The sequence below is a fragment of the Thiohalorhabdus sp. genome (assembly GCF_036628635.1).
GTDB lineage: Bacteria > Pseudomonadota > Gammaproteobacteria > Thiohalorhabdales > Thiohalorhabdaceae > Thiohalorhabdus.
Genome location: NZ_JAZKRM010000009.1, coordinates 1 through 55,469 on the forward strand (window position 1 = coordinate 1; position 55,469 = coordinate 55,469).

General features: G+C 66.9%; 59 protein-coding genes and 1 tRNA gene (1 of these 60 running past the window's edge). 25 read left to right on the top strand and 35 right to left on the bottom strand.

Translation table 11 applies throughout. The features are described from left to right. Nucleotide 1: 1 nt before the first annotated feature. Nucleotides 2-78 (bottom strand) — tRNA-Arg (locus tag V5A19_RS04590). A 95-nt stretch (nucleotides 79-173) separates the two neighbouring features. Between V5A19_RS04590 and V5A19_RS04595 the strand changes: the two genes are divergently transcribed. After that, entirely contained in the window at nucleotides 174-470 is a 297-nt protein-coding gene (locus V5A19_RS04595; protein ID WP_332318070.1) for a hypothetical protein, read from the top strand. Nucleotides 471-477: 7 nt separating this feature from the next. Here V5A19_RS04595 and tadA read toward each other — a convergent pair whose 3' ends face one another. Beyond that, complete coding sequence (gene tadA, locus V5A19_RS04600) at nucleotides 478-954, bottom strand: tRNA adenosine(34) deaminase TadA (protein WP_332318071.1); 477 nt, start codon at nucleotides 952-954, stop codon at nucleotides 478-480. Then, nucleotides 951-1,397, bottom strand: coding sequence for a thioredoxin TrxC (gene trxC, locus V5A19_RS04605; protein WP_332318072.1), 447 nt, complete (start codon nucleotides 1,395-1,397; stop codon nucleotides 951-953). Before trxC ends, tadA begins: the two co-directional genes overlap by 4 nt. Before the next feature lie 127 nt (nucleotides 1,398-1,524). Between trxC and hflD the strand changes: the two genes are divergently transcribed. Together hflD and hspQ are read left to right on the top strand one after the other, a co-directional pair. Beyond that, nucleotides 1,525-2,217, top strand: coding sequence for a high frequency lysogenization protein HflD (hflD, locus tag V5A19_RS04610; RefSeq protein ID WP_332318073.1), 693 nt, complete (start codon nucleotides 1,525-1,527; stop codon nucleotides 2,215-2,217). Between the two features lie 73 nt (nucleotides 2,218-2,290). Next, nucleotides 2,291-2,608 (top strand): heat shock protein HspQ, encoded by a 318-nt coding sequence (gene hspQ / locus V5A19_RS04615; RefSeq protein WP_332318074.1) that lies wholly within the window; start codon nucleotides 2,291-2,293, stop codon nucleotides 2,606-2,608. 79 nt (nucleotides 2,609-2,687) lie between these two features. On the opposite strand, the gene guaA is transcribed toward hspQ, so the two are convergent. Together guaA and guaB are read right to left on the bottom strand one after the other, a co-directional pair. Further along, nucleotides 2,688-4,256 (bottom strand): glutamine-hydrolyzing GMP synthase, encoded by a 1,569-nt coding sequence (gene guaA, locus V5A19_RS04620; protein WP_332318075.1) that lies wholly within the window; start codon nucleotides 4,254-4,256, stop codon nucleotides 2,688-2,690. A gap of 124 nt (nucleotides 4,257-4,380) precedes the next feature. Continuing rightward, entirely contained in the window at nucleotides 4,381-5,844 is a 1,464-nt protein-coding gene (gene guaB / locus V5A19_RS04625) for an IMP dehydrogenase (RefSeq protein WP_332318076.1), read from the bottom strand. 124 nt (nucleotides 5,845-5,968) lie between these two features. Between guaB and xseA the strand changes: the two genes are divergently transcribed. Continuing rightward, nucleotides 5,969-7,330, top strand: coding sequence for an exodeoxyribonuclease VII large subunit (gene xseA / locus V5A19_RS04630; RefSeq protein WP_332318077.1), 1,362 nt, complete (start codon nucleotides 5,969-5,971; stop codon nucleotides 7,328-7,330). Nucleotides 7,331-7,536: 206 nt separating this feature from the next. On the opposite strand, the gene der is transcribed toward xseA, so the two are convergent. From der to V5A19_RS04725, 19 genes are all read right to left on the bottom strand, one after another. Beyond that, nucleotides 7,537-8,916, bottom strand: coding sequence for a ribosome biogenesis GTPase Der (gene der / locus V5A19_RS04635; protein ID WP_332318078.1), 1,380 nt, complete (start codon nucleotides 8,914-8,916; stop codon nucleotides 7,537-7,539). 124 nt (nucleotides 8,917-9,040) lie between these two features. Further along, nucleotides 9,041-10,189 (bottom strand): outer membrane protein assembly factor BamB, encoded by a 1,149-nt coding sequence (gene bamB / locus V5A19_RS04640; RefSeq protein WP_332318079.1) that lies wholly within the window; start codon nucleotides 10,187-10,189, stop codon nucleotides 9,041-9,043. Further along, entirely contained in the window at nucleotides 10,186-10,854 is a 669-nt protein-coding gene (locus V5A19_RS04645; RefSeq protein ID WP_332318080.1) for a YfgM family protein, read from the bottom strand. Before V5A19_RS04645 ends, bamB begins: the two co-directional genes overlap by 4 nt. A 125-nt stretch (nucleotides 10,855-10,979) precedes the next feature. Further along, nucleotides 10,980-11,927: an ABC transporter ATP-binding protein gene (locus V5A19_RS04650; RefSeq protein ID WP_332318081.1), complete on the bottom strand. Its 948-nt coding sequence runs from the start codon at nucleotides 11,925-11,927 to the stop codon at nucleotides 10,980-10,982. Continuing rightward, a complete protein-coding gene (locus tag V5A19_RS04655) occupies nucleotides 11,924-12,934 on the bottom strand; it encodes an ABC transporter ATP-binding protein (protein WP_332318082.1) in 1,011 nt (336 codons plus the stop codon). Before V5A19_RS04655 ends, V5A19_RS04650 begins: the two co-directional genes overlap by 4 nt. After that, on the bottom strand, nucleotides 12,912-14,168 hold the full coding sequence (gene hisS, locus V5A19_RS04660; protein ID WP_332318083.1) for a histidine--tRNA ligase: 1,257 nt from the start codon (nucleotides 14,166-14,168) through the stop codon (nucleotides 12,912-12,914). Before hisS ends, V5A19_RS04655 begins: the two co-directional genes overlap by 23 nt. Then, nucleotides 14,168-15,307, bottom strand: a complete 1,140-nt coding sequence (gene ispG, locus V5A19_RS04665) for a flavodoxin-dependent (E)-4-hydroxy-3-methylbut-2-enyl-diphosphate synthase (protein ID WP_332318145.1) — start codon at nucleotides 15,305-15,307, stop codon at nucleotides 14,168-14,170. Before ispG ends, hisS begins: the two co-directional genes overlap by 1 nt. A gap of 128 nt (nucleotides 15,308-15,435) precedes the next feature. Further along, nucleotides 15,436-16,656, bottom strand: a complete 1,221-nt coding sequence (locus V5A19_RS04670) for a helix-turn-helix domain-containing protein (protein ID WP_332318084.1) — start codon at nucleotides 16,654-16,656, stop codon at nucleotides 15,436-15,438. Between the two features lie 38 nt (nucleotides 16,657-16,694). Next, nucleotides 16,695-17,486 carry a type IV pilus biogenesis/stability protein PilW gene (gene pilW, locus V5A19_RS04675; protein WP_332318085.1) on the bottom strand — a complete coding sequence of 264 codons (792 nt, stop codon included), beginning with the start codon at nucleotides 17,484-17,486 and terminating at the stop codon, nucleotides 16,695-16,697. Continuing rightward, complete coding sequence (gene rlmN, locus V5A19_RS04680) at nucleotides 17,483-18,628, bottom strand: 23S rRNA (adenine(2503)-C(2))-methyltransferase RlmN (protein ID WP_332318086.1); 1,146 nt, start codon at nucleotides 18,626-18,628, stop codon at nucleotides 17,483-17,485. Before rlmN ends, pilW begins: the two co-directional genes overlap by 4 nt. After that, nucleotides 18,625-19,053: a nucleoside-diphosphate kinase gene (gene ndk / locus V5A19_RS04685; protein WP_332318087.1), complete on the bottom strand. Its 429-nt coding sequence runs from the start codon at nucleotides 19,051-19,053 to the stop codon at nucleotides 18,625-18,627. The genes rlmN and ndk overlap by 4 nt, the downstream gene beginning before the upstream one ends. A 120-nt stretch (nucleotides 19,054-19,173) precedes the next feature. Next, a complete protein-coding gene (mtaB, locus tag V5A19_RS04690) occupies nucleotides 19,174-20,610 on the bottom strand; it encodes a tRNA (N(6)-L-threonylcarbamoyladenosine(37)-C(2))-methylthiotransferase MtaB (protein WP_332318088.1) in 1,437 nt (478 codons plus the stop codon). Continuing rightward, complete coding sequence (gene mnmA, locus V5A19_RS04695; protein WP_332318146.1) at nucleotides 20,607-21,683, bottom strand: tRNA 2-thiouridine(34) synthase MnmA; 1,077 nt, start codon at nucleotides 21,681-21,683, stop codon at nucleotides 20,607-20,609. The genes mtaB and mnmA overlap by 4 nt, the downstream gene beginning before the upstream one ends. A 16-nt stretch (nucleotides 21,684-21,699) precedes the next feature. Further along, nucleotides 21,700-21,906: a Fe-S cluster assembly protein IscX gene (gene iscX, locus V5A19_RS04700; protein WP_332318089.1), complete on the bottom strand. Its 207-nt coding sequence runs from the start codon at nucleotides 21,904-21,906 to the stop codon at nucleotides 21,700-21,702. Between the two features lie 49 nt (nucleotides 21,907-21,955). Next, nucleotides 21,956-22,297 (bottom strand): Fe-S cluster assembly scaffold SufA, encoded by a 342-nt coding sequence (gene sufA, locus V5A19_RS04705; RefSeq protein ID WP_332318090.1) that lies wholly within the window; start codon nucleotides 22,295-22,297, stop codon nucleotides 21,956-21,958. Between the two features lie 161 nt (nucleotides 22,298-22,458). Beyond that, entirely contained in the window at nucleotides 22,459-23,619 is a 1,161-nt protein-coding gene (locus V5A19_RS04710; RefSeq protein WP_332318091.1) for a cysteine desulfurase family protein, read from the bottom strand. Between the two features lie 8 nt (nucleotides 23,620-23,627). Continuing rightward, nucleotides 23,628-24,098: an Rrf2 family transcriptional regulator gene (locus V5A19_RS04715; protein ID WP_332318092.1), complete on the bottom strand. Its 471-nt coding sequence runs from the start codon at nucleotides 24,096-24,098 to the stop codon at nucleotides 23,628-23,630. 103 nt (nucleotides 24,099-24,201) lie between these two features. Continuing rightward, nucleotides 24,202-24,948, bottom strand: a complete 747-nt coding sequence (gene cysE, locus V5A19_RS04720) for a serine O-acetyltransferase (RefSeq protein ID WP_332318093.1) — start codon at nucleotides 24,946-24,948, stop codon at nucleotides 24,202-24,204. Between the two features lie 70 nt (nucleotides 24,949-25,018). Further along, entirely contained in the window at nucleotides 25,019-25,813 is a 795-nt protein-coding gene (locus tag V5A19_RS04725; protein WP_332318094.1) for an RNA methyltransferase, read from the bottom strand. Nucleotides 25,814-25,945: 132 nt separating this feature from the next. On the opposite strand from V5A19_RS04725, the gene V5A19_RS04730 reads away from it, so the two are divergent. The 5 genes from V5A19_RS04730 to V5A19_RS04750 all read left to right on the top strand — a co-directional run bounded on the left by V5A19_RS04730 (nucleotide 25,946) and on the right by V5A19_RS04750 (nucleotide 28,630). Continuing rightward, a complete protein-coding gene (locus V5A19_RS04730) occupies nucleotides 25,946-26,746 on the top strand; it encodes an inositol monophosphatase family protein (RefSeq protein WP_332327721.1) in 801 nt (266 codons plus the stop codon). Nucleotides 26,747-26,871: 125 nt separating this feature from the next. Beyond that, nucleotides 26,872-27,105, top strand: a complete 234-nt coding sequence (locus tag V5A19_RS04735) for a hypothetical protein (RefSeq protein ID WP_332318096.1) — start codon at nucleotides 26,872-26,874, stop codon at nucleotides 27,103-27,105. A gap of 2 nt (nucleotides 27,106-27,107) precedes the next feature. After that, complete coding sequence (locus V5A19_RS04740; RefSeq protein WP_332318097.1) at nucleotides 27,108-27,374, top strand: hypothetical protein; 267 nt, start codon at nucleotides 27,108-27,110, stop codon at nucleotides 27,372-27,374. Between the two features lie 165 nt (nucleotides 27,375-27,539). Beyond that, nucleotides 27,540-28,019, top strand: coding sequence for a BCAM0308 family protein (locus V5A19_RS04745; RefSeq protein WP_332318098.1), 480 nt, complete (start codon nucleotides 27,540-27,542; stop codon nucleotides 28,017-28,019). A 128-nt stretch (nucleotides 28,020-28,147) separates the two neighbouring features. Beyond that, nucleotides 28,148-28,630, top strand: a complete 483-nt coding sequence (locus tag V5A19_RS04750; protein ID WP_332327722.1) for a hypothetical protein — start codon at nucleotides 28,148-28,150, stop codon at nucleotides 28,628-28,630. Between the two features lie 9 nt (nucleotides 28,631-28,639). On the opposite strand, the gene V5A19_RS04755 is transcribed toward V5A19_RS04750, so the two are convergent. The 5 genes from V5A19_RS04755 to V5A19_RS04775 are packed head-to-tail and all read right to left on the bottom strand — an operon-like array spanning nucleotide 28,640 to nucleotide 31,203. Then, nucleotides 28,640-29,242 carry a DUF938 domain-containing protein gene (locus V5A19_RS04755; protein WP_332318100.1) on the bottom strand — a complete coding sequence of 201 codons (603 nt, stop codon included), beginning with the start codon at nucleotides 29,240-29,242 and terminating at the stop codon, nucleotides 28,640-28,642. Beyond that, on the bottom strand, nucleotides 29,239-30,165 hold the full coding sequence (locus tag V5A19_RS04760) for an alpha/beta fold hydrolase (protein ID WP_332318147.1): 927 nt from the start codon (nucleotides 30,163-30,165) through the stop codon (nucleotides 29,239-29,241). The genes V5A19_RS04755 and V5A19_RS04760 overlap by 4 nt, the downstream gene beginning before the upstream one ends. A 5-nt stretch (nucleotides 30,166-30,170) precedes the next feature. Then, complete coding sequence (locus V5A19_RS04765; protein WP_332318101.1) at nucleotides 30,171-30,506, bottom strand: hypothetical protein; 336 nt, start codon at nucleotides 30,504-30,506, stop codon at nucleotides 30,171-30,173. Beyond that, a complete protein-coding gene (locus tag V5A19_RS04770; RefSeq protein ID WP_332318102.1) occupies nucleotides 30,473-31,012 on the bottom strand; it encodes a hypothetical protein in 540 nt (179 codons plus the stop codon). Before V5A19_RS04770 ends, V5A19_RS04765 begins: the two co-directional genes overlap by 34 nt. Beyond that, entirely contained in the window at nucleotides 31,009-31,203 is a 195-nt protein-coding gene (locus tag V5A19_RS04775) for a hypothetical protein (RefSeq protein ID WP_332318103.1), read from the bottom strand. The genes V5A19_RS04770 and V5A19_RS04775 overlap by 4 nt, the downstream gene beginning before the upstream one ends. A gap of 179 nt (nucleotides 31,204-31,382) precedes the next feature. On the opposite strand from V5A19_RS04775, the gene V5A19_RS04780 reads away from it, so the two are divergent. The 9 genes from V5A19_RS04780 to V5A19_RS04820 all read left to right on the top strand — a co-directional run bounded on the left by V5A19_RS04780 (nucleotide 31,383) and on the right by V5A19_RS04820 (nucleotide 39,686). Beyond that, nucleotides 31,383-32,000 (top strand): DUF4870 domain-containing protein, encoded by a 618-nt coding sequence (locus V5A19_RS04780; protein ID WP_332318104.1) that lies wholly within the window; start codon nucleotides 31,383-31,385, stop codon nucleotides 31,998-32,000. Between the two features lie 183 nt (nucleotides 32,001-32,183). Further along, on the top strand, nucleotides 32,184-32,612 hold the full coding sequence (locus V5A19_RS04785; RefSeq protein WP_332318105.1) for a c-type cytochrome: 429 nt from the start codon (nucleotides 32,184-32,186) through the stop codon (nucleotides 32,610-32,612). An 11-nt stretch (nucleotides 32,613-32,623) separates the two neighbouring features. Next, nucleotides 32,624-34,024 (top strand): cbb3-type cytochrome c oxidase subunit I, encoded by a 1,401-nt coding sequence (locus tag V5A19_RS04790; RefSeq protein ID WP_332318106.1) that lies wholly within the window; start codon nucleotides 32,624-32,626, stop codon nucleotides 34,022-34,024. A gap of 204 nt (nucleotides 34,025-34,228) precedes the next feature. Beyond that, complete coding sequence (locus V5A19_RS04795) at nucleotides 34,229-34,756, top strand: cytochrome c oxidase subunit 3 (protein WP_443081415.1); 528 nt, start codon at nucleotides 34,229-34,231, stop codon at nucleotides 34,754-34,756. A gap of 5 nt (nucleotides 34,757-34,761) precedes the next feature. After that, nucleotides 34,762-35,040: a cytochrome C oxidase subunit IV family protein gene (locus tag V5A19_RS04800; RefSeq protein WP_332318108.1), complete on the top strand. Its 279-nt coding sequence runs from the start codon at nucleotides 34,762-34,764 to the stop codon at nucleotides 35,038-35,040. A gap of 184 nt (nucleotides 35,041-35,224) precedes the next feature. Beyond that, nucleotides 35,225-36,034 carry a CbbQ/NirQ/NorQ/GpvN family protein gene (locus V5A19_RS04805; protein WP_332318109.1) on the top strand — a complete coding sequence of 270 codons (810 nt, stop codon included), beginning with the start codon at nucleotides 35,225-35,227 and terminating at the stop codon, nucleotides 36,032-36,034. Next, nucleotides 36,015-36,422: a hypothetical protein gene (locus V5A19_RS04810; protein WP_332318110.1), complete on the top strand. Its 408-nt coding sequence runs from the start codon at nucleotides 36,015-36,017 to the stop codon at nucleotides 36,420-36,422. The genes V5A19_RS04805 and V5A19_RS04810 overlap by 20 nt, the downstream gene beginning before the upstream one ends. A 99-nt stretch (nucleotides 36,423-36,521) precedes the next feature. Then, nucleotides 36,522-37,511 (top strand): 4Fe-4S binding protein, encoded by a 990-nt coding sequence (locus tag V5A19_RS04815; RefSeq protein WP_332318148.1) that lies wholly within the window; start codon nucleotides 36,522-36,524, stop codon nucleotides 37,509-37,511. A gap of 324 nt (nucleotides 37,512-37,835) precedes the next feature. Further along, nucleotides 37,836-39,686 (top strand): nitric oxide reductase activation protein NorD, encoded by a 1,851-nt coding sequence (locus tag V5A19_RS04820; protein WP_332318111.1) that lies wholly within the window; start codon nucleotides 37,836-37,838, stop codon nucleotides 39,684-39,686. Nucleotides 39,687-39,702: 16 nt separating this feature from the next. Here V5A19_RS04820 and smc read toward each other — a convergent pair whose 3' ends face one another. Both smc and V5A19_RS04830 read right to left on the bottom strand, forming a co-directional pair. Then, on the bottom strand, nucleotides 39,703-43,281 hold the full coding sequence (gene smc, locus V5A19_RS04825) for a chromosome segregation protein SMC (RefSeq protein WP_332318112.1): 3,579 nt from the start codon (nucleotides 43,279-43,281) through the stop codon (nucleotides 39,703-39,705). A gap of 36 nt (nucleotides 43,282-43,317) precedes the next feature. Next, a complete protein-coding gene (locus tag V5A19_RS04830) occupies nucleotides 43,318-43,701 on the bottom strand; it encodes a metallopeptidase family protein (protein WP_332318113.1) in 384 nt (127 codons plus the stop codon). Between the two features lie 471 nt (nucleotides 43,702-44,172). Between V5A19_RS04830 and V5A19_RS04835 the strand changes: the two genes are divergently transcribed. Next, nucleotides 44,173-44,637: an RDD family protein gene (locus V5A19_RS04835; RefSeq protein WP_332318114.1), complete on the top strand. Its 465-nt coding sequence runs from the start codon at nucleotides 44,173-44,175 to the stop codon at nucleotides 44,635-44,637. Here the strand turns inward: V5A19_RS04835 and lptG are convergent. Together lptG and lptF are read right to left on the bottom strand one after the other, a co-directional pair. After that, complete coding sequence (gene lptG, locus V5A19_RS04840) at nucleotides 44,620-45,687, bottom strand: LPS export ABC transporter permease LptG (RefSeq protein ID WP_332318115.1); 1,068 nt, start codon at nucleotides 45,685-45,687, stop codon at nucleotides 44,620-44,622. The genes V5A19_RS04835 and lptG overlap by 18 nt on opposite strands. Next, on the bottom strand, nucleotides 45,687-46,820 hold the full coding sequence (lptF, locus tag V5A19_RS04845) for an LPS export ABC transporter permease LptF (protein WP_332318116.1): 1,134 nt from the start codon (nucleotides 46,818-46,820) through the stop codon (nucleotides 45,687-45,689). The genes lptG and lptF overlap by 1 nt, the downstream gene beginning before the upstream one ends. Before the next feature lie 307 nt (nucleotides 46,821-47,127). Here lptF and V5A19_RS04850 point away from each other — a divergent pair, with 307 nt between their 5' ends. From V5A19_RS04850 to V5A19_RS04875, 6 genes are all read left to right on the top strand, one after another. Continuing rightward, a complete protein-coding gene (locus tag V5A19_RS04850; RefSeq protein WP_332318117.1) occupies nucleotides 47,128-48,618 on the top strand; it encodes a leucyl aminopeptidase in 1,491 nt (496 codons plus the stop codon). Further along, a complete protein-coding gene (locus V5A19_RS04855) occupies nucleotides 48,615-49,043 on the top strand; it encodes a DNA polymerase III subunit chi (protein ID WP_332318118.1) in 429 nt (142 codons plus the stop codon). The genes V5A19_RS04850 and V5A19_RS04855 overlap by 4 nt, the downstream gene beginning before the upstream one ends. A gap of 116 nt (nucleotides 49,044-49,159) precedes the next feature. After that, complete coding sequence (locus tag V5A19_RS04860; RefSeq protein WP_332318119.1) at nucleotides 49,160-49,939, top strand: hypothetical protein; 780 nt, start codon at nucleotides 49,160-49,162, stop codon at nucleotides 49,937-49,939. Nucleotides 49,940-50,068: 129 nt separating this feature from the next. Next, nucleotides 50,069-52,984: a valine--tRNA ligase gene (locus V5A19_RS04865; protein ID WP_332318120.1), complete on the top strand. Its 2,916-nt coding sequence runs from the start codon at nucleotides 50,069-50,071 to the stop codon at nucleotides 52,982-52,984. Between the two features lie 134 nt (nucleotides 52,985-53,118). After that, a complete protein-coding gene (nadC, locus tag V5A19_RS04870; RefSeq protein WP_332318121.1) occupies nucleotides 53,119-53,958 on the top strand; it encodes a carboxylating nicotinate-nucleotide diphosphorylase in 840 nt (279 codons plus the stop codon). 139 nt (nucleotides 53,959-54,097) lie between these two features. After that, nucleotides 54,098-54,301 (top strand): LapA family protein, encoded by a 204-nt coding sequence (locus V5A19_RS04875; RefSeq protein ID WP_332318122.1) that lies wholly within the window; start codon nucleotides 54,098-54,100, stop codon nucleotides 54,299-54,301. Nucleotides 54,302-54,306: 5 nt separating this feature from the next. Here V5A19_RS04875 and V5A19_RS04880 read toward each other — a convergent pair whose 3' ends face one another. Then, nucleotides 54,307-54,684 (bottom strand): hypothetical protein, encoded by a 378-nt coding sequence (locus V5A19_RS04880; protein ID WP_332318123.1) that lies wholly within the window; start codon nucleotides 54,682-54,684, stop codon nucleotides 54,307-54,309. 30 nt (nucleotides 54,685-54,714) lie between these two features. After that, nucleotides 54,715-55,469: the 3' portion of an MBL fold metallo-hydrolase gene (locus V5A19_RS04885; RefSeq protein WP_443081416.1), read on the bottom strand. The gene runs 190 nt beyond the window's last position; the window shows 755 of its 945 coding nt (coding positions 191-945); its start codon lies off the right edge, out of view; the stop codon is at nucleotides 54,715-54,717.

Here is a 55,469-nt window from a genome sequence, read left to right on the forward strand (position 1 = left end):
ATGGTGCCCCGGACTGGATTCGAACCAGTGACCTACGGCTTAGGAGGCCGTCGCTCTATCCTGCTGAGCTACCGGGGCGGAGTCAGGGACATTCCGCGGTTGGGTAACCGCCGGGCTCGTGCAAGTATACCGGCCGAACTGCGCCCGCCCAAACCGTTGGAAAGGATTCGACCATGGAAGCCGCGGACCCTCTCTACCTGCTCGGAGTGGCCATCGGCTTTACCGCCGTTCCCTACTTTGTGATCTACCTGATCTTCGTGCTGGTGACACGCCGGTTGGTGCCCATTCCCTACCTGCTGGGGGGAATGGTGGTAACTGTACTGCTGGGATACGCGGCCAACACCCTGGCACGGAACTGGTTGGGCGAGGACCTGCTCAAGACCCCGGTGCCCCTGCTAAGCGGGGTCATCCTGGCGGCGGCGGTCATCCACCTGGTGGCCAAATGGCAGGGACGCGGCATCGACCAGTAATTCGGGCTCAGCGCCGGGCGCGGAAGAACCCACGCAGCAGCTCGCCGCATTGCCCAGCGAGGACGCCGCCGATGACGTCCGGGTGGTGGTTGAGTCCGGGCAGGGCAAATCCAGCCACCACGCTTTCGGCGGCGCCGCTTTTGGGGTCGGAGGCCCCGTAGACCAACCGCGCCACCCGGGCGTGGACCATGGCCCCAACGCACATCAGGCAGGGCTCCAGGGTGACGTACAGGGTGGCCTCGGGCAGGCGGTAGTTGCCGACCTCGGCGGCTGCCCGGCGCAGGGCGCGGATCTCGGCGTGGCCGGTGGGGTCGTGGCTGCCCCAGGGGGCGTTGCCGGCCGCCGCCAGGAGCTCGCCCTGGTGCACCACCGCCGCCCCTACGGGCACCTCTCCGGCTTCCCCGGCCCTGCGGGCCTCGGCCAGGGCCCGCTCCATCCAGTGCCGGTCGGCGGCCGGCTCGTCCTGCCCCTGGGAGCCGGTCATAGGTGCTGGCGCACCCAGGGCTCGAACTGGTTGGCCTGCATGGCCCCGGCGACCCGGTCAACTTCCTGGCCGCCCCGGAACAGGATGATGGTGGGGATGGAGCGGATGCCGAAGCGCCCGGCGGTCTGCGGGTTCTGGTCCACCTCCATCTTGGCCACACGCACATGCGGGCTCAAATTGCGGGCGGCGGCGTCCACCACCGGGGCCATGGTTTGACAAGGGCCGCACCAGCCGGCCCAGAAATCCACAACCACCGGCAGGTCGCAGCGCTCCACCTGCTTGGCGAAAGTGCTGTCGGTGACCGTCAGCGGCTTCTCCGGCACCAGGGCCCCGCCGCAGCGGCCGCATACCGGCTCCTGCGAAAGCCGGTCCGGGGGCACCCGGTTAACCGCGCCGCACGCGGGGCAAGGGATGTGGACGGCCGTTTCCTTCCTCAAAGCCATGGCTTCCCTCCGTATCCGGTGCTCCCCTAGAATTGGGGACGCACCGCCGTGGTGGCAATGCCCGCCTTAGCCACCTGCGGCTGTCTCCGGTAGACTACGCGGCCCAATGGGCCACGGAGGCAACCGGTTGCCCGACAGCACCTCGCCGCCAAGCGCGGACTCCAGCGGATCCGGCCAGCGGACCGACGCCACCGAGCGGCGGGCCCTCGCCCTGGCGGGGGTCTTCCAGGCCGCCGGTCTGGTCCAGGAGAACGCCCGCAAGGGCACTATCAGTCACGAGACCGCCCGCGACGCGAGCATTGCCAGTGTCTTCGTCACCGATCCGGAGTCGGTGGCGAACGTCTACGGAGGCCTGAGCGGCGTCCGCCTGGGCCTGACCCTCCTCCGGGACCAGCTTCGCGGCCCCCAGACCGGGCGCCAGCAGGCCGACCTGGAGCTGGCCCGCTACGTCATCGGCCTTACCGCTCTGGAGCGCAAGCTCTCGGCAAAGCCTGGGGGCCTCGGTCAGCTTGGTGAGGGCATCGAGGCGGCCCGCCGCACCTTCGATCATTTCGGCCCGGACCACCCCAATGTCGCCAACCGCCTGGCCGACATCTACAGCGAGCACGTAAGCGCCCTGGGACCCCGCATTGTAGTCCGGGGCGAGAGCGACATCCTCAGCGACCCCGACCAGGTGGCCCGGGTGCGTGCCCTTCTTTTGGCCGGCCTGCGCTCGGCCGTGCTGTGGCGCCAACAGGGCGGCCGGCGATGGCACCTGCTCCTGGCCCGCGGTCGCTACCAGGCAGCCGCGGAACGGCTGCTGAGTGAGCTTACCCTCTGAAAGACTGCTATTGTTGAAAAAGGGTCCGGTCATCCGCATATGCCCCTTGGCATATTCCAGGAGGATACTCCAAATGCTCACTCAAACCGCGAATTTCACCCTTGGCGACATCGTCAGACACCAGCACAAGCAATACCGGGGCATTGTCATCGACGTGGACCCCGAGTTCGACGGTCCCGAAGCGTGGTACGAATCGGGTGCCGAGGGCCGGCCGCCGCGCGAGCAGCCCTGGTACAGCCTCCTTGTGGACGAGTCCGAGCAGGTAGCCTATGTGGCCGAACAGAGCCTGGAGAGCGACGACACCGAGGAGCCCGTGTCCCATCCGGGCATGGCCGGCCTGATCGGCGAATACCACCACGGCCGCTATACGGTCCACCAGACCCTAAACTGACCCGACCTCCCCCGCCGCGACAAAGCCCCGCCGTTTGGCGGGGCTTTTTTACGTGGGCAGAGCAGACCGGTCCGACCGGTCATTCCCACTCGATGGTGCCCGGCGGCTTGGAGGAGACGTCATAGACCACCCGGTTGATCCCGGGCACCTCGTTGCTGATGCGGTTGGCGATACGGCCAAGCAGGTCGTAGGGCAGCCGCGCCCAGTCGGCGGTCATGCCGTCCACCGACTCCACCGCCCGCAGGCAAACGGCGTTCTCGTAGGTGCGTTGGTCCCCCATGACGCCCACGCTCTGGACCGGTAACAGCACGGCGAAGCTCTGCCAGATGCGCTCGTAAAGCCCCGCCTCCTTGACCTCCTCGAGGACGATGGCGTCGGCCTCGCGCAGGGGCACCAGCTTGTCCCGGTCCACCGCACCCAGACAGCGGATGGCCAGGCCCGGGCCCGGGAAGGGCTGGCGGTTGACCATCTCTTCGGGCATGCCCAGCTCGCGGCCGAGCTCGCGCACCTCGTCCTTGAACAGCTCCCGCAGCGGCTCTACCAGCCCGAGCTGCATGCGCTCGGGCAGGCCGCCCACATTGTGGTGGGACTTGATGGTGGCGGACGGGCCGCCGATGGGCGAGACCGACTCGATGACGTCGGGATAGAGGGTGCCCTGGGCCAGGAAATCGGCCCCGCCGAGGGCGGCGGCCTCCTCCTCGAAGACCTCGATGAAGGTGTTGCCGATGATGCGGCGCTTCTCCTCCGGATCATCAATACCGGCCAGGCGGTCCAGGAAGCGGTCGGAGGCGTCCACGTAGCGCAGGGGGATCTCGTACCAGTCGCGGAACACCTTCTGGACCCGCTCGGCCTCGCCCTTACGCAGCAGGCCGTTGTTCACGAAGATGCAGGTGAGCTGATCACGGATGGCGCGATGGGTGAGCACCGAGGCCACGGCGGAGTCGACACCGCCGGACAGCGCCGAGATCACCTTGCCCTGCCCCACCTGGCTGCGGATGCGCTGAGCCTCGAGCTCGATGAACGAGCCCATGGTCCATTGGCCATGGCAGCCGCACTCGCCGCGAACGAAGTTCTCCAGGATCTCGGAGCCGCGCGGGGTGTGGGCCACCTCCGGGTGGAACTGCAGGGCGTACAAGTGCCGGTCAGGATCGCCGATGGCCGCCAACGGCGAGTTGTCGGTGTGGGCTAGCGCCAGGAAGCCGGCGGGCAGCTCGGCAATGCGGTCGCCGTGGCTCATCCACACCTCGGTGGCCTCATCGGTGCCCAGGCCGCGGAAGGGCCCCTCGGGGGCGTCCACATGCAGCAGGGCACGGCCGTACTCGCGCCGGGCCGCTTCCTCTACCCGGCCACCGAGCTGGTGCGTCATCAGCTGCATGCCGTAGCAGATGCCGAGCACCGGCACGCCCAGCTCGAACACGCCGGGATCCACGGTGGGTGCCTCCGGGTCGAGAACTGACTCCGGACCGCCGGACAGGATGATGCCCGCCGGGGCGAAGTCGCGGATGGCGACCAGGGAATCCGTATAGGGGTGAATCTCACAGTAGACCCGGCTCTCGCGCACCCGGCGGGCGATGAGCTGGGTGTACTGGCTGCCGAAGTCGAGGACGAGGATGCGCTCGGCATGGAGGGCGTCGGTGGTCTCGGTCATGGCGGGGCGGGACTACCCTGATGCTGCCTGGTTGGTAATGCCGGAGGGTCCGGAATCGAGGACTCCTTGATGCTCTTGAAGGGCGGAGTACCCGCCACTGCAAAAAACTGGCCTCGGGACACCCTCAGTCCGTATGGTAGTTGGGGGATTCCTTGGTGATGGTCACGTCGTGGACGTGCCCTTCGCGGAAGCCGGCGCCGGTGATCTGGATGAACTCGGGCTGGGTGCGCATCTGCTGTATATCCCGGCAGCCAGTGTAGCCCATGGCCGAGCGCAACCCCCCCACCAGCTGGCGCAGAACGTTGCCCATGGCCCCCTTGTAGGGGACGCGGCCCTCCACGCCTTCGGGCACCAGCTTGTTGGCTTCGGTTACCTCGCCCTGGCCGTAGCGGTCCTTGGAACCGGCCTGCATGGCGCCGATGGAGCCCATGCCGCGGTAGGTCTTGTAGGAACGGCCCTGGTACAGCTCCACCTCGCCCGGGGACTCCTCGGTACCGGCCAGGAGGCTGCCAACCATGACGCAATCGGCGCCGGCGGCCACCGACTTGGCCAGGTCCCCGGAAAAGCGGATGCCGCCATCGGCCACCATGGGCACCCCGGTGCCTTCCAGGGCCTCGGCCACATCGGCGATGGCGGTGATCTGGGGCACGCCCACCCCGGCCACTACCCGAGTGGTGCAGATGGAGCCGGGGCCGATGCCCACCTTGACGCCGTCGGCCCCGGCCTCGACCAGGTCGCGGGCGGCATCGCCGGTGGCGATGTTGCCCCCCATGACCTCCACATTCGGGAAGCTGCGCTTGACCCAGGCCACCCAGTCCATCACGCCGCTGGTGTGGCCATGGGCGGTGTCCACCACGATGAGGTCGACCCCGGCCGAGACCAGCGCCTCCACCCGTTCGGCGGTATCCGGCGAGGTACCGACGGCGGCGGCCACCCGCAGGCGGCCCTGGTCGTCCTTGGCCGCCAGGGGGTGCTCGGTGGACTTCTCGATGTCCTTGACCGTGATCATGCCGCGCAGGTGGAAGTCGTCATTGACCACCAGCAGCTTCTCGATGCGGTGGTGGTGGAGCAAGCGCTTGGCCTCCTCCAGGGTGGTGCCCTCCTGCACCGTGACCAGGTCGGCGCCCCCGGTCATCAGCTCGGAAACCGGCCGGTCGAGGCCGCTTTCGAAGCGCAGGTCGCGGTTGGTCAGGATGCCCACCAGCCGGTCACCCTCGGTGACGGGGATGCCGGTAATGCGGTGTTCCCGCATGAGATCCACCGCCTCGTTCAGGGGCGCGTCCGGGACGATTGTGACCGGATCCTTGATAACCCCGCTCTCGAACTTCTTGACCTTCTGCACCTCGGCGGCATGCTCGGCGGCGGTCATGTTGCGGTGGATCACGCCTATGCCGCCTTCCTGGGCGACGGTGATAGCGGCCCGTCCCTCGGTCACGGTATCCATGGCGGCCGAGACCAGCGGCAGGTTGAGCCGAATGTTGCGGGTAATCCGGGAGGCTAGGTCGGCGTCCTTGGGCAGGACGTCGGAATAGGCGGGCAGCAAGAGGACATCGTCGAAGGTGAGCGCGGTTTGGGTACGCAGCCGCATAGCAGGAGTCTCCATCGCACCGACGGGCTCGGGATAAACGATTTATTTTATCGGTTCCCGACCCGGCAGGCAACGCGGCCGGCGGCGTGCTAGGGTCGGGCCTTCGCCGCCAAGGAGGACCACCGTGGCCGCCGACCATCCCTCCCCGCCCTCCGCCGAAGAGGCCACCGTCTACACCGTTTCCCGTCTCAACCACGAGGCGCGCGGCCTGCTCGAGGCGAGCTTCCCCTTGTTGTGGGTGGAGGGCGAGCTATCCAACGTCTCGCGGCCCGCCAGCGGCCACCTCTATTTCTCGCTCAAGGATGAGCGTGCCCAGGTGCGCTGTGCCATGTTCCGCGGCCGCAACCGGCTGCTGCGGTTCGAGCCGGAAGGGGGCATGCACGTGCGGCTGCGCGCCCAGGTAAGCCTGTACACCGCCCGCGGCGATTTCCAGCTGATCGTGGAGCACGTGGAGGAGGCCGGTGAGGGCGCCCTGCAGCGGGCCTTCGAGGAGCTCAAGCGCAAGCTGGCGGCGGAGGGTCTGTTCGCCGATGAGATCAAGCGTCCCCTGCCCGCCCTGCCCCGCCGCATCGGCATTATCACCTCGCCCACCGGCGCCGCCATACGGGACGTCCTAACCACCCTGGGTCGGCGCTTTCCCGGGCTGCCGGTGGTTCTCTACCCGGTTCCGGTCCAGGGCAAGGAGGCCGCCCCCGCCATTGCGCGCGCGCTGGAGACGGCCAACCAGCGGGCGGAATGCGACGTGCTCATCCTGACCCGCGGCGGCGGCAGCCTGGAGGACCTTTGGTCCTTCAACGAGCCGGAGCTGGCCCGGGCCATCCGGGCCAGCGACCTGCCGGTGGTGGTGGGCGTGGGCCACGAGGTGGATGTCACCATCGCCGATCACGCGGCGGACCTGCGCGCGCCCACCCCAACCGGTGCCGCGGAGCGAGTGGCCCCCGACCGCCAGGTCCTCAACCGGCGGCTGGCCACCGCCCGGCAACGACTGGAGCGGGCCGGGGAGCGCCGCCTCCAGGACCGGGCCCAGCGGCTGGACCAGACCCGCCGTCGGCTGGTCCACCCCGGCCGCCGACTGCGGGAGCTGCGCCAGCGCAACATGGACGACCGCCTGCGGCTTGCCCGCGCCCTGCAGCGCAACCTGGCCCTCCACCGCCAGCGGCTAACGGGGCTGACCACCCGCCTCCAACGGGCCGGGCCGGCCGTCCGCCTGCCCAGGGAGCAGACCCGGATCGACCAGCTTCGGACCCGACTGGTCCGGGCCGTGCGCCACGAGGCGCTCCCCCGGCGGCGCCAGAGGCTGCAGGGAATGGCGCGCCAACTGGAGGCCGTCAGCCCCCTGGGTACCCTGGCCCGCGGCTACGCCATCGCCCGAAGGGACGGCCAGATCTTGCGCCGCGCCGACCAGGCCGCGGTCGGCGCGGCGGTCAACGTGCAGCTTGGGCAGGGGAGCTTGGATTGCCGGGTTGAAGGAAAGCGTGAGGAGTGAGGGGTGAAGCGCAAAGGCCACGGCGCTATCCACAGATGACCCAGATGGCCGCAAATGGGAGGCCCTTCCCTAAACGAAAACTAGCGAAGCCCCCTTCATCCAAGCAGGATTGGACTCGTCGTAATCTGCGTTCATCTGAGTCATCTGCGGATTACGCCTTTCGACGTCGCCTCTGACGTTACACCTAACCCCTCACTCCTCACGCCTCACTTCCGCCGCTTCTTGCCGGCCACCCGCTTGGGCGGGTTCTTGTGCCGCGCCCGGCCCTTGTAAGGGCTCTCCTGGCTGCGGAATGCCAGCCGCAGGGGCACCCCCTCCATACTGAAGGCGTCGCGGAACTGGCGCTCCAGGTAGCGCAGGTAATGGTCCGGCAGGCTGCCGGTGCGCGTGCCGTGGATGACCACCGTGGGCGGGCGCTTGCCGCCCTGGTGGGCGTAGCGGAGCTTGGGCCGGAAGCCGCTACGGTAAGGCGGCGGATGGCTGTCCACGGCCTGGCGCAAAACGCGGTTGAGTTCGTTGGTGGACAGCTCCGCGGTGAATGCGGCGTACACCCGCTGCGCGGTCTCCAGCAGATGGCCGACGTTGGTCCCGTACTTGGCGGAGATCTTGAGCTCGGGGGCGAAGTCGAGGAGGTTGGCCAGCTTGATGTCCAGGGTCCGGCGGGCCACCTCCTTCTGCTCGGCGTCCAGGCCGTCCCATTTGTTCACCGTGAGCACCGTGCCTCGCCCAGCGTCCAGGACCAGCCGGGCCAGACGGGCGTCCTGATCGGTGATGCCCTCCTGGGCATCCACCAGCAGGAAGACCACATCGGCGGTCTCCATGGCCTGGATGGCCTTGAGCGTGGAAAAACGCTCCAGCCCTTCCTTGATGCGCGAGCGGCGGCGGACCCCGGCGGTATCCACCAAAGTGTAGCTCTGGCGGTCGCGCTCGAGCACCGAATGGACGGCGTCGCGGGTCGTCCCCGGCTGATCAAAGGTGATCACGCGTGCCTCGCCCAACAGGGCGTTGACCAGGGTGGACTTGCCCACATTGGGCCGGCCCACCACCGCGATCCGAATACCGGGCAGGTCCTCGCCCTCCTCCGGGGCTGCCGGCGGCAGGCGCTCCTCCACCAGGCGCACCAGCCGCCCCACCCCCCGGCCGTGGGTGGCGGAAATGGGCAGGGGCTCGCCCAGGCCCAGGCCGTGGAACTCAGCGCTGATGACGGCCGGGTCCTGGTCCTCACTCTTGTTCACCGCCACCAGCACCGGCACCTCCAGGCGCCGCAGCCCCTCGGCGATGGCGGCGTCCTCGGGATGGAGACCGAGGCCACCGTCCACCAAAAACACCACCATCTCGGCGTCTTGGATGGCCTGACGCGCCTGCTCATCGGCCAGCCCGGCGACGCCGTCGGTGGCCTCGCTCTCCAGGCCGCCGGTATCCACCAGCAGGAAATCCTGCTCGCCATAGTCGCAATGGCCGTAGATGCGATCCCGGGTCACCCCGGGATGGTCGGAAACCAGGGCGTCACGGGTCCGGGTCAGGCGGTTGAACAGGGTGGACTTGCCCACATTGGGCCGGCCAACGAGGGCGACGATAGGCTTCATGGGGTCATGTGCTTAGGTTCGGAAAACGCAAGGAAGGGCCTTCGGGCCCGGGCACCCAGCCTACCACGGACTTCGGCGGGGCCATGCCGGCCCCTCCGGAACCGCAGGCCGTTGGGTTAGGGTGCTATTCGGGCAAGCCGACGCGGTTGAGGGTCCCCTGGTCCGTCAGGACCAGCAGGCCGCCCCCTTCCAGGGGCAAGGGCGGACCGTGGATGGCACTGGGGCCGATCTGGATCTGGCCGAGGACGCGCCCACCGGCGCGCTCGAACCAGGTAACCCGGCCGTCGGCGTCGGCCACCACCACGGCGCGGTCGGTTACCACGGGGGGGGACAGTGACCCGGCGTCGCGCAGCACTTCCTGCGTCCACATGGTGCCTCCGTTGCGACGCTCCAGAGCCATCACATCGCCCTCCGCGGTGGTCAAGAAGACCCGCTCAGCGGTCACCACGGGATCGTTGTGGACGGAAAAGCTCCGTTGCCACAGCTGCTGGCCGTCATCCGCGTTCAAGGCCACCACCGAGCCGTGATAGGCCGCCCCGATGACCGTCCCGTCCACCACCTGCGGCGCGGCATCCACGTCCACCATGCGCTCGAGCTCGGTGCGCCCGCTAGGAGAGGCCATGGTGTGGCGCCAGGCGGGCTTGCCGTCGCCGCTTTCCAGGGCCACCAGCTCGCCGGTGGAGAACCCGGTGAACACCCGGCCCCGATGGAATGCCGGCCGGGACGCGCCCCGGAGGGACAGCCCCTTCCCCTCCACGTTGAACGACCAGCGGGTGCCACCATCGGCGGTCCGCAAGGCCCACAGGAAGTCGTCGGCGGTGCCCACGAACACCATCCCGGAGGCTATCCGGGGCACCGTTACCACCTCAGAGGAAACCTGGCTCCGCCAAAGGGTTTCGCCGCTTTCGGCGTCCACCGCCAAAACCCATCCAGCCCCCGTACCCACGATAACCCGGCCGCCATCGGTAACGGCCGGTCCGGCGGGGATCCGACCCTCCAGGTCACGGACCCAGCGAACAGCGCCGGATTCGGAATCCACGGCCGCCAGCCGCCCTGACCGGGTGCCAACGAAGGCCACACCCTCCTGGGCGGCCATGCGGGCGGCCGCGTAGGGCCGAATGGACCAGCGGGTGAACAGGGGCAGGGCCCAGGAGCGATAGGGACTGAAAGCCGGGGACTCCTCGGTCGGCTGGGCTTTCGCATCCGACAGGGCGGGACCGGCGAGGATCAGCACCGCGGCCATACCGGCGAAGACCAAGGACCTGGGGATCATGCGCCGTCCCCTTCATCCGGCGCCCCGCCGCTGCCCGGTAGCTGGTCGATCCGGGACTCCAGACCGGAGCGAAGGGCTTCGGCCCCGGGCTGCTTGAGGGCCCGCTTGTAAGCCGAGCGCGCCTGCCGGGGCCGGTCGGCGGCGGCAAGGAGGTCGCCACGGAGCTGGAAATAGGAAGGCTGATACGCGGTGCCGGCGATCTCTTCCAGGCTCGCCAGGGCGCCTTCCACGTCACCTTGCTCCCAATGGATCCGGGCCGCCTCCTCCACGGCCACCTGACGGGCCTCGGAGTGGCCGGACTGCCCCCCTACCACCGGTTCCAGAAGGGCAAGCGCCCCCTCGGGGTCGCCGTCGGCGTGCAGCAGCCGGGCCCGCAGGACCCGGCCCATGGTGGCATAGGTTGTACCGCCGTACTCGGTGACCAATGTCTTGAAGGCCTGGCGGGCATCCCCGCTTAGGCCCTCGGTCAAAGCCGCCACGCCATCCTGGTAGTGGCTCGAGGCCTCCACCTGCTGGGCCTTTTGATGGCGAGCGTAGCCCCAGCCCGCCGCAGCGCCCGCCACGACCGCCACGGCAAGGACCGCGAGCAGGTAACGATGGCGATAGGCGAATTCCTTGACCGCCGCCAGCCGGCGGCCCTCTTCCAGATCCAGGTCCTCTTCCAAGCTCGTCTCCTTGGCCCTACGGGGTTCGTGGCGGCGGAGGGCGGCATTATACGCGGTAAGGCGGCCCTGCCCATGGCCCCTACCGACCCGCCGGGGGATAAGGGATTATGAACACGCCACCCGGCTCAGACGGCGCGCCGGCAGGCAACCTCACGGCCGCGCCCCAGATCATAGGCCTGGAAGTCCCACCGGGCGCAGGCCGGCTCCGCCTCCGGACATCGCGGGTAGAACGGGCATTGGCCTTCCGCCGCACGCTTGGCCGCGGCGGGGATGCGGGAGTCGCGGCGACGGCGGGCTCCCGGCAGGGCCGCCAGCAGGCCCCGCGTATAGGGATGGGCGGGGCTATGGAACAAGGCCTCGGCCGGAGCCGCCTCAACAATTCGACCGCCGTACATCACGGCCACCCGGTCGCACAGGTGGCGCACGACCCCTAGGTCGTGGCTTATGAACAGATAGGCCAGGCCCATATCCCGCTGCAGGTCCGTGAGCAGGTTCAGGATCTGGGCCTGGATGGACACGTCGAGCGCCGATATGGGCTCGTCGCAGATAATAAGGCGCGGCTCCATGGCCAGGGCCCGAGCGATGCCGATGCGCTGGCGCTGACCGCCGGAGAACTGGTGCGGGAATTTGTCGGCGGCCTCCGGGCTGAGGCCGCAGCGTTCGAGGACATCCGCGACACGCCGCCGGCGGCTGCCCCGATCACCCACGCCATGGATGGCGAGGCCCTCTGCCACGATCCGGCCAACCCGCATGCGCGGGTCGAGACTGGCGAAGGGGTCCTGGAAGACGACCTGGAGATCCCGGCGGGCCGCGCGCAAGCTCCTTGCCCCTGCAGTAGTGAGCTCGGTGCCCGCGAAGCGCACACTGCCGGCATCGGGCTCCAGCAGGCGGAGGGCCGCGCGAGCCAAGGTGGATTTGCCGCAGCCCGACTCCCCCACCAGCCCCACGGTCTCCCCGGGGGCCACAGTAAGGTCGACGTCCTGCACCGCCCAGAAGGTCTCGCCCCTACGCCCCCAGGGGCCGCGGCTCGCAAAGCCCTTCGACAGGCCTTCCAGCTCCAGCAAGGCATTCAATGCCAAATCTCCGGCCCAACGCGGTCCGCAAACAGGCAACGGCTGGCGTGGCCCTGGCGCTCCACCAGAGGGATGGGCTCCCGGCGGCAGCGTGGCTGCGCCAGGGGGCAGCGATCGGCGAAGCGGCAGTGGTCGGGCAAATGGCCCATCTCCGGGACCTTGCCCCCGAGGGCGGGTAGGCGCTCGCCCGGTCGGGCGCGCCCGGGGATGGCCTCCATCAGCCCGGTGGTATAGGGATGACGGGGATCGGCCAGGACCCTTCCAGCGGGCCCGTGCTCCACAATTTGGCCGGCGTACATGACCGCGATTTGGTCAGCGATCTCCTCGGCCACCCCGAAGTCGTGGGTGATGAACAGCAGCCCCATGCCGTGCTCGGCTCGCAGATCGGCCAGAAGCTCCAGGATCTGGCCCTGGATGGTGACATCCAGGGCCGTGGTGGGCTCGTCGGCGATGAGAACGTCCGGTTTGCAGGCCAGGGCCATGGCGACCATAACCCGCTGGCGCTGACCGCCGGAGAGCTCGTCGGGATAGGCCCTAAGGCGCTGGCCGGGATCGGGGATGCCTACCTGCTCCAGGAGCTCGCCGGCTCTTCGCCAGGCCTCCCTACGGTCAAGGCCGCGATGGAGGCGGAGGGGCTCAGTGACCTGGCGCCCCACGGTGAACACCGGATTGAGGCTGGTCATGGGCTCCTGGAAGATCATGGCCAAGGCGTCACCGCGAAGCCGTCGCCATTGGGCGGGGCTGGCCCCACCGATCTCCCGACCCTGGAACCGGATACTGCCGGAACGGATACAGCCCCCTTCGGGCAAAAGCCCCATGCAGGCCAGGGCGGTCATGGACTTGCCGCAGCCCGACTCCCCCACCAGGCACAAGGTCTCCCCTGCCCTTAGACTGAGGCTGACGTCGTCCACGGGAATCTGGCTCCCCGTGGCGTCCAGGCTGACGGTCAGCCCGTCCAGGGCGAGCACGGCATCCGTGGCACGGCTAGCCGATGCGGGTGCGGACAATTTCGGCCGCCTCCCCCCGGGCCACGCTCTGCTGGTCCCCGGTGACCAGATCGCGAATCAGCACTGTGCCGTCGGCCATCTCCTGCTCGCCGATCACAAGCGACACCGGAGCGCCGCTGCGGTCCGCCTTCTTGAGCTGGCTCTTCAAGCTACCCCCGCCGCAGTTGTACCAAACCCTCAACCCGCGGTCGCGGAGATTCTCGGCCAGGGCCAGGGCCGAGGCTTCCACCCCGGTCCCCAGAGGCGCCAGGAAGGCATCGGGCGCCTTTCCGGGGATGCGCTCGTCGTCCATGAGCGCCAGGAGGCGCTCGATGCCCAGGGCAAAGCCCACCGCCGGCGTCGATGGGCCGCCGATCTCCGTAACCAGGCCGTCGTAACGGCCGCCAGCCACCACGGTGGCCTGAGCCCCCAGTTGGTCGCTGGTCCACTCGAATACGGTATCGGTATAGTAGTCAAGACCGCGCACCAGCCGCGGATTGTGCTCGTAGGGGACACCGGCGGCGTCGAGCAGGTTCCGGACCCGGTCGAAATGGGCCTGGCTAACCTCCCCCAGGTGATCGCTGATCGCCGGTGCATCGCGCACCACCGCCTGACAGCCCTCCACCTTGCAGTCCAAGACCCGCATGGGGTTGCGGGGAATGCGCTGCCGGCAGGTGTCACACAGCTGGTCCTGCCGAGCCTCCAGAAAATCGATCAGAACCGCGCGATAGGCCCGCCGGTCCTCGGGTTTGCCGAGGGAGTTAAGTTGCAGGTTTAACCCGCCGACACCCAGGTCGCTGAGCAGGCGGCGGGCCATGAGGATCTGCTCGACGTCCATATCCGCGGTCTCGGCCCCGAAGGCCTCCACTCCTACCTGGTGGAACTGCCGATAGCGCCCCTTCTGGGGGCGCTCGTGGCGGAACATGGGACCGATGTAGTAGAGGCGGTGGGTCTGGCCGCGGAAAAGACCCGCGGTGATACCAGCGCGAACGCAACCAGCGGTTCCCTCCGGGCGAAGCGCCAGGGTGTCGCCGCCGGTATCCTCGAAGGTATACATTTCCTTCTCGACGATGTCCGTATCCTCGCCGATGGAACGCGCGAAAAGCTCCAGGCGCTCCAAATGCGGGAACCGGACTTCCGCGTAGCCGTAGCCCTCCAGGACGCGCCGTGCCTCCTTCTCCAGATGCTGCCAGGCGGGGGTCTCATCCGGCAGGACATCGTTCATCCCGCGCACAGGACGGATCTTGTCGGCCATTACTGCTCCATTGCCGATGTCGCCGTCGGCCCCTCCCCGGTCTCGTCATCCTCTGCCTCCTCCGCCGCCTTCTTGCGGGCCACGTAATCGCGCACAGTCCGCTCGACTCGGTCCACCAGGGATTCGTTATCGACCTTATAGTCCGGCTCGCCGTCGATGTAGACCAGGTTCTGGCCGCCGCCGGTAACCCCGACGTCGGCTTCCTTGGCCTCGCCCACGCCATTGACCACGCACCCGATAATGGAGACGTTGAGGTTCTCGTTGACGTCCTCGAGCCGGGCCTCGAGCTCGTTGACGCTATCAATGACATTGAACTCCTGCCGGGAGCAGCTCGGGCAGGCAATGATGTTCACACCGCGGTGACGCAGATGCAGACTCTTGAGGATATCGAACCCGACCTTAACCTCCTCCACCGGATCCGCCGCCAGGGAAACCCGCAGGGTATCGCCGATGCCGTCCGCCAGCAGCATGCCCAGGCCCACCGAGGAGCGGACGGTGCCCATGCGGAGGCTGCCGGCCTCGGTAATGCCGAGGTGGAAGGGATAATCCACCTGGGTGGCCAGCTTGCGATAGGCCTCGACCGCCAGGAACACGTCCGAGGCCTTGAGGCTGATCTTGGTGTCGTAGAAGCCGTGGCTCTCCAGGATCTCCAGGTGGCGCTGGGCCGATTCCACCATGGCGTCGGCGTTGGGCTCGCTGTACTTCTCCAGAAGCCGTTTCTCTAGAGAGCCAGCGTTGACCCCTACCCGAATGGGGACACCGTTGTGCTTGGCGGCATCCACTACCGCGGCCACCCGCTCCCGCTTACCGATGTTCCCCGGGTTGATGCGGAGGCAATCGACGCCCAGGTCGGCTACCTGCAAGGCGATCCGGTAATCGTAATGAATGTCGGCGATCAGCGCGACATCGGGCACCTGTTCGCGGATGCGGCCGAAGGCTTCGCCGGCCTCCTTGGTGGGGACGGAAACCCGCACAATGTCGGCGCCGGCATTGGCCACCTGCTGGATCTGGCCCACGGTGGCGTCCACGTCGCAGGTATCAGTGTTGGTCATGGTCTGGACGGCGATGGGCGCATCCCCGCCGACTGGAACCGAGCCCACTTGGATCTGCCGCGTCTTTCGACGATGGATCCCCCACATATAGTTCAAGCTCCCTTTCCGGCTGGATGCCTCCAGACGGTTTGGCCATCGGGCATCAGGATTTGTTCAAGTCGACCCGGCTCGGGTCCACCTCGAACTTGCTCGAAAGCAGCCGGGGCCTCCGTTTCTCAGGAAGCCCCAGCGCCGTTTTCATCCATCGGGGCGGGCTCTCGGGAGGAGCCTGCTTCCCCGCCCTGATCAGGGGGCCCATGGGGCGCCACTTCCGACTCGGGAATAGTCGGGGAGTCGGCGTCCACGTTCAGACCCACCACTTCCCCCCGACCGCCCAGCGGTCCGAGGGGCTCACCCTCGAAATAGAGCTGAACCCCCGCGGCATTCCCCACCTTGACCTGAAAAGGGGCCTTTCCGTAAAGGCGGACATCGCGGCCCTCCTTGACCAGGCGTCGCAACAGGGTCCGGCCCCGGTCGTCCGCAACCTCAAGCCAAGAATCGGCCCAGGTATGGACCCGTAGGGTCTCGAGATCCTCGGGCTTTACCGCTTGTTCGTCTCCGTTGCGACCGGGTAGCTCCGGCAGGCTGGGTCCTTCCAGACCCGGACCGGTCAAGACATCCCCTTCCGGCCGGGGGGCCTCGGCCGTTTCCCCGGCGGTTTGCGATTGGTCCCCCGCTTCCTCTTCGCCTGAGGCTTCGCCCTCCGCGTCCGTGCCGCCAGCCGGGGCCGTATCTTGAGGGGGCGGCGGGGATTCCACCAACTGCTGGTTTTCCGACGGCGGCTCGGGATCGGGCGAAGATGGGGAATCAGACGCGACCGAGCCCTCCCCGCCGCCGGAACCCTCCTCCTCCTCCGCGGTGGGCTCTGGGGTCGCCTCGCTTTCATCCGCCCTGGCAGCCGCATCCTCTTCCACCTCCGACGAAACCTTGGCGGCGGTGGACTCGGTTCCGGACGACGAGGACGACTGGTTCAAAAGGGCAGGCTCCTGGCTCTCACCCACCAGCCAGAGGGTGACCACAGTAACCACCAGCAGCAACGCCAAGCTGACCCAAACAACGCGCCAGGGATGTTCGATCAGGGGCCGCTCGGGGGCCGGCACCAGGGGAGACTCATCCTCGTCACCGGTCTCCCCGCTGCCTTCGGGAAGCTGGTCATAGGCGGCCATGACTTCCTCCGGGGGAATTCCCACGGCTGCCGCGTAATTGCGCAGGTAACCGCGAACGTAGGCTTCACCCGGAAGCCGGTGAAAGGCCTCAGCCTCCAGCGACCGCACCTGGTCCACCGAAAGGCGCAGCTCATCCGACATATCCTGGGGACTGCGCCCCATGGCCTCGCGCGCCCGGCTCAGGCGCTCGCCCGGACCTGGCCCTTGTTCCTGTCCGTCATGGGTCGCCATGTGCTCTCCCTACCCCCTTTCGTTGCGATCGCCCGGTCTCATGAGCCCTGCCTGCCTGCCAGCTCCTCCATCATGCGTTGAGCACGGGTCGCCGCCTGGCTTTCCGGGGCGAGCTCAGCCACTTTGGTGAGATGCTTGCGGGCCGTCTGGTCCTCACCAGCCTCCAGGGCTAGCTCACCTGCCAGCAAGTGCCCCGAGACGCTTTCCGGATTCCGGCCCAGTAACCGGGCTACTTGGTCACGGGCCTGCGATGGGCGGCCCTGATCCCGAAGCAGTCGAGCCAACTCAAGCCGGGCGGGGGGGTATTCGGCTCGCAGTTCCAATGCGGTCCGAAGCATCTCCTCGGCCTTATCCGCCTCACCCTGCCGCCGGGCCAGCCAAGCCAGGTTGTAATAGGCGTTTTCGGGCCGGTTGTACAAGGGGTCTTCCAGAGCCTTCCGGAACTGTTTGCGGGCCCGCTCGTAGGAGCCATTCTGGGCCAGGAAGGTACCGAAGTTGTTGAGGACCTGCGGGTTCTTGGCATCAAGGCCGAGGGCCTGCTCAAAGGCCTGCTGGGCCTTTTGATCGAAGCCAAGCCGCTGATAGGTCAACCCCATTACATTGTGGATGCGGGGATCGTCATCCTTGAGCGACCTGGCCTCCTTGAGCTTTTCCAAGGCCTTGCGGGGCTTGCCTTGGCGCAGGTGGGCAGTCCCCAGCTCCAGGTAGATCTGGGCCTGATTTTTACCCTCATCAGGGCTCCCCCGCTCGGGGCTGCTGGCACAGCCTGCCGCCCACAGAAGGACCAGGGTAAGCGCCAGGAGACCCCCCACCTGCCGCGGGCGCATCATGCGCGAACCTCCCGATCCACCTGGCCCTGGAGCTGGCCGCAGGCCGCATCGATGTCCTCGCCGCGTGGCGTTCGGGTGACAGCAACAGTGCCGTGGTCCAAGAGAATGGCCCGGAAACGATCAATGGCCGACGGGGTAGAGCGCTCGAACTCCGCCTGCGGAAACGGATTGAATGGGATCAGATTAACCTTGGCGGGGATATTCCTGAGCAGGTGGGCCAACTGATGGGCCTCCTGAGGGGAGTCATTGACACCGTCAAGCATGACGTACTCGAACGTTATGCGCCGCCCAGGCGGCAAGGGATAGTCCCGGCAAGCCTGGAGCAGCCGCTCCAGCGGATAGGTCTGATTGATGGGAACAATACGGTCCCGCACCGGATCACTGACCGCATGCAGGGAGATGGCCAGATTGACCGGCGTGTCCTGACCGAGACGCTCGATCTTGGGAACAACCCCCACCGTGGATACAGTAATCCGGCGACGGGATAAACCATAGGCCAGATCGTCCATGATCACATTGATGGTGTGGAGGACGGCGTCGTAGTTGAGCAGCGGCTCGCCCATGCCCATGAATACCACGTTGGTCAGCCGATCCCCGACCCGGGCCCGGGCATGACGGACCTGGGCGAGGATCTCCGCCGGCGCCAGATTGCGCTGGAAGCCCCCGTAGCCGGTGGCGCAGAACTTGCAATCCAGGGGGCAACCGGCCTGGGAAGAGATGCACAGGGTACCCCTGTGGCCGCCCTTCGGCGCCCCCACCAAGTCTTTTTGGTCCGGCGAAACGGAGCGGTGGTCATCCTCGGGGATGAACACCGCCTCCACGGCGTTGCCGTCCCCCATTCCCAGCAGCCACTTGATGGTGCCATCAAAGGAGCGCTGTTCCGAAAGCACCCGGGGCTCGGTAAGCCCCACCTCCTCGGCCAGCCTAGTTCGCAGGGCCTTGGGCAGATCGGTCATGGTTTCGAAATCCGACACCCCCCGCTGGTGGAGCCATTGCATGACCTGCTTGGCCCGGAAGGGCTTCTCCCCGATGTCGGCGAAGAAGGCCTCCAGGCCGGGGCGGTCCAGCCCCACCAGATCGGCGGGACCCTCCGTAGCCGCTCGGGAGGTACGGCGGGATGTGACGGCCTCGGTGGTGCTCATTCGCGGTCGAAGATCTCCAGCCGGTTGAAGAAGAAGGCCGTTTCGGTGACGGCGGTTTCGGGGCTGTCCGAGCCGTGCACGGCGTTGGCGTCGATGGTGGTGGCGAAATCCGCGCGAATGGTACCCGGCTCGGCCTCCTGGGGATTGGTGGCGCCCATCAGCTCCCGGTTGCGGGCGATGGCGTCCTCGCCTTCCAGGATGGCAACCACCACCGGCCCGGAGATCATGAACGCCACCAGGTCGTTGTAGAAGGGCTTGTCGGCATGGACCGCGTAGAAGGCCTGGGCCTGCTCACGCGTCATCCGAACCATCTTCATAGCCTTGACGCGCAGGCCGTTGCTCTCGAAGCGGGATAGGATGGTCCCGATGGCGTCCTTGCCAACCGCGTCGGGCTTAATGATGGAAAGGGTCTGCTCGATTGCCATGCCGTCTCCGTTGAGTAGCGTTGCACCCGGTCAAACCGGGGTTTAAGGGCAATTTGGAAGGCGCCAAGCCTACCCCATCGGGCCCCTGTTTGGCCAATGCGGCGAGCCGGGAGCCCCGGCCTAGGCACGCTCCACCAGCAGGCAGCCCTCATCGATCCGGGTCGGGGTGACCGTGACCATCTCTCCCACATCCGCCAGATCTGCCGGCAGATGCACAGGCAAATAGTTGGCACCCCGGCCCTGCACCCACCCGGGCCGGAGCCCCGGACCCTCTTCCACCAGGACTTGATGCCGGGTGGCCTTGGCGCGGCCCAACACCCGCTCCCGCAGGTCCGCCCCAAGGTCCCGCATGCGCGCGGCGCGCGCCTTGCGCTCCGCCGGGGCCACCTGCTTGGCCTCTGGGATGCGGCCGCCGGGGGTTCCGGGCCGGGGCGAGAAAGGGAATACGTGGGGATAGGCGATCTCCAGCTCGGCCACAAGATCCAGCGCCCGCTGAAAGGCGGCCTCGGTCTCGGTGGGGAAGCCCACCAGTACATCGGCGGAGAGCACCAGGCCCGGAGCGGCTTCCCGCAGCCGGGCAATGCGCTCCCGCACCAGATCGGGGCTGTAGCGGCGCTTCATCTGCTTGAGGACGCCGGCGTCGCCGTGCTGGAGGGACAGGTGGATATGCGGGCACAGGCGCGGCTCGTTTCGGAACAGCTCGATCAGCTCCTCGCTGATGTGGCTCGGATCCAGCGAGGACAACCGCAGACGGAAGTCGCCCTCGCGCTCACAAATGGCGCCGAGCAGGCCGGCCAAGTCGGGCCCGCCTTCCAGGTCGGCGCCGTAGGAGCCGACGTCGACACCAGTGATGACGAACTCCCGGGTCCCTGCAGCTGCCCACCGCTCCACCTGACGCACCACGTGGCGCACCGGCACCGACCGGTTGCCGCCCCGGACCGAGGCGATAACGCAGAAGGTGCAGTGCTGATCGCAGCCCTGTTGGACCTGGAGAAAGCCCCGTGTGCGGGACTCGGAAGGGGCCAGAAGCCCCTCCGGGACGGCACTGGCCGCACCGGGCTCGCCCACCATCATCTGGGGGAGCTCGCCCGCTTCCAGATCGGGGATGAGGCCGTGGACGTCAACCTTCTCACCGTTGCCCAGGACCAGATCCACCCCGGGGATTTCGGCGAGGGCCTGGGGGTCGCGCTGGGCGTAGCAGCCGGCCACCACCATGAAGGCGTCGGGGTTGCGGCGCAGCGCGCGGCGGATGAGCTGGCGGGCCTGGCGATCGGCCTCCTTGGTGACCGTGCAGGTGTTGACCAGGTACAGGTCGGCATCGGCTTCGAAGGGGACAAGCTCGAATTCGGCACCCTGCAGGGCCTGACGGATGGCCTCCGTCTCGAATTGATTAACCTTGCAGCCCATGGTGGTGGTCGCCACCCGCCGCACCCGGCCATTGGCGGCCTCGGATTCGGACCGCTGCCGGGGCGGCACGAAGGTCAGCGCCGCGGTAGCCGCTGACGCGACGCCGCCTTGCCTTCTTGATCGGCGAAACTGATCAGCGGCCTCGGTCACGCCACGGCCTCCTCGATCCAGCCGCCACCGAGCACCTCGTCCGCGGCGTAGAAGGCCGCCACCTGGCCGGGGGTCACCGCCCGCACCGGCTCGGCGAAGGAAACCCGGGCCCGGCCCTCATCCAGGGGCTCCACCCGGCCCTTAACGGGTTTGCCGGCGTAGCGCACCTTCACCGCCAACTCCCGGCCCTCCGGCGCCAGCGGCTCGGCAAACCAGTTCAGGTCCGCCACCTCCATGCGGGTATGGAAGACCTCTTCGGCCTCGCCGACCACCACGCGGTTGGCCGCCGTGTCCACTTCCACCACGTACATGGGCCGGCCGACCGCCAGGTGCAGACCGCGGCGCTGACCCACAGTGTAGTAGGCGGCGCCCCTGTGCTCGCCCATGACCCGACCGCTGCGGTCCACGATCTCGCCGGGCTCCAGCCCGGGGCCGGCGCCGTGGGCGCCAATGAATTCGGCGGGCGAGCCGCCCACGAAACAGATGTCCTGGCTCTCGGGCTTATTGGCAGTGATCAGACCGTAGCGTTCGGCCAGCCGGCGCACCTCGTCCTTGCCGTACCCGCCCACGGGGAAGCGTATGGCGTCCAGCTGGTCGGCCGGTGTAACCGCCAGGAAATAGGACTGGTCCTTGCCGGGATCCCGGCCGGCCCGCAACCGGGCCCGGAAGCCGTCGTGGTCGATGCGCGCGTAGTGGCCGGTGGCCAGACAATCTGCGCCCAGATCGCGGGCCTGCTCCAGCAACTGGTCGAATTTGATGAACTGGTTGCAACGGGCGCAGGGATTGGGCGTACGACCGGCCAGGTATTCATCGACGAAGTTGTCGACCACCTTCTCCCGGAAGGCCTCGGTGTAATTCAGGGCATAAAACGGAATACGCAGGCGATCCGCCACCCTCCGGGCGTCGCTGGCGTCGTCCACGCCGCAGCAGCCCTTGCCGGTGGCGGGTCCATCCCATAGCCGCAGGGTGACCCCGATAACGTCAAAGCCCTGCTCCTGGAGCAGGGCTGCCGTTACCGATGAGTCCACACCGCCGGACATGGCCACCACCACCCGAGACCGGGAGGTGCTCATGCTCACGCTGGTTACCTCATTCCTCGTTCTGGGCCGCCTCGTCGATCCAAGCCAGCTGGATGGCCTCCAGCTCCTTTTCATCCACCCGGGTGGGATCGTCGTCGAAACCGTCCAGCTGGATCACCCACTCCCGCAGATCGTCGTAATCTATGTACTGGGGATCCACATCCCGCTTGGTCTCCGCCAGCTCGACCGCGATGTCCTGTACGTCGGTCCACTTCATTTCCGGCCCCCGTTGGCTGTCCAGCACCGCCCCTTACGGACGGCCTCGCTCAGTCGACGTTGAAGCTCTCGCCGCACCCGCACTCTGCGGTTACATTGGGGTTGTTGAACTTGAACATGGACTGCAGCCCCTCGGAGACGTAGTCCATCTCGGTGCCGTCGACCAAGGCCATCACATCCGGGTCCACGTAGACCGGGGCGCCGTGGGCTTCAAAAAGCAGGTCGCCGGCGCTGGGCTCATCCACGTACTCAAGATTGTACATGTAGCCCGAGCAACCGCTTTTTTTGACGCCGACCCGTATACCTACGCCACCGCCGCGCTTTTCCAGGGAATGGCGGATCTGTTCGGCTGCGCGCTCGGTTATGGTCAAACCGGTGGTTGTGGCTTCCATGGCTGCCTCCATCCGGCGGATTGGTTATTTGGAATGGGAAAAGAGAGGGGGCGCCACCGTGGTCGCTTCAATTGCTTGATCCGGAAAAGCAGCCCCTCCCCCTCGTTGGTAGCTTTGTGCCGCCCAGGGTTCCCGGTCGGTGACCGGGAACCGACCAGGGGCTACGGACCCGCCTTTGCACCCCGCCGCATCAATCGCTCCACCGTATCGGTCAAGCACTGGACAAAACGGTCGACATCCTCGGCGGTGTTGTCCGGTCCCAGACTAACCCTGAGCTCACTGCGGGCCCGCTCGTCCGAATAGCCCATGGCCTGCAGGACCGCCGAGGGCCGTAGGCCCCCGCTGGCGCAGGCCGAGCCGCTGGAAACGGCGATCCCCTCGAGGTCCAGGTTCATCAGAAGGGTCTCGGCCTCTACTCCTGGTATCAGCAGGCAGCTCGTGTTGGGCAGACGCTCGGCGCCTGTGCTTACCACCTCAATCGCCAGGTTCCCCTGGGCAAGTCGGTCCTCCAGGCGGTCACGCAAGGCCCGGGTATGGTCGGTAAAGCTATGACGCTCACCGCGGGCCAGCTCGGCGGCCCGGCCAAAACCGGCGATCCCGGCGACGTTCTCGGTGCCGGCACGGCGGTCGCGCTCGTGGCCGCCCCCGTGCAGTAGCGGGTCCAGAGGTAGGGCTTCGGAGTCCCGAATCAGCGCCCCCACCCCCTGTGGACCACCGATCTTGTGGGCGGACAGGCTAATGGCGGAAACGCCGCTTTCGAGGAAATCCAGGGCCAGCTTGCCCGCCGCCTGCACCGCATCGCTGTGCAGGGGAACCCCGTGATCCGCACAAACCGCTGCCAGTTCGGCGACCGGTTGCACGGTCCCCGTCTCATTGTTGGCCCACATGATCGAAACCATGGCCACCGGGTCACTCGCCCGAAGGAACCGGCCCAGGGCCTGGGGGGTAATCCGACCCTCGCCATCGGCGGGGATCTCAATACCGGCAACCCCGTGCTGCCTCAGGTAACGGGCAGGCTGGCGCACCGAGGCGTGCTCGGTGGCCCCAACCACAACGGTCCCGGTGCCCCTAAAACGGGCTCGCCCCTTGATCACCGTGTTGTTGGCCTCGGTGGCGCCGCTGGTAAAGGTGACCTGCCGGGCCTCGCAGCCGACGAGGTCCGCCACCTGCTCGCGGGCATCCTCCACCACAGCCCGGGCACGACGGCCCCAGGCATGCACCGACTGCGGGTTACCCCAGCGGCTACGGCCCACTTCCGCCATGGCCTCCAGGACCTCGGGGCGGGGCGGAACGGTGGCGTTGTGGTCGAGATAAAGGCTCATGCCGGTACCTAGTCAGCGCTTGCCTGAACCTTGACCGGGCTGGCTTCCGTTTCCGCCTGAGAAGCCTGGCCCGAGTTCTCGGCCACCAGCTGATCCAGGGTAACGGCTGCCAGGAAATCATAGATGTGATCGCCCAGCCGCATCCACAGCCAGTGGGTCAGGCAGTGCTCAGTGCCCTTGCACATCTTGCCCTCATTGCCACCGCATTGGGTAGCGCTTATGGGCTCGTCTACGGCCAGGATGATGTCGGAGACGGTGGTCTCGCTGCTAGGTCGGGCCAGCAGATACCCCCCACCCGGACCGCGCACGCTCTCAACCAAACCCGCGCGCCGCAGACGACCGAAAAGCTGCTCAAGATAGGATAACGAGATCATCTGGCGTTCGGCGATGTCCGCCAGGGCTACCGGCCCGTCCTGCCCGTGCAGGGCCAAATCGACCATGGCGGTAACGGCGTAGCGTCCCTTGGTTGTCAGTCGCAACTTTCACTCCTCCAGGGTCCAGGCCCTGCCACTGGTTGCCGGGGCCTCAATCGCCCCGGGGTGACCGCATCTTGGGGTTGACGGTGGCCGTCTCAGCCCCCTCTCAGTCTTCCCCTTCCTGGCCAATGGGGCAGCTCCATTCGGTAGTCGGCCCTTCCGGAGCCGCCTCCCGGGAGGCCTCCTGGGTACCGGAGCCTTCCATCAGCTCCAGGCGCCGCTCCACGGAGTGGATGTGCTCCGACAGGCATTCCACAGCCTTGGCCACGGGATCCGGCATGCGCTCTTTCTGGCCGTAGGGATCGAACCCCTCGCCGGTGCCCTGGCCCTCCTTGGCCACCACCCGACCGGGGACGCCTACCACCACGGCATTTTGGGGCACGTCCCGAATGACCACGGCATTAGAGCCGATGCGGCTGCCACTGCCCACCTCGATGGGCCCCAAGATCTTGGCCCCGGCACCGACCACAACATCACTGCCAAGCTCGGGATGGCGTCGCCCGTGCTCCCAGGTGGTACCCCCTAGGGTCACGCCGTGGTAGACGGTGACGTCGTCCCCGACGCGGGCGGTTTCCCCGATAACCACGCCCATGCCATGGTCGATGAAGAAACGCCGCCCTATGTGGGCCGCGGGATGGATCTCCACCCCGGTCAGCCAGCGCCCAAGATGGGATAGCAACCGGCCGAGCCAGCACCACCCCCGCCGCCACAAACCGTGCGCCAGGCGGTAGACCAGCACCGCGTTGACGCCCGGATAGGTAGTCAGCACCTCCCATCGGGTCCGGGCCGCCGGATCCCGCTCGAAAACGATGTCGACATTGTCCCGGAAAAACCGGGTTATGACCTGGGTCATGCTCGAACCGCCATGGTCACGGAAATACCTGCTTCCTCATTGGGGTTTTTACTAAGACCGAGTGGGTCTGTCAAGATTCCCCGCCGCCTTCCTCGGGTTTCTGCTTGCCTGTGGCGGACCGGTGGCGGGGGCCATGGATGCGCTTGTCAATGGCGCTGAGAAAGCCGCGAAGGAACCGGACCTCGCCTTCGGTGGGCGCAGCCCGGAGGATCAAACGACGGAAACGACGAAAGGTTCGTTCCGGGTTTTGGGGGTCCATGAACGCCACATCTTGGACCACACGCTCCCAGTGGCGGAACAGGTCCTCTAGCACCCGGCCCCCGGCGGGAACCTCCCGGGGTCCTTGGGAAGGTGTTGCTGCGGCGCTGACGCGGTGGACCTCGTAGACCAGGATCTGGACCGCATGCGCCAGGTTAAGGCTGCTGTAATCGGGGGCGGTGGGGATGTGGACCAGACGATCGCAGCGGTCCAGCTCGTCATTGCGAAGTCCGTGGCTTTCGCGGCCGAATACCAGCGCTCCCAGACGCCCAGAACCCGCCTGGTCGGCCAGCTCACGGGCCGCCTGATCGGGGCTGCGCACGGGCAGACTGATCTCTCGGGAGCGGGCGGTGGTTCCCACCACCCAATCAATATCGGCCAGGGCGGCGCCCAGATCGGGAAACACCTCGGCCCCGGCGAGAATATCGCTGGCGCCGGAGGCACGTGCGCTGGCCTCGGCGTGCGGGAAATGCGCTGGGGTTACCAGCATCAGCCGGGTCAGGCCCATGGTCTTCATGGCCCGCGCCGTGGCCCCGATGTTCCCGGGATGGCGAGCGGCCACCAGTACGACGGCAGGATTCCCCGTGCCTTGGGCATCATCGGTCATGTCCGTCCCGTCCACAAGTTCGCCGGGCAGCGTTGCATTGCCTCCGGGCCGGGGGTAGGGTTAGCAGCCCGTCGCACCCCCCATTCTCCATTGATCAAATCGTTTTTCCCCCGCCTAGTCAGGGAACCGACCATGCATCCCATGCTGAACACCGCCATCCGCGCTGCCCGTACCTCCGGCGACATGATCGTACGATCCCTCGAGCGTCTCGACGAGTTCACCGTCAGCGATAAGGGCCGCCACGACTTCGTCACGGAGGTGGACCAGGCTGCCGAAGCCACCATCGTGGATGCCCTCCACAAGGCCTATCCCGATCACGCCATCGTCGGCGAGGAAGGCGGTACCCATCACGAGGGTGGCCGTTACCGCTGGATTGTCGATCCCCTGGATGGCACCACCAATTTTCTGCAGGGCCTGCCCCATTTCGCCGTTTCCATCGCCCTGGAAGTGGACGGCAAGCTGGACCAGGCGGTCATCTACGACCCCGTCAAGAACGATCTCTTCTCCGCCTCCCGGGGCTCTGGGGCTCAGCTGAACGAGCGCCGCATCCGGGTAAGCGAGCGCAAGGGCCTGGACGGGGCGGTTCTTGCCACTGGCTTCCCGTTCAAGCGCCCGGAGCTGATGGAGCCCCAGATCGACCTCATGCGTAGCTACCTCCAGCACACCAGCGGCCTTCGGCGCTGGGGCTCGGCTGCGCTGGATCTGGCCTACGTCGCCTGCGGGCGGTATGACGGCTATTGGGAGTTTTTTCTCAAGCCCTGGGACGTGGCCGCCGGGATGCTGCTGGTGCGTGAGGCGGGCGGCATCGTAACCGACTTCAACGGCGGCGACGATGTCTTCGGCACCGGCCATGTCCTCGCCGCGCCCCCGCGCGTCCAACGGCCCATGGGCGAGGAAATCCAAAACCGCGTTCCCGCCGACCTGCGTCGCTGACAGGGCCCTTGAAAAACCCGAGCGCAGGAGTCCAGATTTGGGGTGGGACCAAATCTACCGGTACTCGGCCGCGACCGCCCACTAAGGCCGGATCCGGAACCCACCAACCGACAAGGGAGACCCTCATGGAAGTCGAACGCTCCGAAGAAGCTCATGGCGATTACATACTGACCTTCACGAAGGACGAGATCGAGGATGTCGCCGATCCCATCATCGGCAAGGCAGCTAAGATGTCGCGAACCTTGCTGGACCTGGGCTACCTGTTGCGGGAAGCCCAATACAGCATGCGGGACAACTTCCGGCAGCCACCTAAAGCCTTCACGGCCGACGCGCCGAAACAGCCGAGTGTGGAGGACTGAGCATGCGGATCGAGTATAAGGACAAGCAGCAAGTCCAGATCGCCGTCCACCCGGAAGAGGCCGCCGTCCTGCTAAGCGAGCTAAACAGTCACACCTCGCTGCTTGAGGGCGAGACCGATGACCTCATCGAGGCCCTCGAGGAGGCCGGGGTCGAACCTTACCAGTTCCCCGAAAACTACCGCCTGGAATACACCCAGGGCCTGCAACGCATCCGTAGGGCAAAGCCCGAGGATGTAACCCTGGCCCGACAGGAGGTAGTGGGCATGTAGCCCATGCTAGGTGTTTTTGGAGCCCGGGGCCCCGTTCCGGGCTCTTTTTGTTCGGTCCCCACGCCCGGGATGCCCTCACCGACTCCCTAAGGTAGAGTATCCCCTGCCGCCGATACCTGTCGCAGCCAACGGTGCGCAAAGCCGCCAACACCGAGGAGAACGCCTATGGAACGACGCGACCGCTTGGTCCAGGAATACCGCCATGATCCCTATTTCGTCCGGGAGAAGTACCCCGAGCCCTCCGTCTGCCAGGAATGCGGGGTGGTTTTCCAGGACGGCATCTTCGAATGGGTGAAGCATCCCCCCAAAGACGCCGGCAACATTACCTGCCCGGCCTGCCTGCGCATCCAAGAGAACTACGAGGGGGGTATGGTCATCCTGGAGGGCGGCTTCCTCCGGACCCACTGGGAAGATATCCGCAACCTGCTGGAGAACACCGCCGATCGTGAAACCCGGGAGCGGCCCTTGGAGCGCATCCTGGAATGGCGCAACGAGGACGACGGAAGCGTGGTCATTCGCACCACCTACGAGCACATCGCCCGGCGCATGGGCGAGGCCGTGAACAAGGCCTACAAGGGGGAGCTCGACCTCCATTATCCCGGCGACGAAAAGTACGTCCGAGCCCACTGGTCTCGTGACCAATGAGACGAGCTGTTTCAATCGCCACAGGGCTAGTCGCCCTCTCCCTGACGGGATTGCCATCAATAGCGGTTGCTCAGCAAGCTCAGAACGATACCAGCGGCTCTGGACCGGGAAGCATTTTCCACACCGCTGTGGTGGGCAGCTACGGCTTCTGGGTGGGTCAGCCCAGCGAGCTGGACGACAACAAGTGGGGATATGGGGCAACCGTTCGCTACTTTAGTGGCGGCCTGCCCTTGGGGGTCGGTGTCAGCTGGATGCGCCACAAGCTCGACGTCTCGGGGACCTATCGGACCGAGTCGGAGGCCTTTCGCAACCAACTAACCTTGGACCGGCTCGGGGTAGACCTTTATTACCGCCTGCCACCCAATGCCCGCGGCAATGTCCCCTACCTACTCGCCGGCGGCGGCCAGGTAACTGCCAAAGGCGACCTGGCCGGTGGCGGCAATGGCGAAGCCACTGGGGGCTTTTGGGAGGCCGGCATGGGCATCATCAACGGCGGCTCGCGCTACACCGCTTTCTCCCTGGAGCTCAAATACATCGGCTCCTTGGACGACAAAGTCCGACAGGACGACGGCATAATCGAGCTGTCCCTGTCGATGGGCTACAACTGGTAGGCCGCGGGCTCAGCGGCGACGCCAGACGAGGAGACGGTTGTTGGCGGGGAGGTCGTGGTCGGCCTCCAGATCCAGGGCCACCTCCTCCCCCAGCCTTTCCAGGTCCTGACGGTCCCGGATGCCCATGCGCGTGTCCTGCTGGCAAAGACTGGCGTCGAAACGGGCATTGCTGGCGCTGGTGTGCTCCCCGACGTAGGCAAACGGCCCGTACAGGCAGAAGGCCCCGCCCGCTGGCAGCAAACCCGACACTCCACGGAACATCCGCTCCACCTGGGGCCAGCTCATGATGTGGGCGGTATTGGCGGAGAAGGTGCCGTCCCCGGACAGCTCCGGCCAGGCCGGCTGGTCCACGTCCAGGGCTTGGGGCTCGGCGACATTGGTCAAGCCGGCCTCGGCCAGCCAGGCCCGGATTCCCGGCAGGTTGTCGCCGACATCGGTGGGCTGCCAGATCAAATGGGGCAGGTGGGGGGCGAAGTGCACCGCGTGCTGGCCGGTGCCGCTGCCGATCTCCACCACCCGCCCCGCATCCGCGAACACGTCGCGGATCACCCCGAGTATGGGATCCTTGTTGTTCTCGCAAGCCTGCGAAAAAGGCTTGTCGCCAACCCTCATTGGCTCCGCTCCTCCTTCAAGGCTTCTAGGATGATTTCGGCACGGTTGATGGCCAGTGAGAAGTGCCCTTCGCCCGGTAAGAATGTGGCGTAACACCGGGGCAGCCGCGAGGCCAGGTACCGGCCCATGGTTGCCGGAACGATGGCATCCGCCTCACCGTGACACAAGCTGACCGAGGTAGCGATATCGGTAAGCCGGAGTCCCCAAGGCCGGGCCAGAAGGGCCAGGTCCTGTTGGTTTCCGGCAAAGCCCTGACGAAAGCTCTCCCCCAGGGAAGCCCGCAACAGACGGGAAAGCCATGCCCTGCGCAATACCGCCCGATCCGCCGGTGGCAGACCCGCGGCGAACCCCGGGGGCAGCTCTTGGGGATCCCGCATGGCCGCGGCTGCCGCACCGCGCAGGAGCAAGCGGCCCGCAAACGGCCAGTAACGGGCTAGGACCAAAAGCAACCGGCCAAGCATGCCCATGCCCCGGGTGCCGTTTGGATTGGCCAGCGGGGCCATGCCCGCAACAACAGCCACCCGGCTTATACGCTCCGGCAGGAAAGCGGCGCAGGCCAGGGCGTAGGGGGCTCCTCCGGAAAACCCGAGGACCCTGAACTGGTCCCAGCGCAGGGCGTCAGCTAGCTCCCGGACATCGCCCGGCCAGTCGCAGAGGGGTCTCCCGGCCTGCGGGGTGGAGAGGCCGATACCGGGCCGGTCCGGGGCTACCAGACATAGTCCCAGGCGGGCGGCTTCAGGCTGGCTCATACCCGCCTCCAGCCAAGAGCCCGGGAAGCCGTGGAAATAGATTACCGGCTCGCCCTCCGGGTCACCGTAGAAGTTGTAGGCCAATTCCCGGCCGTCGGCGAGCCGGAGCCGCTGGTCGGCTTCGACAGGGGCCACCTCGGAAGGCAGGGGGGCACACTCGCCAGGTGTAACCACCGAGCTCAACCCCCGGTTTCCAGAATGGCGCCCCACACCAGATAGGGCCACAGGACAAGCAGGCTTTCCGAACCCGTTCGGGCGGGTCCGAGACGCTGGCGGCGGAGCATGCCCAGATCCAGAACCGCCGCCATGAGAACGGTGAGGGCGACCCGACCTGCTTCCTGCGACCCCGCGGCGTGGTAGAGGGAGCCGGGACGATAAGCCGAACCCGCCGCGGCCGCGAACAGGGTGTCGAAGGCGTTGCCGCCCAGGACGCCACCCACCGCCAGGGTCAGGGCCCCTCGACGGACACCTGCCAGGGAGGTCACCAGCTCGGGCAGGCTGGTAGCCACCGCCACCAAAAGCCCCGCGACCGGGCTCGGTGGGAGTGGGGTTTGGGCCACCAGGCCTCACCCGAACGGGCGACGCCCCGACCGGCCAGCATCACCACCGCCCCGCCGGCGCCGAAACCCAGCCAGAGGCGGGCCAGCCCGGGCTCGCCGGGGCTCTCGGGCTCCGGTCGATCAAGGCGGGTGGCGCCGGTCAGCCGTGGCCGCCACATGGGCTCTTCCCGGGCCTCACCCACCAACCGGACCCCCATGGCGTAGGCGACGAACAAGATCGGGGTAACCGGGTGTACCCCAAGCCAGGCCACCTCGGGCGCCGCCATGGCCGCCAGCACGCCCGCCAGTAGGGCGATCAGCAGGGCGGCCAACATGAGGTTGCCCAGGGAGGCGGCAGCGTGCTCCAGGTTGGCCTTGCGGTAAGCGATGTCGGCCACCGCAAGGAGGGCGGTCTGGACCGCGATGCCACCCAGGGCATTGGACAGGGCCAGGGAGGCGTGCCCGTCCCATGCGGCAGTCACCGAAGCGGTAACACCCGGCAGGGAGGTGCTGGCCCCGAGGAAACCGCCCCGACGAAGGCCTCCCCAAGACCGGTGCGGTCCGCCAGCCGGTCGGCCAGCCCCGCCAGCCGAGTGCCGACCGCCAGGATGATCACGGCCCCGAAAACGAGGACGATCCCCGCCTGGGCGGCGGATCCGAAAACCGCGGTCAAGGTAACGGTACCGGCGATTGAGGCCCTGGCAGGCAGCCACCTTCCGGCGCTGACGTGAGGGCGCTACCATAGTCCCCGCGCGCCCGGGCTAACCCCTCCGGGCAACAGGAAAGAACCGTGACCCCGTGCCCCTCCCGGAAACCTGAGCCCATGCCCCTACCCGCTAGCCGATTGCTCGCATGATTACCGTAGCCTCCTTCGAAAACCAAGCCGACGCCCATATCGCCAAGGGCCGTCTGGAGGCGGAAGGGCTGTCGCCGGTCCTCGGCGACAGCCACCTGGTGCAAACGGATTGGCTCTACAGCGCCGCCCTAGGCGGCATTAAGCTCCAGGTTCCGGAAATGGAAGCGGAGCGCGCCCGTCAACTTATCGACCAGGACCATTCGGCCGAACTCGAGGGTCTGGACCAGGGGCACTGGGACGCCGAGGATGCGGACACCGATTTCCAAAGACCGGGTGCCGTTGACGCCCCCGACCGCTGGGCGGCCCTGATCCACATGGCCGCCCTCGGCGGGGCGGTGATCCCCTTCGGCCACTTGTTGGGACCCCTGGTGGCCTGGCTTTGGCGACGCGGCACCTCCCCCGAAGCGGACGCCGCGGGCCGGGAGGCGATCAACTTCCAGATCACCGTGACCCTGTACGCCGGGATCCTGGCCGTGATCCTGCCACAAGGAGCGGATGTACCGGTCCTGGTGACCCTGTTCAGCCTGGACCTGGCACTGGTCCTGGTAGCCGCTTCCCGCACCCGGCGCGGGCTGGCCTTTCGCTATCCCCTCACCCTGCGCGTTCTCTTCTAGCCCCAATACCGCAGTTTCCGGGTCAGTTGATCCAAATCATGGACCCCTTCCAAAGCTGCCCGCAGGATTCAACAAAATTCGTCCTGAAACGGGAGGGGCAACCTTGCCTGGCCAACGAACACCACGCGAACGCGGCCGCTGGCTTCCCGGCCGGCAATGGCCCACCACCGGCAGGAGGGGCCGATGAGCGAAGTCTTCACCAAATCCATGGCCCGGAACATCTTCTACGGGGGAAGCCTGTTTTTCATCCTCCTGTTCCTGGCCCTCACCTTCGACACCCACGGGACTCTTCCGGAGCGTACCAACACCGGCAACCTGACCGAGCAGGTAGCCCACGGCAAGGAGGTCTGGGAGGAGAACAACTGCACTGGCTGCCACACCCTCCACGGCGAGGGGTCCTTCTTCGCCCCGGAGCTGGGCAATGTCTATACCCGCTTCGGCTCCAAGAAGGCCATCAAGGCATGGATCCGGAGCCAGCCTACCGGGATTCCCGGTCGGCGGCAGATGCCCAACTTCGACCTCACCGAGGAGGAGCTGGATGCCATTGCAGCCTTCCTGAAATGGGCCGACGAGATGGATACCGCCGGCTGGCCCCCGAACGTGCAAGGGTAGGAGCGCCAATTATGCAATACGCCTCGCAATCCGTGGCCAAGCCCTATTTCGTAGGTGCACTCGGGCTGTTCGTGGTCCAGATCCTGTTTGGTCTGATCATGGGAACCCAGTACGTCGTCGGGGATTTCCTGTTCCCCGCCATTCCCTTCGACACCGCCAAGATGGTCCACACCAACGCCCTGATCGTGTGGCTGCTTCTTGGCTTCATGGGGGCCTCCTACTACCTCGTGCCCGAGGAGTCGGAGACCGAGCTTCACAGCCCCAGGCTGGCCATCGCCCTGTTCTGGATCTTCCTTATCGCGGTGCTGCTAACGGTGGTCGGCTATCTGACCATGACCTACAGCAACCTGGCCAAGATCACCGGCAACGAGTACTGGCCCACCATGGGCCGGCTCTATCTGGAGCAGCCGACCATCACCAAGATCGGCATCGTCATCGTGGCCCTGGGCTTTCTGTACAACCTCGGCATGACCATCCTCAAGGGCCGCAAGACGGTGGTGTCGTCGGTGCTTATGATCGGCCTGATCGGCCTCGCCGTGCTGTTCCTGTTCGCCTTCTACAACCCGGCCAACCTGGCCCTGGACAAGTACTACTGGTGGTGGGTGGTCCACCTCTGGGTGGAGGGCGTCTGGGAGCTGATCATGGCCTCCATCCTGGCCTTCGTCCTGATCAAGATCACCGGCGTCGACCGGGAGGTGATCGAGAAGTGGCTGTACGTGATCATCGCGGTGACCCTAATCACCGGCATCCTCGGCACCGGCCACCACTACTTCTGGATCGGCACCCCCGAGTACTGGCAGTGGTGGGGCTCCATTTTCTCCGCCATCGAGCCCATACCGTTCTTCATCATGGTGGTGTTCGCCTTCAACGTGATTAACCGCCGCCGCCGCGACCACCCCAACAAGGCGGCCACCCTGTGGGCCCTGGGCACGGCGGTGATGGCCTTCCTGGGTGCCGGCGTGTGGGGCTTCATGCACACGCTCGCCCCCATCAATTACTACACCCACGGCACCCAGATCACCGCGGCCCACGGCCACCTGGCCTTCTACGGCGCCTACGTGCTGGTGGTGCTGACCATGATCTCCTACGCCATGCCCCAGCTGCGCGGTCAGGGGGCGGCGGCCAGCAACCGCACCCAGGTGATGGAGATGTGGTCGTTCTGGCTGATGAGCGTGGCCATGGTGTTCATGGTGCTGTTCCTCACCGCCGCCGGCATCCTGCAGGTGTGGCTGCAGCGCTACGGCGCCGATCCGCAGCCGTTCATGGCCGTGCAGCAGGAGGTTGCCCTGTTCTACTGGGCCCGCTTGCTCGCCGGATTCGTCTTCCTGATCGGCCTGGTCGTCTACCTGGCCAGCTTCTTCGCCAAGGGCGAGCCGGTCCCGGAGAAACCGGCAGCACAGGCCGCAGGCTGACGTGATGGCGGCAACCCGACGCGGGGCTGAGGTCCCGCGCGGGTCCTTTCAAAGCGGCTTCACCGCGGAGACGCAGAAAATGGCCGGGTCCCCCGGCTGGCTTTGCGTTTCCGCGGTGAAGCCCCTCTAGCCAGGATAAGCGTGGAAACCGCCACCCGAACCGACAGCCTGACCCTGCGCCGGCATCCCCCGGGCGATCTGGCCATGTGGGTGTTCATCCTGGCCGAACTGCTGGTTTTCGGGATTTTCTTCGCCGCCTACGCCTTCGCCCGGTCCGCCCACCCGGAGCTGTTCGACCGCTACCAGGCCAATCTCGACCGTACCGGCGGCCTGGTGAACACCCTGCTGCTGATAACCGGCAGCTATTTCGCGGTGCGGGCGGTGGCGGCCATCCGCAAGGGGGCGACGGCGGCCTGCCAGCGCTGGATGGTGGCGGCGCTGACCGCCGGGGCTGCCTTCCTGGTGGTGAAGGGCGGTGAGCTGGTGGGCCACTACAGCGAGGGCGTTCGCCTATCCAGCAACACCTTCTACATGTTCTACCTTTCCCTCACCGTGTTCCATTACATGCATGTCATCATGGGCATGGTGATCTTGGCCGCGGTGGCGGCCAAGGCCCGGGCCGGCGCCTACTCGGTGGACGAGCACACGGGGGTGGAGACAGGGGCGGCCTACTGGCACATGGTGGATCTGGTGTGGCTGATCCTGTTCCCCCTGGTCTATGTGATGCGATAGCCCCCATGGAAGCGATTCGACATCTCTCTCGGCCCGGCCCCACGGCGATCTGGCTGCTACTGTTGGCCCTGACGGGCCTTACCTACGCCGCCGGCGAGCTCCACCTCACCGGACCGCCGTGGGTGTTCGGGGTGCTGGCCATCGTTCTGGTCAAGGGCCGCCTGATCGCCTGGCACTACATGGAGCTGGCGCGGGTGGCGCCGCTGTGGCGGGCCGTTCTGGGCGGATGGCTGGTTGCAGTGGGCGGCCTCATCGCCGCCGCCTTCCTGTTGAGTGAGGTGTGAGGAGGAACGGCCCAGGCGACGGCGTTATCTGCAGATGACGCAGATGCACACAGATAAAAGCTGAAAAATGCCTTGGCTTCGGTGTTATCTGCGTCCATCCGCGCCATCTGCGGATGAGCCTTTGGTTTCGTCCTTGGCCTAACGCCTCACACCTCACTCCTCACTGAACCGGGAGCGCACCGCCATGAAACCGCAAGCCGCCGAGGCATCCACAGCCGAGGCGCCCTACTACCTGCCCCAGGGTCGGGAGCGCGAGCTGTTCCGCCACGCCTACCAGAACTACCTCCCGGTTCTGATCAAGGGCCCCACCGGCTGCGGCAAGACCCGCTTCGTCGAGCACATGGCGGCGGAGCTGGACCGTCCCCTGTACACCGTCGCCTGTCACGACGACCTTTCCGCCGCCGACCTGGTTGGCCGCCACCTCATTGGCGACGGCGGCACCTACTGGTCCGACGGCCCCCTCACCCGGGCGGTCCGCGAGGGCGGTATCTGCTACCTGGACGAGGTGGTGGAGGCGCGCAAGGACACCACGGTGGTCCTTCATCCACTGGCCGACGACCGCCGCATCCTGCCCATCGACCGCACCGGCGAGACCCTGAGGGCGCCCCCCGGGTTCATGCTGGTGGTGTCCTACAACCCCGGCTACCAGAACCTGCTCAAGGGCATGAAGACGAGCACCCGGCAGCGCTTCGTAGGGCTGCGCTTCGGCTTCCCGGACCCGTCTGCCGAGCGCGACATCGTGGTCCGGGAATCGGGCCTGGCAGCGGAGCGCGCCGAGCTGCTTGTGGCCCTGGCCAACAAGCTGCGGCGGCTGGAGGACCACGACATCGAGGAGGCGGCCTCCACCCGCCTGGTGGTCCATGCGGCCATTCTCATCCGCAACGGCTTCGATCCCGTGGCCGCCTGCGAGAATGCCCTGGTGGAGCCGCTCACCGACGACGAGGAAGCCCTGCAGGGGCTCATGGAGGTGGTTCATGCCCTCCTCGGCGAGTAACCCGACCAGCCAGGCCGCCGACCGCCGCCTGGCGGTCTGGGCCGAAGCCCTGTACCTCATCAACCTGCTGCCGGCGCCGGTGATCGGCTTTCTGGCTTTGCTCTGGCTGTACACCACCCGCCGCCGGGACGCTTCTCCCCTAGCCGCCTGCCACCTCAAGCAGACGCTGTTCGTGAGCATCTGGGCCGGTGTCCTGATCGGGGCCGTGGCGGCTCTCATCGTCTGGATCGGCGGCTTCGCCGAGCCGGCTACCTGGGTGGTGCTGATCCTCTATGTTACCTGCATCCATTCGGCCTTCATCCTGTTCGGGGTCATCGGTCTGACCAAGGCCATGGCCGCCCAGCCCTACCGCTATCCCCTAATCGGTCCGCACTGCGAAGCGGCATAAGCAACCGAGTCTTGATCCCGGTCAATTCCTGATCCCCAAGGTCGGGCTTATACTTTCCTTCCAGATTTGGATTCGATCTCGGAGGATCTCGCGGTGGCCATGCGGCAAGACAAGCGCTTCCTGACCCGGCTGGGCTTTTTCGCCCTGTTCGTTCTGGCCCCGCCGCTGGACATCTTCCGGATCGACCTGACCCTGGGCCACGCCATCCTGTTCGGCCAGCCGTGGACCCTGGGCCTGGGCCCCTTCGTGGCGGGCGAGGCGTCGGCGCTGGAAGCCGCCTGGAACCTGGTGTGGCGCTTCTTCCTCCCGGTCTTCGGCGGCGCGGCGGTGTTCTTGCTGATCGCCTGGCGCTGGGGGCGGCTCTATTGCGGCTGGCTCTGCCCGCACTTCTCCGTGGTGGAGAGCATCAACCGCCTGATGGAGCGCACCATCGGCAAACCCAGCCTGTGGGAGCGCAAGCCCCTGCCGGCCCGTCATGCCGACGGCAACCCGCGCCGCACGAACCGCCGCCTGTGGCCGCTGACGGCCCTGGCCGTGGTCGGGTTTTCCCTGGTATGGGCGGTGGTGCTGCTCACCTACCTGCTGCCGCCGGCCACCGTCTACGGCAACCTGGCGGCCCTGGACCCGAGCCGCAACCAGGCCATATTCATTGGAGTGGCTACCACCCTGTTCACCATCGAGTTCGCCGCGGCCCGCCACCTGTTCTGCCGCTACGGCTGCGCCGTGGGCCTGTTCCAGAGCCTGGTTTGGATGGCCAACAAGCGGGCCATGGTGGTGGGCTTCGATCGCAGCCGGGCGGCCGAGTGCGCCTCGTGCAACGCCGCCTGCGACAACGCCTGCCCCATGCGCCTCAAGCCGCGTACCATCAAGCGCCACATGCTCGCCTGCACCCAGTGCGCCCAGTGCCTTACCGCCTGCGAGACGGTCCAGGCCAACAACCCGGCCGGCTCCCTGCTGCAATGGGTGGACGGTGACTGCGCCCTGGACGTCTCCGACCACGACTTCGGCCGCAAGCCCGAGGTGCCGGCGGACTGCTTCACCCGCATCGACAAGACCGCCGAGGGCCCGCGGATCGTCGTCCAGGAGTGAGCCCTTTCCGCAACGGCATGACCGCAGAGACGCGGAGGGCGCCGAGGAAGGCAGAAAGTGGTTCCCAAGGCGGTTTTGACTGCAAAGTCCACGGGGGACGCCCTAGGGCAACGGGAGAAATGCCGTCATTGCGAGCGCAGCGAAGCAATCTGCCCATTGTGCCCCGGTTTCGGAAGATTGCCGCGGGCCCTGGCGGGCCCTCGCAATGACCCCTCCCTTTTTCCGCTCCCTCCGTGATAAAGATAACCGGCGGACTCCGGTTTTCTCTGCGTTCTCTGCGTCCTCTGCGCCTCTGCGGTGATCCCCCTACTTGAGGAGCGCCGGTTGGATCCGGAAGAGAACATCGGAAAGCTCTGGGACCGCCTGATCACCCGCTCCGCCCGCAGCGGCTTCCCCCAGGCCGCGGTATCCCTGGATGCCGTGCGGCCCCGCCTCGGCCTGGTATTCCGCGCCTTGGGGGGCGATCCCGGCCTGGCCATCGAGGCGGCTGCGCCGGAGGCCCACGGCGCCCGGCGCACCCTGGTGCAGCACCTGGCGGCCAGCCACCGCCGGGTGGAGCACGCTTGGGCGGACAGCGAGGCCCTGCGCCTGCCAGCGCGCCTCGACCTGTTTCCGGAGCCCGGGCTCAACCGGGACCTCTACCTGTGGCTGGCGGCCCTGGCGGCCCTGGATGATCCGAAGGCCGCTCCGGCCGGGTGGGTCCGGGGCCCCTGGCTGGTTACCCGGGTCCTGGAGGACCTGCCGGGGATGCGAACCCGGTATGCCCGCTTGGTGGAAGCGTATCTGCCGCTTCGCCCCGATCCTCAGCGCCTGCCTAAGGCCGAGGCCGCCGCCGAGGTGGCCATTCGTCAGGCCCTGGTGGACCCCCGCGACCCGCCCGCTCTTCCTCGCAACAAGCGCCCGCCTTTCCCCGTGGCCCTGTGGCTCCATCCCGACCCTCCGGTCCCGGAGCCGGACCCGGCCGGGGCCGGCAGCGAGGGCGAGTCCAACGATCCCGAGGCGGAGGGGGAAACCCGCGCCCTGGAGGACCGCCGACGCCGCCGCGCCCAGCGGGTGGCCATGCCCGAGCGCGACACCGGCCTGCTGCTGTTTCCTTTCGAAAGCATCATGAGCTGGGCGGAATACCTCAACGTCGACCGGCCCACCGAGGACGACGAGGATCTGGACAACGCCGCCAACGCCGCCGACGACCTGGACATGCTGTCGCTGGCGCGGGACAACCGGCGCTCGGCCTCCCGGCTGCGCTTCGACCTGGACCTGCCCAGCGCCGCCAACGACGATACAACCCTGGGTTCGGGCATTCTGCTGCCCGAATGGGACTATCGCCGCGGGGTGCACAAGCCCGATTACTGCCGCCTGCAGCCCATGGTGGCCCTGGAGGCCGAGCCCGCGCCCCTGCCCGAGCATTTGCGTCGCACCGCGCGCCGGCTGCGGGCCCAGTTCCAGCAGCTGACCCCGGTGCGCATGTGGCACAAGGCCCAGCCCGACGGCACCGAGATCGATCTCGACGCCTACCAGCATTTCGCCGCCGAGCGCGCCGCCGGCCAGACCAACGGCGATCCGGCCCTGTACCAGGACCTGCGCACCGGCGACCGCCAGCTGGCCTGCCTGCTCCTGGCCGACCTCTCGCTGTCGACCGACACCTGGGTGAGCAACGAGGCCCGGGTCATCGACGTCATCCGCGACAGCCTGTACCTGTTCTCGGAGTCCCTGGCCGCCGCTGGCGACGCCTTCGCCCTGTACGGTTTCTCCTCGCGCAAGCGGGACCACGTGCGGTACCACGTGCTGAAGGAGTTCGGGGAGCGCTACGGGGAGGGGGTCCGCGGCCGGCTGGCCGCCATCAAGCCAGGGTTCTACACGCGCATGGGGGCGGCCCTGCGCCAATCCATCCACCTGCTGGAGAAACAACCGGCGGAACAGCGCCTTCTGCTGCTGTTGACCGACGGCAAGCCCAACGACATGGACCAGTACGAGGCCCGTTACGGCGTCGAGGACACCCGGGCGGCGGTCCGGGAAGCACGGGCGGCCGGCCTGCAGCCCTTCTGCGTCACCATCGACCGCGATGCCGAGGATTATCTGCCCCACCTGTTCGGCAGCCAGGGCTACGTGGTCATCCGCTCCCCCCGGGAGCTGCCGCGGCGGCTGCCGCAGCTCTACGCCCAACTCACGCGCTAGACGCTGGTAAAGGTCTTCATCCGGCTTCCACCAGCTCCGCCCCCTCCTCCACCGACACCGCCACCATGCGGCTGACCCCGGGCTCGGCCATGGTCACACCCACCAGCTGCTCGGCCACCTGCATGGTGGTCTTGTTGTGAGTGACCACGATGAACTGGGTGGTCTCCGACATCTCCTGCAGCAATTCGCCGTAGCGGCCCACGTTGGCGTCGTCCAGCGGGGCGTCCACCTCGTCGAGGACGCAGAAAGGGGCGGGGTTGAGCTGGAACAGGGCGAAAGTCATGGCAACGGCGGTAAGGGCCTTCTCGCCGCCTGAGAGCAGGTTGATGGAGCTAACTTTCTTACCGGGCGGCTGGGCCATGATGTCCACTCCGGTCTCCATGGGATCAGCCTCGGTGGCCGCTTCTCGCGCCCCCGATTCCTTTCCGGACCGGCTTGACTGGGTATCGGTCATGGCCAGATAGGCCCGGCCGCCACCGAACAGCCGGGGGAAAAGGCGGCGGAAGTTGGCGTCCACGGCCTCGAAGGTCTCTCGGAAGCGTTTGCGGGTCTCCGCATCGATGCGGTGGATGGCGTTTTCCAGGGTGTTCAGGGCCTCTTCCAAATCCGCCGCCTGATCGTCCAAATGGGACTTGCGCTCCGAGACCTCGTCGTGCTCCTCGATGGCGGCCAGGTTCACCGTGCCCAGCTGGTCGATGGCCTTCTGGAGCTCGCCCCGGCGCTTCTCCAGGGCGGCGGCGTCGGCGTCATCGGAGAGCCCGGCCAAAACCGCCTGGGGCGTGGTCCCGGCCTCCTGGATCCGTCCCTCCACCTCCTCCAGGCGTACCTCGGCCTTGTTGAGGTCCTGGCGGGCCTCTTCCAGGGCGCTGCGGCGGGCCTCCACCTCGGTTTCGGCCTCGGCGCGGCGTCCTTCGGTTTGGGACAGGGCACTCTGGGCGGCTTCGGCGGCCTTGCGGCGCTCATTTAGCTCGGCCTCGGCCTCCGCCCGAGCGGCCATGGCCGCATCCAGGCGCTCCTGTATGCCGCTGGCGGGCTCCCCCTGCTCGGCCAGCCGCTCTTGGAGCTCGTCGAGCCGCTGACGGCGCTTGGCCAACTCGTCGTTGGCCCACTGGGTATGGCGCTCGGTCTCCTGGCGTGCCGCCTCCAGGCTGTCCAACCGGCTTTTGGCCTGATTGAGGGCCTCACGGGCCTCGCGTTCCGCGGACTCGGCGGACTGGGCCGCGGTCCGCGCATCCTCGAGCTCCCGCTGGCGGGCCTCGCTTTCGGCCTGGCCGGCGCTCTCCCGCTGCCGGGCAGCCTCGACGGCCTCCGCAGCCTCCTCCTTGGCGGCGGTTTCGGTGGCCTCCTCGTCTGCGAGGCGTTCCAGCTCCGCTTCCAGGTGCTGGCGACGCTCCTCGGCGCGGTTGGCCTCCCCCTGGCGTCGGTTGAGTTCCTCGCGGGCCTGGCGGACCGCCTCCTCCGACCGGCTTAAATCCCCCCGGGCAGCGTCGACGCGCTCCCGGGCGGTATCGAAGGCAGTCCGTGCGGCTTCCAGGGCCTCCTCGGCCCGGGTTACCTTTTCCTCCTCTGCCGCGAGGCGCTCCTCCAGCCGTTCGATCTCCCGTTGGCGCCGCAGCCAGCTGGTCTCGGGATCGGCGTCGCCGCGATGCACCACCACCCAGTCCCGACCGACGCGGTCGCCCTCGGGCGTCACCAGGACCGCGCCCGGCCCTAGCTCCCCGGCACGGGCAAGGGCATGGTCCAAATCGTCAGCGACGCCGACCCCTACCAGCCACTCGGCGATTACGGGCCGGAGGTTGCTGTCGCATTCCACCTTGCCCAAAAGGCCGCCCCCGGCCGCATCCCCGGCCTGACCGTTGCCGGGCCGCACCGCCGGATAGCGCCCGGCCTCCTGGGCGCGCATCCAGGTCAGCTCCTCCGGCCATTCGCTCCCGGCGACCACCAAGGCCTGGAGGCGGTCGGCGAGGACCTCCTCCACCGCCGTCTCCCACCCGCTTGCGACCCGGATCCGGCCGCCGAGCAGGCGCGACCGGTCGCCCTCCACGCGCTCCAGCAGGGCCTGAGTCCCAGTGTTCAGGTCCTCGCCCCGACGCTCCAGGGTGCGCAACGACTCCAGCTGGGCCATAATTCGCTCGCGCTCGTGGCGGCGCTGGGTAACCGCCTCTGTGGCCTCGTCGCGCTCTCCCTCGCGATCCAAGAAGGCGGCTTCGGCCGCCTCCAGCTCGCCGGCCGCCTGGTCGCGGCGTTCCTCTGCCGTCTCCAGGGTGGCCTGGGCGCTTTCGGTATCGACGTCCTTCGTGGTCTCCGCCAGCTCGGCCAGCTCCGCCCGCAAGGTTCCCCTGCGCTCGGCGAGGGCGGCGAGACGGCTCTCCGCCTGCTGGCGGCGCTCATCCTGCAGCCCCGCCTCCTGAGCCGGGGCCTGCACGGCCTCGCGGGCCTCGCGATCCGCCTCTTCGGCGGCGCGCAGGTGCTCCCGGGCCTGCTCCAGGGCGCTCGCCGCCTCCTGATGAGCCGCCTCCAGCCGCGCCACTTCCGCCCGCAGGTCCTCCTGTTCGCCGACGGCCTCGTCGATGCGCTGCTGGTGCTCGGCCAGGCGCTGTTCGAGCTCGGCGATCTCCCCGTGGGCGGCGTCGCGCTCCTCCTCTAGGCGCTGCTTTTCCTGCCGGGCATGGGCCTGCTCCCGCTCGAGGCCGGCGAGCTCGCTCTCGCGGGCGTAGTAACGCCCCTGGGCTTCGTTGACCGCCTCGTTGGCCTGATCCAGGGCCTGGCGCTGACGCTCGGCTTCCGCCTCGGTCTCGGTGAATTGGCTCCGTGCCGCTTCCAGCTCGGTCTCGTAGCGGCGCACCTCCCCCTGTTGGGCCTCCACCGCCTTGCGCTGGTCGCGGTAACGGGCCCCCAGTAGCTGCTGGTCGACCTCGCGCTGCTCCTGCTTGAGGCGCTTGTACTCGCGGGCCCATTCGGCCTGCTCGCCGAGACGCTCCAGGCGATCGCCGAGCTCGCTGCGCAGGTCCTCCACCCGCTCCAGGTTCTCGCGGGTCTGCTCGATACGGCGGACGGTTTCCTTGCGCCGTTCCTTGTAGCGCGTAACCCCGGCGGCCTCCTCGACCATGAGCCGCCGGTCCTCGGGGCGCGCCTCCACGATCCGCCCTATGGTCCCTTGCTCGATGATGGCGTAGGCGCGGGGCCCGAGGCCGGTGCCCAGGAACAGGTCAGTGATGTCCTTGCGCCGGCAGCGACTGCCGTTGAGGTAGTACTCGGAGCCGCCGTCGCGGTCCACCGCCCGTTTGACGCTGATCTCGTCATAGGCGGCGTAGGGCCCGCCCAGGACGCCCTCGCTGTTGTCGAACACCAGCTCCGCCACTGCCCGGCTTACCGGTGCGCGGTTGTCGGAGCCGTTAAAGACGAAATCGCTCATATGACCGCCGCGCAGGTGCTTGGCGGAGCCCTCCCCGAGCACCCAGCGCACGGCATCGACGACGTTGGACTTGCCGCAGCCGTTGGGGCCCACCACTGCGGTGATGTCCGAGGGCAGCGGGATGGTGGTGGGCTCGACGAAGGACTTGAACCCGGAGAGCTTGATGCGGCGGAGCTTCATGGGCGGGCGGGACCCTGTGAGTGATGGCGTCGGCGCTCAGTAATGGAACGGGCCATGCTCGATACGCTCCAGTTGGTCGTCATCGTAGCCCAGATAATGGCCCAGCTCGTGGATCAAGGTGTTGCGGATGCATTCGGTTACCGCTAAGCCGTGGCGATCGGCGTAATCAAGGATGGCCTTTCGATACAGAAGCACCTGATCCGGCTCGGCACCGGCGTAGGTGCCGCCGCGGTCGGGCAGGGGCAGCCCTCGGTAGAGGCCGAGCAGATCGAGTGGGTGCGCCAGGCTCATCTCGGCCTGAGTAGCCTTGTCGGCCCAGTCCTCCACGAGGACCGCCACATTCTCGACGGCCGCCCGGAATTCGGGCGGGAGCTCGCCGATGGCGGTTTCCACCTCGGCGGCGAAGGCTTCCATGTGCATATTAGTCTCCCAGCCCAGAAGGGCGTAGGGGGCTGAGCGTTGTTAGCCAGTCCAAAGCAAGGCATCCCGCCCCTGAGCCCCTATGGGTTGTGCCCGTGGCCTCAGAAGGAAGGGGCTCAGGGGCGGGATGGTGAACCCACGTCGAGGCGGGGCTTTGCGGCGCTGGGCCGGTTCAGATGCTGCCTTGGGGCGATCCGGGATTGAGGACGGCGCGCCGTCAGCGGTCCTTAACGGGCAGCCAGCCCGCCTACATCGCCCTTGCTTGCGGCACCAGCCATCCCGGCTCATAGACCCCCTGCGCAGTTCCAGGATGGGAGACCAGCTGCCCCGTGGCCGGATGATAGACTCTGCGCACCCGTCGCGGATACCCGGCTCCTCACGCCCCATCCGGGAGCCGCTATTTGCCAAGGTGTAACCCCGACCGACTGACGGGCCCGCCACAGGCGGCCCCGGAGCCCCCCGGAGAATGCCATGAGCCAGCCCATCTCCCCCAGCCCCTATCTGCTGCGCCGCCTGGGAGCCGCCACCTACGACGCCCTGATCTGCGCCGCTTTGGTCATGGCCGTCGGACTGGCTTCCACGGCCCTCACGGGCGGGGCTAACGAGGACATGCGCGGCCCCGGCCCTGTCGGCCGGACGCTGGTCCAGCTGGCCCTGTTGGCGGCTCCCCCCGCCTATTTCCTGGGTTCCTGGGTCCGGGGGGGTCAAACGGTAGGCATGCGTCCATGGCGTCTGCGGGTGGTCGATCCGGCGGGGGGAGCGATCAGCCTGAAGGCGGCAGGGATCCGCCTGCTTACCGCCCTGCTCTCCTGGGCTCCCCTGGGGCTGGGCTTCTGGTGGGCCCTAATCGATCCCGACCGGCTAACCTGGCACGACCGCCTTTCCCGCACCCACCTGATGCTGACGGGGAAAGGGGTCTCAACCCCATCGCGCTAGCATTAGCCCACCCAGAGCCGTGAAAACCACCAACGGCAGCCACGCTGCCACCCCCGGCGGCAAACCTCCGGCGACGCTGAGCTGCTCCACCAGCACATTGCTGGCGTGGAACAGCATGCCCAGGCCGATCCCGCCGAGCAGCCGAGCGACCCGGTTTTCCGAGCGCGGTGTTAAGGAAACAAAGGGGGCCGCCACCAGCACCATAACAACACAGGCCAGGGGAAGGGTCACCTTCTGCCACAAGGTGAAGGCCAGATAATCGGTTGGCTGGCCCTGGCGCCGCAACTGGTCCACATAGCCCCAGAGCTTCACAAAGCCCATGCGCTCGGGACTGCTACCCAGATCGGCTATAACCTCGGGACGGGCCCTTAGGGGAATTTCGGCCTCGCTTTGCTCCCGGCCGTTTAAAGCCGCGATCCCTACCTGGGTCCCCTTCGTTAACCGCCAGACCCCTTGGCGGAAGGCTAGGCTACCCCCGGTTAGGACCTGATTGACCAGGCCCTGATCGTCAAGCCGGTATATGGTCACCCCGCTCAGGTTGTCACCCGTCCGGGATACCCGACTTGCCGAAACCACGTGCGGCCCGTCCCGCAGCCATATCCCGCCCCTTCCCAGCCAACGCCCGGACCCGCCGTCGCCCACGCGCTCGTTGAGCAGCCGTTCACCCACCAGCTCCAGGCGACCGGCTACCCGGTCCTCCACCGCGAAAGTGAGCGCGGAGGCAATTGCGCCTCCCAGCAGAAGGGGCCGAGCAATCCGGGCCAGACTGATCCCCCCGGCCCGGAGCGCGGTCAGCTCGGCGTTACGGGCGAGCTCGCCCAGCAGCACCAGGGTGCCCAACAGGACCCCGAAGGGGGCCATCTCAGCCAGGATGCCGGGGGTGCTCAGGGCCAGGTACTGCAGCAGCAGGAGCAAATCGAAGCCTTCCTGGCCTAGGCGGCGGCTATACTGCAGCGCCTCGGACAGGAGATAGATACCGGCGAGCAAAAACAGCATTAGGCCGGTCTTTGCGAGGAACCCGCGCAGCAGGAAGCGATCGACGGTTGTCATTATGGGCCCCTCCGGGAGGGAGCCCCGCGCCGACGCTTGGCGCCGGGCAAAGCCATCAGCGGTAGGCCGTAAACCGTGCGGTACAGCAGGAAAACCGCCAGGCCCAGGACCGGAACCGGGGTCGCCCACAGCAGCCAATGAGCCCCAACAACCCCGTCACCAGCCCAGTCCTCGATGGCGATGAGGGCGTTGTGGTAGGCAAGCACCAGAAGGGCGCCGCCGAGTATCCCGAAGGAGCGACCGCCACGGCGGCGCTCCACTCCGAGCGGCAGGGCCAGCAAGAGCAGTACCGGCACGCTCAGCGGAATAGCCAGCCGTCGGAAAAGCTCGACTCGGTCCCGGCGCACTCCCGAACCGTCGGCCCAGGCCCCCTGCCACAGCTCGGCCGTGGCCACCGCTTCCCGACCTCCGTCACCGCCTGCGATGTTCCCCAGCGATTTCCGGACCCGGTATCGGTCGAAGCCCATAACCCGGGCAAGACCTTCCCTTGGCCGACCCTGGTAGCGCCGCCCTTGGTGAAACAAGGCCTCAACCTTGCCGTTCTCGCTCTGGGTCAGCTCCGCCCGCTTGGCCGTGATGGTCACCGGGGGGCGAGGCTTGGGGTCGTGGAAAAAGACCTCCCGCATAAGGCCCTGGCTGCCCCGTTCGGTGAAGTAAAGAACACGCCCCCCCGGAAATTCATTGAATTGGCCCGAACGCACCAGGCTGGTCAGGGCCTGCTGCTGGAACGTGGCCTTGGCTCGGGCCATGCGGCCCTCGCCCATGGGCTCCAGACCTAGCGTCAGACCGGCCTCGAGCAAAAGCGCCACAAACCCCAGCGCCACGACCAAGGGAAGCAGGTTATAGAGGCCGACCCCGGCGGCTGCCATGGCATCCATCTCGCTATCCAGACAGAGCCGGCCGATGGTGGTCAGGAGGCCGAAGAACATTGCAAGGGGGAGGGCCAAGGCCAGGATCTTGGGAAGGGCCAGTCCCAAAAGGGCGAAAACCCCCTGCCCAGGGATCTCGCCCTGGGCCATTTCCTCAAGGTAATCGAGCCCCTTGGCCAGCAACATGAGCATGGTAATCACCCCGAGGATGATCAATGCCCGCTGGACCACCTCGGTGGCGATATGGCGATAAAGAATCTTCACGCCGGTGTAATGCTCCGCGCCGCTCTAACCGCTATCCGGCTCCACCGCATTGTTCCCCCGAGCCTTTCCCCCGGAGAAGGCCCTCTACCCCGGCCCTGCCGAAGCATTCGGAGAGCGGCTTTCAGAGATGAAATTGGGGTTTCGGTTGTCCAGTCTGCTAAGAGCCCAAGTTTCGGGAAGAAATGGAAAAATAAGGCTTTACCCCCAGCTCCGGCGGAGCTAGACTCGGGAATTTAAGTTTTTGTCACCATTTGGAGGCCGATGGCGGCCCATAAGCAGCCGCCAGAGCTTGCGGAGGAGACCGCCGATGGAAGTTTTCGTCAAGAGCGGAAGCCCAGAAAAGCAGCGAACCGCCTGCGTAGTGGTGGGGGTCTTCGAGCCTCGCCGCCTCTCACCCGCTGCCCGGGACATCGACCGGGCCACGGATGGCTATCTGACCAAGCTCCTCCGCCGCGGGGATATGGAGGGTCGGCAGGGCCAGTTCCTGATGCTCCACAATATCCCCAACATTCTACCTGATCGGGTCCTTCTCGTCGGCCTCGGCAAGGAACGGGATTTGGACGACCACCGCTACCGCGATGCGGTGGAAAAGCTGGTGCAGCACCTCGACGGCACGGGGTCCATGGAGGCGGTGGTCTATTTCCCCGAGCTCCATGTGAAGGGTCGGGAGATCGGGTGGAAAGTGCGTGCGGCCACGGAAGCGGGGACCCTTGGCCTATACCGTTTCGATCAGTACAAGTCCAAGGTGGAGCGCCCCCGCCGACCCCTCCGTCGGCTCACATTCTGCGTCCCTCGTCGCAGCGATCTGCGGGAAGGCCAGGCCGCCGTAGAGCGGGGCATGGCCTTTGCCAATGGGGTTTCACAGGCCCGCGATCTGGCCAATCAACCACCCAATGTGGCCACCCCCATGCATATGGCCGAGCAGGCCTCGTCCCTGGCCGAGGAATGGAACCTCGGGCTTACCGTCCTGGATGAGGCCCAGATGGAGGCCGAGGGCATGGGCGCCTTCCTGGCGGTGGGCCAGGGCTCGGTGAATCCGCCCAGACTGATCGCTATGGAGTACCAAGGGGACGAAGCCGATACCAAGCCCTACGTCGTGGTGGGCAAGGGCATTTCCTTCGATTCCGGGGGCATCTCAATCAAACCGGCGTCGGCCATGGATGAGATGAAATACGACATGTGCGGAGCCGCCGGGGTGTTCGGTATCCTGCGGGCGGTCGCCGAGCTGGAGCTGCCCATCAATGTAGTCGGCGTCGTGGCGGCTGCGGAGAACCTTCCCGACGGCAAAGCCTACCGCCCCGGTGACATTCTGACGGCCATGTCTGGCAAAACCATCGAAATCATTAATACCGACGCCGAAGGCCGCCTGGTGCTTGCCGATGCTCTGCACTGGGTGCAGCGCTACGAGCCCGAGACGGTGATCGACATGGCCACTTTAACCGGTGCCTGCATCGTGGCTCTGGGCAAAAAGGCGGCAGGGCTGATGGGTAATAACGACCGTCTGGTCCGGGAGCTCACCGATGCCGGGGACGAGACCGGCGAGCGCGCCTGGCAGCTGCCGCTGTGGGACGAGTACCAGGAGCTGCTCAAGAGCAACTTCGCTGACATGAAGAACGTCGGTGGTCGGGAGGCCGGCACCATCACCGCCGGTTGTTTCCTTTCTCGGTTTACCGAGGATTACGAATGGGCGCATATTGATATCGCCGGGGTTGCCTGGACCAGCGGGGACAACAAGGGAGCCACCGGGCATCCGGTGCGGATGGTCAGTCAGTATCTAGCAGAGCGCGCTGGCGGATGACACGAGTGGATTTCTACCGCCTGGAGGCCGGCGACACCCTACAGGCTGCCTGCCTGGTGACCGGGAAGGCCTACCAGGCAGGCTACCGAGTCCGAGTGTACACGAGAGACGAATCCAGCCTGGCCGATCTCGACGCTCGCCTTTGGACCTTTCGCCAGAATGCCTTCGTGCCGCATGCCCCTCGGGACCGTGTTGATTCGGAGATTCCCGAACCGGTGGTATTGGCCACCGACTGCCTGACCCCCGAAGGGACCGAGGTTCTGGTTTGTGTCGCGCCGCCGCCGCCGGAATGCCTCGACCACTACGAGCGGGTCGCCGAATTTGTACCACCCGATCCGGAAAACCGGCAGGCTGCCCGGCAGCGCTACGCCCGTTACCGCGCGGCCGGCTATGATCTGTACGCCCACGACATAAGGGCGAATTGACAGCCGCGGCGCCAGGAACGGATACTGCTACTGGCTCCAATTCCCCCAACGGGTGCATAACCATGGCGGAACAACAGCGAAACCACGAAGGCCGCGCCTCTGAAGAGGACGTGAGCATGGATGAAATCCTCAACAGCCTCCGCAACATCCTCGAAGAAGAGGGCTCGGAGGATAGCTCCGGGCGCTCGGAGTCGGTGGCGGATCAGTACGCCCCGGCCGGGGAAGAGGCCCCTGCGGAGGGTACCGGAGAGGGCGGCGAGGAGCTCGTCCTGACCGATGTTGTGGCCGAGGAGGAAACCGCTCAGGACCCGGAAGAAACCATCCAAACAGGCCTGGATCGGCAACAAGAATCGGAGCAGGACGCCGGTATCGCTCCGCCCGATGAGACCGCCGGAAGCGAATTCGATGCCCTTTTCGGTCGTTGGGATAGGGAGGCAAGCCCTGCCGAGGAAACCGAACCGGAAACCGGTTCCGTGGCTGAACCGGAAGGATCCGCCGAGACCGAGCCGGAGCTTTCCCCAGAGACGGCCCCGCCGCCCGAAGAACTAGAGCTGGGGACGGGGGCAGAACCGGCCATGGCCGAAGAAGCCTTCGACCTTAGTGAAAGCGAGGCCGCTCCCGCCTGGGAGGCTGGCACCGAAAGCCCCGACCAATCGTTGGCCCCTCCTTCCGAACCGCCGTCACCCGCAATCGATAGCGAATCGGTTCGGGACACGGTGGAGACCACGGTCCGCGAACAGGTCGAACAGGCCACGGCTGACCTCGACAACCGCCTTGCGGAGGCGCTCGAGCCCAAGATCCGGGAGGCCCTCCAAGAGTACCTGGAAGAGCGGCTTCCGGGCCTTTTACGCGAGATCGCCGAGACCGAGATCGAGCGGATCAAGAAGGGGGAGTAGGGCCCCTTTCTTTTCCTTATCCCGCCCCTGACGAGCCCCTGACCCCCGGATCGGGGGTTTTTTGGTTTCATCCACCCGGGCCCGGCGGCCCTGGAAGCCGGGCCCCACGGGCATGCATAAGAGGCACCCATGACCCAGCCATCCGCCGACCTTCCCAAGACCTACGACCCCCAGGAGGTCGAGACACGGTGGTATACCTTCTGGGAGGCGCAGGGGTTCTTCCTGCCGAATCTGGCGGAACAGGCACCGCCTTTCGCCATCATGATCCCGCCTCCCAATGTAACCGGCACCCTCCACATGGGGCACGCCTTCCAGGACACCCTCATGGACGTCCTGACCCGCTACCACCGCATGAGGGGAGCAAAGACCCTGTGGCAGCCGGGCTCCGATCACGCGGGCATCGCCACGCAAATGGTGGTAGAGCGCCAGCTGGAGCAGGAGGGAAGTTCCCGGCATGACCTGGGCCGAGCCGAGTTCATCAACCGGGTGTGGCAATGGAAGGAGACCTCTGGCAACGTCATCGGTACCCAGCTTCGGCGCCTGGGAGCCAGCTGCGACTGGTCGCGTGAGCGGTTTACCATGGACGAGGGCCTTTCGCGGGCGGTTACCCAGGTCTTCGTGCGCCTGTTCAACGAGGACCTGATCTACCGTGGCCAGCGCCTGGTGAACTGGGATCCCGTCCTGCATACCGCCATTTCGGACCTAGAGGTGGAGTCCGAGGAAGAGGACGGCCACCTGTGGCACTTCCGCTATCCCCTCGCCGACGGCTCCGACCACCTCACCGTTGCCACTACCCGGCCCGAGACCATGCTCGGAGACCAAGCGGTGGCCGTGCACCCCGAAGACGAGCGCTACACCCATCTAGTCGGCAAGCAGGTTCACCTCCCCCTGGCCGAGCGGCCCATCCCCGTTGTGGCCGACGACCACGTGGATCCCGAATTCGGCTCCGGCTGCGTCAAGATCACGCCGGCCCACGACTTCAACGACTATCAGATGGGCCAGCGCCACGACCTGACCCTTCTCAACATCTTCACCGAAGACGCCCGCATCAACCACAACGCCCCAGCGGCCTACCAAGGCCTTGATCGCTTTAAGGCTCGGGAGCGTGTGGTGGCGGAGATGGACGCGGCGGGCCTGCTGGCCTCGGTGGAGGACCACCGGCTCATGGTGCCCCGGGGGGACCGTACCGGTACCGTCATCGAGCCCTTCCTCACCGATCAGTGGTTCGTCCAGGTGGGCCCGCTGGCCCGGCCCGCCATCGAGGCGGTGGAGCGCGGCGACATCCGTTTCGTGCCGGACAACTGGGCCAAGACCTACTACGAGTGGATGTATAACCTCGAAGACTGGTGCATCTCCCGCCAGATCTGGTGGGGCCACCGGGTTCCCGTATGGTACTGCGCCGAGTGCGATGGCGATCACCTCACCCTGCACGGACTGGGCAATCTGGGTGAAGGCGGCACCCCCAACCAGCTGGCCGCCCACGGTGTCGCCCTGGTGGAGGCCATTAATCAGGCCGAGCACATCCACGTGGGCTCAAACGCCACCCCCATCGTGCCCGGAACCGAGGATGAACGCCCACAGCGCTGCCCCAACTGCGGCAGCGACAAGCTGATCCAGGACCCCGACGTCCTCGACACCTGGTTCTCCTCCGCCCTGTGGCCTTTCTCCACCCTGGGCTGGCCCGAGGACACCGAGGAGCTGCGCACCTTCTATCCCACCACCGTCCTAGTGACCGGATTCGATATTATCTTCTTCTGGGTCGCCCGGATGATCATGATGGGGTGCAAGTTCATGAATAATGTGCCCTTCGAGGAGGTCTACGTGCACGGCTTGGTGCGCGACTCCGAGGGCAACAAAATGAGCAAGTCCAAGGGCAATGTCCTCGATCCCCTGGACCTCATCGACGGCATCGACCTGGAATCCCTGGTGGAAAAGCGCACCAGCGCCCTGATGCAGCCGGACAAGGCCAAGGCTGTGGAAACCATGACGCGCAAGGAGTTCCCCGAGGGCATCCCCGCCTTTGGCGCCGACGCCCTGCGCTTCACCTTCGCCTCCCTGGCCACCATGGGCCGCGACATCAAGTTCGATCTGGGCCGCATCGAGGGCTACCGCAACTTCTCTACCAAGCTATGGAACGCCGCCCGCTTCAACTTCATGCATGTGAGCCAACCCCCCGAGGCCCCCGCCGGCCGCACCTGGCCCGATCGCTGGATCGTCTCCCGGCTGCAACGCACCGAAGCCGAGGTGGCCGATGCCATGGCGGCCTACCGCTTCAACGACGCCGGCCACGCCGTCTACGACTTCATCTGGCACGCCTACTGCGACTGGTATTTGGAGCTGGCCAAGCCGGCCCTTCAGGGCGACGACCCCCAGGCCGCCGAGGGGACACGATTCACCATGATTCGGGTGCTGGAGGCTGGCCTGCGACTCCTGCACCCCTTCATGCCGTTCGTGACGGAGGAGATCTGGCAGAGGGCGGCGCCCCTGGCCGGGTGCGAGGGAGCCACCATCATGCGCCAGCCCTACCCGGCCGCCGATGAGGCCCTTATCGATGCCGAGGCGGAGGCCGATTACGCCTGGCTGGAGGCCTTCGTGGGCGCCCTGCGCTCCATCCGGGGCGAGATGAACATCAATCCGTACCAGGCCATCCCGGTTCTGGTGCGCGGCGGCGACGAGCGCGACCGCCAACGGATCGCCAACCACCGCCCCTTCATCGATGCCCTGGCCCGGCCCGAGCGCATCGATTGGCTAGGGCAGGACGCGGAGGCGCCCCAGGCCGCCGCCGAGCTGGTCGGAGAGCTGCAGATCTTGGTGCCCCTGGAAGGCCTGATCGACCTGGAGGCCGAGCTCCAGCGCCTGGACAAGGAACTGGAGAAGGTAGCCGGGGACTTGGCTGGCAGCCGCAAGAAGCTGGGCAACCCCGACTTCACCGACAAGGCCCCGGCGGAAGTGGTGGCCAGGGAGCGGGAGAAGCTCGCCGAGTTCGAGGAGCGCTACAATCAGCTCAGGGGCCAGCGCGACCGGCTTTCCGGCCTGCAGGAATAATAGGCCGGTTGGCTACCCCTGCAAGGGACCAAGGAGACAGGCAGACGAGGCCGACCCCTTCCCCGACAGCCTGGTTGGGGGTCTATCCTGGCCTCGTGCATCATTGCGGTCACGCCCTGCCCTAGGAGGGCCTCATGAGCCACATTCCCCTTCCCCAGGCGGTGGTCCGGGATACCGTCGCTCGCGCCCTGGCCGAGGACGTGGGCCCGGGGGACCTCAGCGTGGCCGCCGTTCCCGCTGAGGAAAGCGCAACGGCGGCCATCGTGGCCCGAAGCACCGGCATCCTGTGCGGTCGCCCCTTCGCGGAAGAGGTCTTTGCCCAGCTGGGCGGGGCGCGGCTGGACTGGCTGGGCGCCGAAGGCGAGCTGGTGGAAGCCGGACGCGAAGTGGCCCACCTGTCCGGGCCCGCCGGCGTGCTCCTGACGGGGGAGCGCACGACCCTCAACCTGCTCCAGACCCTTTCCGGGACCGCCACGGCCGTAGCGGAAATGACCCGGGCGGTAACCGGCACCGGCGCGCGCATCCTGGATACCCGCAAGACCCTCCCCGGCCTGCGCACCCCCCAGAAGTACGCGGTCCGCATGGGCGGCGGCCACAATCACCGCCACGGCCTGTTCGACGGGGTCCTGCTCAAGGAGAACCATCTGGCCTGGGCCGGTGGCCTGGAGCCGGCAGTGGCGGCGATCCGTGAACAGGTCCCCCACACCGCACGCATCCAGCTGGAGGTGGAGGACCTGGCGCAGACGCGGCAGGCCCTGGGCGCCGGGGTGGATGCTCTGCTTCTGGACAACTTCCCCCTCGACGACCTGCGGACGGCGGTTGCCGAGCGGCCCGGGGGGGTATTCCTGGAGGCCAGCGGCAACATCCACCTAGGCAACGTCCGGGAGGTTGCCGAGACGGGGGTCGACGGCATCAGCTCTGGGGCCCTGACCCGCGACCTGACCAGCCTCGACCTTTCCATGCGTTTCGCCTGAGGGCCCTGCCCAGACAACACGCTACTCCAACCCCTGGCCGGAAGATGGCCTCTCCGGGCACCGTTTCCCTCGGCCGGCCAAGGCTGGTAAACGGGGATAAGTGCGCCATTGACCCCTGCTTGGCACCAAAGGAGCTCCCATGTATTACAAGCTGCTGACGGCCCTCATCCTGCTGATCCTGGTGCTCATCTTCATCTTCCAGAACACGCAGATGGTCACCATCGAGTTCCTGGCCTGGCGGGTCGAGACCGCCCGCGGGGTGATGGCGCTGGTGATCCTGCTGATCGGGGTGATTATCGGCTGGCTGGGGCGGGGGCAGTGGGCCCACCGCAAAAAACGGTAGGAGGACTAGCGGGGCCCCATGGCCTCCCGCTTGTTGGCCACCAGCAGGGCCTCGGGGACCCGGGCCTTGATGGCGGTGGCCACTTCCAGACACATACCGGGAACCGGCTTTAGGCTGACCCAAAGGACATTGATCCGGAGATTGAGGTCGGCGTAGACCACGAAACGCTGATAGACGCCGAGCACGTGCTCCATCTCCGCCACCGTCTCCCGCAGGGCGGTTTCCGGTTTCTGCCGGAGCCGGGGAATGATCATCATAAAATCGGCGAGTCGCTGCCCCTCGGGTCCCAGCGTGGGGACCCGTTTGTACAGGGGCTCATCGGGGGCCATCAGGGAGAAGGCGTCGGGATGACCCAGGGTCAGGTTTGTCGATCCATTGGCCATGCTTTTAATCTAGCAGACCCAGCACGTTTGTTAGAAGGCCGACTGCTCCATCTCCAGATACACCCGATAGGCGTTGCCCCGGTTGCTCGCATCGAAGGCGGGTAAGTCGCGGTAGCGGGACCAGTCCGTGCCCTCGTAGGCCTCGGCAAAGGGTTGGAAATCGCGCACCGCGGCCTTCATCTTTTCGCGGACGAAGCCCAGATAGTCCTGCGTGAACTGAACCGCCTTTTCCACATCGGCGGAAGGCTCGCCGTGGCCGGGGATGACGAAGCGGGGGGGCGGCTCCATGGCGGTTAGGGCCTCCAGGCCCTCCAGCCAGTTGGCGGTATCCACTTGGGGGCTGTCAAGGAAGGGGATCCGCCCCTTGTAGATAATGTCGCCGCTGAACACCACGCCCAGCTCAGGCATCACCATCATGCTGTCCCCGGGGGCATGGGCCGGCCCCATATGGCGGATGCGAAAGGTCACCCCGCCCATGGAAAACTCGGCCCGTTGGTCAAAAAGCCGGTCCGGCTCCACCAGATAGGTGTCCTCGTCCACCCAGGGGAACAGGGCCTCGCGGCGCTGCCCCAACCGGCGCCGGGCGTCCTCGCTACGCTTAAAGCCCTGGGGGTTGAAATACCCCCTCGCCTTTTCCTGGGCCCAGACCGAAAGGGCGTCGGCATGCTCGCGGAAGGCCTGCAGGCCATAGACGTGGTCGGCGTGGTAATGACTGACCACCACCCGGCGCACCGGCCGGTCCGTGACTTCCCGGATACTTTGCAGCAGGGCGTATCCCAGAGCGG

Coding starts and splice junctions, on each gene's coding strand:
- V5A19_RS04815 (WP_332318148.1), top strand. CDS start 36,522: ATGCGGCAAGACAAGCGCTTCCTGACCCGGCTGGGCTTTTTCGCCCTG.
- V5A19_RS04795 (WP_443081415.1), top strand. CDS start 34,229: ATGTGGGTGTTCATCCTGGCCGAACTGCTGGTTTTCGGGATTTTCTTC.
- der (WP_332318078.1), bottom strand. CDS start 8,916: ATGAAGCCTATCGTCGCCCTCGTTGGCCGGCCCAATGTGGGCAAGTCC.
- V5A19_RS04780 (WP_332318104.1), top strand. CDS start 31,383: ATGATTACCGTAGCCTCCTTCGAAAACCAAGCCGACGCCCATATCGCC.
- V5A19_RS04755 (WP_332318100.1), bottom strand. CDS start 29,242: ATGAGGGTTGGCGACAAGCCTTTTTCGCAGGCTTGCGAGAACAACAAG.
- V5A19_RS04710 (WP_332318091.1), bottom strand. CDS start 23,619: ATGAGCCTTTATCTCGACCACAACGCCACCGTTCCGCCCCGCCCCGAG.
- trxC (WP_332318072.1), bottom strand. CDS start 1,397: ATGGCTTTGAGGAAGGAAACGGCCGTCCACATCCCTTGCCCCGCGTGC.
- V5A19_RS04670 (WP_332318084.1), bottom strand. CDS start 16,656: ATGGCGACCCATGACGGACAGGAACAAGGGCCAGGTCCGGGCGAGCGC.
- V5A19_RS04810 (WP_332318110.1), top strand. CDS start 36,015: ATGCCCTCCTCGGCGAGTAACCCGACCAGCCAGGCCGCCGACCGCCGC.
- nadC (WP_332318121.1), top strand. CDS start 53,119: ATGAGCCACATTCCCCTTCCCCAGGCGGTGGTCCGGGATACCGTCGCT.
- iscX (WP_332318089.1), bottom strand. CDS start 21,906: ATGAAGTGGACCGACGTACAGGACATCGCGGTCGAGCTGGCGGAGACC.
- V5A19_RS04830 (WP_332318113.1), bottom strand. CDS start 43,701: ATGCACATGGAAGCCTTCGCCGCCGAGGTGGAAACCGCCATCGGCGAG.
- bamB (WP_332318079.1), bottom strand. CDS start 10,189: ATGATCCCCAGGTCCTTGGTCTTCGCCGGTATGGCCGCGGTGCTGATC.
- lptG (WP_332318115.1), bottom strand. CDS start 45,687: ATGACAACCGTCGATCGCTTCCTGCTGCGCGGGTTCCTCGCAAAGACC.
- V5A19_RS04800 (WP_332318108.1), top strand. CDS start 34,762: ATGGAAGCGATTCGACATCTCTCTCGGCCCGGCCCCACGGCGATCTGG.
- cysE (WP_332318093.1), bottom strand. CDS start 24,948: ATGACCCAGGTCATAACCCGGTTTTTCCGGGACAATGTCGACATCGTT.
- V5A19_RS04730 (WP_332327721.1), top strand. CDS start 25,946: ATGCATCCCATGCTGAACACCGCCATCCGCGCTGCCCGTACCTCCGGC.
- guaB (WP_332318076.1), bottom strand. CDS start 5,844: ATGCGGCTGCGTACCCAAACCGCGCTCACCTTCGACGATGTCCTCTTG.
- tadA (WP_332318071.1), bottom strand. CDS start 954: ATGACCGGCTCCCAGGGGCAGGACGAGCCGGCCGCCGACCGGCACTGG.
- smc (WP_332318112.1), bottom strand. CDS start 43,281: ATGAAGCTCCGCCGCATCAAGCTCTCCGGGTTCAAGTCCTTCGTCGAG.
- sufA (WP_332318090.1), bottom strand. CDS start 22,297: ATGGAAGCCACAACCACCGGTTTGACCATAACCGAGCGCGCAGCCGAA.
- V5A19_RS04875 (WP_332318122.1), top strand. CDS start 54,098: ATGTATTACAAGCTGCTGACGGCCCTCATCCTGCTGATCCTGGTGCTC.
- V5A19_RS04850 (WP_332318117.1), top strand. CDS start 47,128: ATGGAAGTTTTCGTCAAGAGCGGAAGCCCAGAAAAGCAGCGAACCGCC.
- V5A19_RS04860 (WP_332318119.1), top strand. CDS start 49,160: ATGGATGAAATCCTCAACAGCCTCCGCAACATCCTCGAAGAAGAGGGC.
- V5A19_RS04880 (WP_332318123.1), bottom strand. CDS start 54,684: ATGGCCAATGGATCGACAAACCTGACCCTGGGTCATCCCGACGCCTTC.
- V5A19_RS04790 (WP_332318106.1), top strand. CDS start 32,624: ATGCAATACGCCTCGCAATCCGTGGCCAAGCCCTATTTCGTAGGTGCA.
- V5A19_RS04785 (WP_332318105.1), top strand. CDS start 32,184: ATGAGCGAAGTCTTCACCAAATCCATGGCCCGGAACATCTTCTACGGG.
- V5A19_RS04865 (WP_332318120.1), top strand. CDS start 50,069: ATGACCCAGCCATCCGCCGACCTTCCCAAGACCTACGACCCCCAGGAG.
- V5A19_RS04740 (WP_332318097.1), top strand. CDS start 27,108: ATGCGGATCGAGTATAAGGACAAGCAGCAAGTCCAGATCGCCGTCCAC.
- V5A19_RS04835 (WP_332318114.1), top strand. CDS start 44,173: ATGAGCCAGCCCATCTCCCCCAGCCCCTATCTGCTGCGCCGCCTGGGA.
- V5A19_RS04735 (WP_332318096.1), top strand. CDS start 26,872: ATGGAAGTCGAACGCTCCGAAGAAGCTCATGGCGATTACATACTGACC.
- mnmA (WP_332318146.1), bottom strand. CDS start 21,683: ATGAGCACCTCCCGGTCTCGGGTGGTGGTGGCCATGTCCGGCGGTGTG.
- V5A19_RS04805 (WP_332318109.1), top strand. CDS start 35,225: ATGAAACCGCAAGCCGCCGAGGCATCCACAGCCGAGGCGCCCTACTAC.
- V5A19_RS04725 (WP_332318094.1), bottom strand. CDS start 25,813: ATGACCGATGATGCCCAAGGCACGGGGAATCCTGCCGTCGTACTGGTG.
- hspQ (WP_332318074.1), top strand. CDS start 2,291: ATGCTCACTCAAACCGCGAATTTCACCCTTGGCGACATCGTCAGACAC.
- V5A19_RS04745 (WP_332318098.1), top strand. CDS start 27,540: ATGGAACGACGCGACCGCTTGGTCCAGGAATACCGCCATGATCCCTAT.
- pilW (WP_332318085.1), bottom strand. CDS start 17,486: ATGATGCGCCCGCGGCAGGTGGGGGGTCTCCTGGCGCTTACCCTGGTC.
- hisS (WP_332318083.1), bottom strand. CDS start 14,168: ATGGCCGACAAGATCCGTCCTGTGCGCGGGATGAACGATGTCCTGCCG.
- ispG (WP_332318145.1), bottom strand. CDS start 15,307: ATGTGGGGGATCCATCGTCGAAAGACGCGGCAGATCCAAGTGGGCTCG.
- rlmN (WP_332318086.1), bottom strand. CDS start 18,628: ATGAGCACCACCGAGGCCGTCACATCCCGCCGTACCTCCCGAGCGGCT.
- V5A19_RS04855 (WP_332318118.1), top strand. CDS start 48,615: ATGACACGAGTGGATTTCTACCGCCTGGAGGCCGGCGACACCCTACAG.
- ndk (WP_332318087.1), bottom strand. CDS start 19,053: ATGGCAATCGAGCAGACCCTTTCCATCATTAAGCCCGACGCGGTTGGC.
- guaA (WP_332318075.1), bottom strand. CDS start 4,256: ATGACCGAGACCACCGACGCCCTCCATGCCGAGCGCATCCTCGTCCTC.
- V5A19_RS04595 (WP_332318070.1), top strand. CDS start 174: ATGGAAGCCGCGGACCCTCTCTACCTGCTCGGAGTGGCCATCGGCTTT.